This window comes from Pseudoalteromonas prydzensis (assembly GCF_011050055.1).
GTDB lineage: Bacteria > Pseudomonadota > Gammaproteobacteria > Enterobacterales > Alteromonadaceae > Pseudoalteromonas > Pseudoalteromonas prydzensis_A.
The window spans coordinates 1-44,819 of the sequence record NZ_DRGM01000054.1 but is presented as its reverse complement, the minus strand read 5'-3'; the positions used below and the strand labels follow the sequence as shown (position 1 = coordinate 44,819).

Here is a 44,819-nt window from a genome sequence, read left to right as displayed (position 1 = left end):
CTAAAGAGCGTCTACAGGCCTTTGAAGGTGTTGTAATCGCTAAGCGTAATCGTGGTCTTCACTCAGCATTCACGGTTCGTAAAATTTCGAACGGTGAAGGTGTTGAGCGTGTATTCCAAACGCACAGCCCTCTTATCGATAGCGTAGCAGTTAAGCGTCGCGGTGCAGTTCGCCGTGCGAAACTTTACTATCTACGTGAGCGTTCTGGTAAATCTGCACGTATTAGAGAAAAGCTTAACTAATACGCGCTGTTTAGCAACGCAAAAAAACGGGTTGCAGCCTTCGGGTTGCAACCCGTTTTGGTTTTTATGATAAGAGAAGTTAGCGAGGTGAAAGAGTAAAGTTAAAAGATCGAGCTCTAGTGATCACCATAGCTTGATTAGAGCTCAGCGAAGCCCACAAGCAATATTCTAAAAAGTACTACACATATATCGAATTTAACTTCAGTCATCCTTAAAGGATATGGCTTAGCACTTAAAACTCAAACCCTCATTCTTTTACTTATTTAGCCTTTTAACAACCAAGCGATCCTGTTAGTATTTATCGTATTGATTAGTTTACTTTTATGTAAATTTAAATGTACGAAATTGCAGTTTTTAAGGTGGTAGTCGCGTGGCGGATATAAAACAATTAGATAAGTTAAGAGCGGGGATCGATGAATGCGATGCCCAGTTGGTTGCACTGCTGGCTAGACGTAATAGTATTACCGAGCAGATCGGCGCAATCAAACAACAAACGGGGGCGCCACTGCATGCCCCTGATCGTGAAGCTACTTTATTAGCTGCCCGTCGCCAAGAAGCAATCAACCAAGGTGTTAACCCTGAACTAGTGGAAGATATCCTACGGCGAATGATGCGTGAAGCATATCAAAACCAACAGGCTAAACTTGCTTGTAGTGCACCGCAGCTATCACCTATTGTGATTGTGGGTGGCCAAGGTGCAATGGGCCAGCTGTTTGCTCAGCAGTTTATTCGCTCAGGTTATGAGGTCAGAATACTCGATAAAGAGCAGCAAAGTAACGCGCAAGAAATATTAACTGGCGCAAAACTGGTGATGATCAGTGTGCCTATTAATGCTTTAGAAGCCGTGGTAACAGCCTTACCAAAACTTGATGATGATTGTTTATTAGTTGATATTACTTCGGTTAAGCAAGCGCCATTAAAAGTATTAAAAGCCGTGCATAGCGGACCTGTGGTAGGTCTACATCCAATGTTTGGCCCTGATATCTCTCATTGGGTAAAGCAAACAGTGGTGGTGTGCGAAGGCCGTAATCATGAGATTGCCCAAGGTTTATTGTCGCAACTGCAAGTGTGGGGCTGTCAACTCGTTGAACTTGATGCGCAAAAGCACGACGAAGCGATGCAAATCATTCAGGTTATGCGCCATTTAACCACGTTTGTATATGGCCAATTTTTAGCAAAACAAAGCCATACCTTGGAAGAGCTGCGCAGTTGTTCGTCACCGATTTATCAATTAGAGTTGATGATGGTAGGGCGATTATTCGCACAATCACCAGAACTTTATTCTGACATCATGCTCGCACAATTTGACAATGTAGAGCCGTTGCTAGCGCAGTACCAAGATACCTTTGCCAGCACCTTGGCAAAATTAAAAGCAAGTGATAAGGCTGCTCTGATTGATTCGTTTGCTGATGCGAAAGCTTATTTTTCCGATTCTACGGCACACTTTTTAACCCAAAGCCGTAGTTTATTAAACAAAGCCAATGATGCCAAAGTGCTTGATTAAAAAAATTTTAATCAAGGAAGGGCTCAATTTGAGCCCTTTTTATATTTTGTGTAATGCTTAACCTTCTACGCTTACAGCTTGTAGTGATTCACTTTGGTAGCAACCGAGTACACGGACATATTGGGTGTGTTCTTTAAGTTCTTCAAGCGCTTGCTTGACTTGGCTATCAACCAAATTAGCTTCTAAATCCACATAAAACACTTCTTCCCATGGGTTGCCAGGAACAGGGCGTGACTCTAATTTAACTAAATTGATATTATGGTGTTTAAAAATCATCAGTGCATCAGCAAGCGAACCGGCTTGTTGCTTAGTGGCCATAATTAAACTGGTTTTAGTTGGGATTTGTTTTGATACATGTAACGGCTTACGCGCTACCACAATAAAGCGGCTGTGATTTTCACGCTGATTGGCAAGCCCTGATTTAATGACCTCTAGACCCACGTTTTTACCCGCTTGTGCTGAGCCAATTGCGGCACTGTTAGCGGTTTCAAGGGCTGATTGTAATGCGCTTGATGTAGAATCACAGGTTTCGTGTTGAATATCGCCTAAGCCTTGCAAAAAGCGGCTACATTGTGCAAATGGTTGTGGGTGAGCAAAAATTTTACTGATCTGACTAAGCTCAGTATCAGGTGTCGCGAGTAAGCAGTGCTCAACACTGTGAGTTACTTCACCGACAATCGATACTTGCGCGTGTTGTAGTAAATCAAATACTTCATTAATACTACCAGAGCTGGTGTTTTCAATTGGTAATAAGCCAAAGTCAGCTTGGCCACTTTCAACTTTACCGGTGATCTGCTCAAAGCTTGAGCAACCCATTTCAACAAGTTTACCTGGGCGACGACTAAAATATTTATGGCAAGCAAGTTGGCTATAAGAACCTTGACCACCTAAATACGCCACGCGATGCGTTTCACTCATTACATCAGGGTTTAAGTTCTTTTGTAACATGGCTTGTTGATTAAGGACTGAATCTTCTAAGATGGTTTGAAAAACGTTATTCACATAATAGGCGTCTAGGCCGAGTGACTTACCGTAACCGATGAGCTTCTCTAATAAGGCCAGTTCACGGGCTTCGTCTCGTATCGGTTTATTATTAGCGATCTTATATTCTACGACACCGTGGCTAATTCGGCGACGCTTAGCCAGTAAAACCAGTAAGTCAGAATCGATTTCATTAATATCGTGTCTGAGTGAATTTAGTACATCATTTGTCATTTTTGGGTTCCTCATTCCAAAAAATTACCTTTTGGGTAATAAAAACAAAAAAGCCTCCCAGTTGGGAGGCTTTGCTATTCGGTTGATTTAATCTCGCAAACAGTTAAGCCTCTCCTATCTAAAGAAGCTAAAAAACGAAAAATGTAATTGCGAAAATTTTATATTCATAAGCTTAATGTATGGAGAGTAGGCTATAAAGTCAACACTCTAGCGGGTTTTATCTCCATGAAAGGATAGTTTATTTTCGATATTGGTTTTTTTCAGTAATATTAACGAAAAATTTATAAATCTAAATAGGGATCTGGTATATTTATTTAGGTGAATTTAAATAAAAATAATTATTAAAAATAAGGTTGTCCTGTGGTGTATAGACGCCCACCATCACGTTTTGGTGTAAATTCGTTAAGTATGAAACTCTCATTGTTAATTTCAGCGATCTGTTTAATTGCTGGGATTTGCGCTGCGGTGTTAATGCTCAAATCAGAAGAAAAGCAGCTGGTATTTGAAGAGCATGAAATGCTCAAACATTCCAGTGAGCGTTTGATCCGCCAATTTAATAATTTAGTGAAAACAAAAATTAATATTGCTGAGCAGGCCAATAATGTTGTCTCTAGTCAGCTATTTTATAACTCATCGCAATTGATGAGTAATCAGAGTGCGCAGCTGAGTTTTGATCCTGACGGCAGTATTCGCAGTGCCTCTGAAGACGGTTTATCAGCGGCTTTTATGCCACAAGATAAATATTCACCTTTTTATAAAAAACTCATTAATGATTCTGAATCGCTATGGAAAATAGTCGCACCTACTTTGATCCAAGATTTCTTTAACTTTTATTTAATTACCAAAGATAATTTTATTCGCATTGCGCCTCCTAATTGGGCTTTGAATGTTGCGGGTTCCCATCAGTTTTTTGATAACCAAAGTTTTAATTATGCGCAAGAAGCACTCAATCCTTCCCGTTCAGCAGTGTGGTCTAAAGTTTATTACGATAAAATTTGGCATAAATGGTTGGTCAGTGTGCTTGTGCCGATTTATCTTGAAAATGAATTTTTAGGGGTTACAGGTAGTGATTTAGCGCTGGATTCACTGATTTCGCAATTGCCAATAGGCGATAATGAACAGCATTTATTCGTTTTTGATAGCCAAGGGCAATTACTTGCTCATCCAAATTTGAGTAAAAATTTGTACGAAGTATACGGCCAAGCAAATAAACCACTGCGCAGCCATGATTTTATCAATGACGATCTACAACAGCTGATCAATCAAACTATCAAAATGCATTTACCAGAATACGCAGACTCCTTTGTGCAAGATGGTGAAACCCACATTATAAATATTCGCAAAGTTGCACATTTAGATTGGTATATTGGTATTTATAAAAAACGCTCATCGGCACTTTCTGCGCTTGAAGAGCTAAAAGTGAAGTTTTTTGGGCTGTTTATTTTATACGCTATTTTGGTGGCGCTGTTGTTACATCAAGCATTGTACCAACTGGTGCTACGTCGAATTCATTCGCTAGTACATGCCGTAACTAGCTTTGGCAAAGGGCACTTACAAATTGAGTTCCCAAAAGAAAATAAAGACGAAATTGGCACTTTAAATGGCTCTTTTCGCGATATGGCGATTGAAATTCGCAAGCTTATCGATGGTTTAAATCAGCGTATTACTGAAAAAGAAATTGCTGAAAAAGCCGCAAATCGATTATCAAAAGCGGTGGCTTTCTCTGGTACTGGGGTGGTGATAACCGATCAACATTTTGTGATTGAATACGTCAATCCAAAAATGTTAGAAATGACTGGGTTTGATGAAAACCATTTTATGCAGTCGCCATTATTAAGCATTATCGCCATCGAAATGGCGATATTAGTTGATGACATCGATATTGATTTACGTAGCCGAAATTATTGGCGCGGCGATACCTTGATCCAAGGTTTAGATAAAAAACCAATCTGGGTGTCGCTGAGTATCTCGCCAATTCGCGAAGACGGTGGCAGCATTACCAGTTATGTTGCTTCCGCCCAAGATATTTCGTTTGTTAAAGAAAGCCAACGCAAGATGGAGCAATTAGCCTATTTTGATACCTTAACTGGGCTTGCTAATCGTACCTTCTTTAGAATGCAATTACGCAAATCCATGGCGCTTGCGGAGCGTGGTCATTATGCGTTTGCCTTATTTTATTTTGACTTGGACGAGTTTAAACGTATTAACGATACACTCGGTCATGACGCCGGCGATCAGTTATTGGTTGAAGTGGCGAATCGATTGAAAAAACGACTTCGCGCAGAAGATACCATTGCTCGTTTAGGTGGCGATGAATTTGCCGTGTTGCTCAGTGGGATTGAACGCCAAGAGCACGCAATGGATGTGGCGAATACCATTCAACAAACTTTGAATGCGCCAATAATGCTTGGTAATAACGAGGTAATTATCAGTGCCAGTATTGGTATTACGATGGCACCATACGATAGCAAAGAAGAAGATCAGCTGCTAAAACATGCTGATTTAGCAATGTATGAGGCAAAAGCAAAAGGACGTAATACCTATCACTTTTATAGCCAAGAACTCAATGCCGCTGCGAATGAACGGTTGTTTATTGAAAATGAACTACGTGTCGCAATTAAAGCAAAGCAATTTGTTATTTACTATCAACCGCAAGTAGATAGCCGCACTCAGCATGTAGTGGGCTATGAAGCCTTGATCCGCTGGTTTCATCCGAGCGAAGGGATGATCCCCCCTACCAAGTTTATTCCAATAGCTGAAGCGACCGGTTTAATTGTTGAATTAGGTGCTTGGGTATTGCAAGAGGCCTGTGAGTTTGCCGCTCGATTAGCCGTGCAAGGGCGAGAGAATAATATTTCTATTAACCTTTCAGCACGACAGTTTAAAGATGCCAAGTTAGTGCCGTTATTAGCATCGATCATTAAGAAAACCAAGGTGCCAGCCAAGCGCTTGCATCTTGAATTAACCGAAAGCATGCTAATGGGCAATGTAGAAGCGGCTATTTCACAGTTGCATCAGCTCAAAGCACTTGGCGTATCAATCTCTATCGATGATTTTGGTACCGGTTATTCGTCATTGAGTTACTTAAAACGTTTTCCTGTTGATATTTTAAAAGTTGATCGCTCGTTTGTTAAAGACATACCTGATGATCAAAATGACATGGAGATCACTGCTGCAATTATAGCGATGGCACAAAAGCTAAAATTAAATGTGGTAGCGGAAGGCGTTGAGACCATAGAGCAAGTGGAGTTTTTACAAAACAATAACTGCTTTATCGTACAAGGCTATTATTATAGTGCGCCGATCGCAGAGAGCGAATTATCAAACTTGTTTGAAAAGCTCAATGATCGGGCTAAATCCTATTCATAATCTAGCTTTAGTGCGTATCTTGTAGCAATAGCAAAGGCACCCTTAGGTGCCTTTGTTGTGTCACTAACCAATCGCGGGGATCAAACCGGCCATTTGTAGCCCCTGAGCGCCGATAATAAGCACGCCACAAAGTGCGGCAACCGCTAAGCCAATATTGCCTCCGCGCACAGCATAGCCGTTTTTATCACTGCTGCCACGTTGCTTATAAACCATCGCGACGGGTAAAAATACAGCCAGTATCACTAAAGCGATAGCCGCATAACCTAAAGCCATAATAAAGCCTTGTGGGTAAAATAGCGCAAACCCTAATGGTGGAATAAAAGTGATCAGCGCAGTTTTGATCCTATCTTTATTGCCATCGCCTTTTTTAAACGCATCAGCAAAAAAATCAAACAAACCTAAGCTGACACCTAGAAATGATGTCGCTAGCGCTAAATCTGCAAATAGGTTAACCGCCGTGGCGACCGCTGAGTTGTTTGCAATATTGGCAATGCTTGCTACAAAACCTGGTAAGCCGGTACTTGTCAGTAGCTCTGCTTGGCTCATCATACCTTGGCTAATTAATTGCCAAAAAATATAAATCACTAAGGGCAGGGCGGCACCGGTGATCATCACACGGCGTAAGGTTTTAATATCAAGGCCCACATACTTAACGATGGACGGAATTGAGCCATGAAAACCAAACGAGGTAAATACCACTGGAATAGCTGATAAAATAAGCCCTTGTTCAATCGGCATTTCGAGTAAATGTTGGCCGTGAACATACGGGGTTAGCATATAAAATAAACTCGCTAATACCACAATCTTGACGCTAAATAGCACCCGATTTAGCTTATCGACCTTACTGGTGCCTAAAGTAACAACGGTGCCTATTACGATAGCTAAAATGAGCGAACCGACTTGCGGGGCAATAGTGAGGTTAAAACCAGTGTTTATTTTTTCTTGTAGCTGCGCACCACCGCCTGCAATATATGCCGCACAAAGCGCATAGAATAAAAACATCACTGAAAAGTTAGCCAGATATTGGCCACGCTTACCGAGCCATGATTTTGCTAGCGTATTTAGCGTGGCATCGCGATCAGCATGTTGATGTAGTTCAAGCATTAATAACGCGGTATAAGTCATTAACGCCCATGTTGAAATAATTAACGCTAATGCGGTTGTAAAACCCAGCCCAGCAGATGCGATTGGTAGTGCTAGCATCCCTGCGCCGATAGTAGTACCTGCAACAATTAACATGCTGCCGATTGTTTTATTTTTAAGCACTTTTTGCCCCTAAAACTTCGTGAGAGGCAGGCAAGATATAACTAGTTGGCACAAACTTAAATAGTTTTGTTATAAATCAAAGAAAATAAATGTAACTTATGATTTACAAGCTAAGCTAGTGAAGGCTGTTTTTACTATAAAAATCATTCAATGTGTTGACTTATTGTGCAGGTCTGCTATTTCTATAACTTCACTTTATTATTAAAAATTCTATTTATATGCAACACATAAACCGAGCCCTAACAATGCGCCCATGGCTGAATCTATCAGTTGTGCGTCCATTGCTGCGCTGCGGTTAAGTTGTTTTTACTAACCGCGATTTCAAAGCGGTTAGTGTTGTACTCCTTCCTCTTTGTTATCGCCGCCTTGCTAAAGGAATAAGCGTGTGAGCGTTAAAGCATCGTATTTTTTAATGGTTTTAATTTGGTCAACCACCCCATTGGGCATTGTCTGGAGTAGTGAGTCGGTCTCGCCAACGCTCGCAGTGTTATTACGTATGTCGATAGGTTTAGTGCTGGCTGCCTTGGTTGTAGCAATTGCTAATATTCGCGTTCCTTGGCATCGTCGCGCGTGCTTTTTGTATGGCTACTCGAGCATCGGCATTTATGGTGGCATGTTATTGAGTTACATGGCTGCTAAAACGGTCCCTTCAGGGCTTATTTCTTTGATGTTTGGCTTAGCGCCTATTTTATCTGGTCTATTAGCACAGCGACTACTCAACGAGCCAAAATTCAGCGTCGTTAAACTAATTGCGTTAGCGTTTGCATTATTGGGGCTATTCTTGGTAAGTGAAAAACACATGCAAGGCTCATTAATGCAGATACAAGGCTTAGCCTACGTATTTATGGCCGTGTGCTTTTTTAGTTTAAGTGGCGTAATGATCAAGCGAGTAAAAATTGCTATTCATCCAATGGCAACCACATTCGGTGCATTAGTATTTGTGACTCCGTTGTTTTTTATTACTTGGTGGCTGGTTGATGGTGAGCTTAACAGCAGTGCCTGGAGTGCAAAATCGTTATGGTCAATTGGCTATTTAGGGGTATTTGGTTCACTCGTGGGTGCATTGGCTTATTTTCATGTGTTACAAAAATTACCGGCAAGTACGGTCGCTTTGACGACCTTGATCACCCCAAGTTTTGCGCTAGGTTTAGGCGCATGGCTAAATAATGAAGCCGTAGATCAGCAATTGTTTATAGGGGCTGGTATTATCTTACTGAGTTTAGCGGTATTTCAGTTTGGTGATGGTTGGTTAAAGAAAAAGGCTAAGTTTACTAAACTTAACCCTTAATATTGGTAAAATGTAGCTAGCAAGTACTGGCTACATTTTTTCTATCTGGATCACTAAGCGGCGGTTTTTATCGCGGCCTAATATATTGTCGTTAGTTGCTATATGGCGTTTCTCACCAAACCCTTCGGTTTCAACTTTGCTCTCATCAATCCCCAAGCTCACCATATATTCTTTAATTGCTTGCGCACGTTTTTTTGATAACTCTAAGTTATTCCAACGTCCGCCGTAGCTATCTGTATACGAGGCAATTGAAATAGCCGTAATACTGGTATCGTATTTTAAATACTCAGCAATTTTATCTAAGCGTTGCTGCGATGACTTGGTCAGCTTACTGGTGTTTGGTTGGTAATTCATCACAGTGAACGATATATCTTCAAAGCTGTATGGCAATAATGCGTCGCGACATTGTAAAAATGCCCAATAGGCTTGTTTAAAATTAATACTTGATAAGCCCACGGCAATTTTATCGGCACTATTTTGCCAGTCTTGGTAATAAAACGTAGGTTGATAGCCTTTTTCAAGCTCGGTTAACATTTCCCATGCGGTGTTATTGCCGAGTTCACCGTCAAACTTGCGGAGTAACTTCATATTGGCAATATCGCGTGCAGGCAAACCCGCCCGCCAAGGTGGTGGCACGGCTTTTAAGCCTGCAATACTGTAATTGTCAGGGCGTACAACCATATCTAAATTAAACAGCACGTTTTTGTTTTTACTGGCTGTGGCACTAAAAATAGCTTCGCCATAATATGGAACTTCATGATTTAACTGACATTGTAAGCGAGTTGTTGTTACCACTTGCCACTGTGAGGTATCTGCTGTTGCAGTGTATTGGCGCATTGCGGCAGTGGCGCTATAGGGTAATAGACCAATTGCTGTGAGGCTTATAGATAACAATGACAACTTCACCACGGAACTCTCCAACAGGGTTTACTTTAATCAAACTAAGCAGAGCCAATTAATTGGCGAGCTAAGCATTAAAAACGCTCAGTAACTGCAATTGTGACGCTAATTTAGATTAAAGCAATTTATATGCCTACAATTTATAAAATAATTAATCTTGAAAGCCCCTAGCCTAGAGGGCATCAATTTTGTCATAATAACCAGCTGATACTGACAAACCTAGAATACTATGGCAAATACTGAACAAACTCTTTTCGCAAAACGCTTTCGTGGCTTTTTTCCGGTGGTTATTGACGTTGAAACGGCGGGCTTTAATAAAGCAACCGACGCGCTGTTAGAAATTGCGGTGTCAGTATTAAAAATGGATGATGAAGGCCTACTCAGTATTGATCATACTGTGCACTTTCATGTTGAGCCATTTGAGGGCGCAAACATTGAGCAAGCAGCCATTGATTTTAATGGCATAGATCCTTTCTCGCCATTACGTGGTGCGGTGTCTGAAGATGAAGCGATCAAAGAAATTTGCAAAGTAGTGCGTAAGGCGCAAAAAGCGGCGGGTTGTCAGCGTTCAGTGGTTGTTGCTCATAATGCGGCATTCGATCATGGTTTTTTAAATGCCGCCATCGAGCGTAATAATATCAAGCGCACCCCATTTCATCCTTTTGTGAGTTTTGATACCACTTCTTTGGCGGGGTTGGCACTTGGCCAAACCGTGCTGGCGAAAGCATGTCGTGCAGCGGGGATTGAATTTGACAACAAACAAGCGCATTCAGCATTGTATGATACCGAACGCACGGCAGAATTATATTGTTTAATCGTGAATCGTTGGCAGCAACTGGGTGGCTGGCCATTAGCAGAAGAAACACAAACCCCTACAACAGACGAAGAAACAGAGTAATAGTAAGGTTACAAAAAATACGATTGTTTGATAAGTAGCCAGTTAACCGACTATTATAAAATAAAGGGCAGAAGGAGCTTGAGTATCAGCGCTTTACTCAGTTATACTGGCTATACGCTCTGAATGAGTTTACTAATTCAGGGGCTGATTAGGATTCGACGGAATTCAAGAAGCCCAAGGTGCATGTCGAGGTGCGGTTTGCCTCGTTAAAAAGCCGCAACTTAAAGTAATCGCAAACGACGATAACTACTCTCTAGCAGCTTAGGCTAGCTAGCGCTCCTTCCATGTATTCTTGTGGACTGGATTTTGGAGTGTCACCCTAACACCTGATCGCGACGGAAACCCTGGCTGGGGTTGAAGCGCTAAAACCAAGCAGCCTCGCCTTTATCTATCGTGTTCGTCCGAGATTTAAAGGTTAATTAAAAGACGATACTAAACATGTAGTACCGACGGTCGAGGCTTTTCGGACGGGGGTTCAAATCCCCCCAGCTCCACCACTTTAAAGTGATACAAAACAGCCAGTTAGAGAATTATGCTTTAACTGGCTTTTTTATTTCTATTGCACTTGTCCACTTAGTGCCCACATTAGTTTTATAAAGGTTTATCAGGGGCGCTTTGCGCGGTTCTGTGCAAAAATAATTTATGATGCGCTTCGCTTGGTTACGACCTAGTTGACCAGGAGGTAAGTCAGGCATTTTTGTGAGGTCTACATGGCTTCGCCATAGAAATAGTTTAGCCTGGCGTTAGTCATCAACTTGTGGTGAAGAAGGTTTAGTCTTCCAATGATCTTCAAAAGATTGTCTAAGTTTACCATCTTTGTTAATTAAAATATCTTCAAGGTCTTGCATTACTTCTTCTTGTTCTTCAGCAGTTAAATCATCAAACGGCTTATTATTATCAGGTAATGTCATTTTCAATCCTTATCAAACAGCGTATAGATAAAGTAGGAGATATTATTGACCTAGTAAAGATATTAAATTCACTGGGATTTGTCACCGTAAAGATAATAGCCGGCCTAGGATGAAATTAGTCCACTGTGATTTGTCACCATGAGAATAACAGCCGGCTTAGGGTGAGATTAGTTCACTGTGATTTGTCACCGTGAATATAACAGCCGGTATAGGCTGAAACTAGTTCACTGCGATTTGTCACCGTAAAGATAATAGCCGGTGTAGATTGAGATTAGTTAACTGCGATGCGATTTATTAGCTTAATACCATTACATATAATTTAACCGTACCCCAGCAACGCAAGCGCCGCTAGAGTACGGTTAAATTATATGTCTAAGTTATTGGCGGTTAGAAAATGACAGTTTTTAGCATTATAGTTAACTCTCTTTGTACGCTATTCTCGGTATGAGTTTTAAAAAGGTTACCGAGGAAAGGAATGTCTTGAAGTGCAGGAACTCCATTAGTACTTGTTCTATTTTCTTCGCTTATTAATCCACCAAGTACAATAGTTTGACCATTGGTTACTGAAACAGTGGTTTGGATTGAACGTTGGTTAGTAATAATATCAGCAGCAACGGTGGAGTCTGTGACACTGGAAGACTCTTGGTTGATTTTTAGGATAACTTTTCCATCTTCAAGTATGTGTGGTACTACTGAAAGTGAGATGCCGACATTTTTTCGCTCTATCCTTGTTGTTGTCCTACCTCCATCAGTCGTATCTTGAGCAACTAAAAATGGCACGTTTTGCCCAACTGATATTGCTCCTTGCTCTCTGTCCATAACTAGTAATGTTGGTGTGGATAATATCTTAGTGTTCTTCACTTTAGACATAGCGTTAATGACTGCTCGAATATCGCCATTAGAGGAGTGCATTGCGGTTGCGCCAGGTAATGTGGTAACAGAGTTTAGAGCGCCAAGAAGGTTTGAAGTTAATGTAAATCCATTAGTTTTTAATGCTGATGATAAGTCTACGCCAACAGAAGAACCATCACCGGCATCACTTTCCATTATTACAGCTTCAATCAGAACTTGCCTAATACTAGTGTCTAATGCTTTTCTGAGGCTGCTTAGTTGGTTATGGACTTCAGGCGAGGTTATTACTAATAGTGAATTTGAGTTAGGTAAAATTGAAACACTTGGCAGCTGGAACTTTACGTCATTTATTTTTTCCATGAATTTTTTATCAGTATCAGGGGTTTTTATAGACTGAGAAAATAGGGGGGCAACCTTTGTGCTTTGTATGTGAGTAAATGTATAAACAACAGACTCTAGTGCCCCGACTGTAATCATTTGACTTCTATCAGATTCTACTCTTATTAAGTCATTGTTATTTAAAACCACTAAGTTGTTGGATTTTGCGATTTGTTCTAAAAGTATAATGAGATCATCTTTATTGATATTAGGAATGTCGGCCGTAACCTGTGTTGTGCTTGCCTCTTGAGAGACAATGATAGTTTTACCTGTTTCTTTTGAAACAAAGGATGTCAAATCTGTTAAAGGTGAATTTCTTAGCTCGAATGCATCATAGGCATAAGAGTTGAAAGCTAATAGCATTAGGCTAGCAAAAAACAGTTTCATTTTTATCACCTTTTGTAAAAGTAATTTCGCACGAACTATTAATTTTCATTGTGTAACCTTTAGATTTTAAGGCTCTGTGAGTGAGCGTTGCACCGGCGTTGTTTGTAATAGTGAAGCTTTGTGAATTTGGTAAATTTGAGAAAGAACTAATCTTGTATTCACTTAAGATGAGTTTCTCGGTAATAAGTTTTGGTGAAGTTGCTGCATTATTTTCACCTGGCCCAGGTGATGATGCATATATATAAATAGATGGAATTAAAGCCCCCAATAGCAAAAGTTTTACCTTTGAAAATTTCTTTAGATATATTTTGGTTATTCTCATAACGTTCCTAAAAGTTGGAGGGACTTGGTATCTGCCGTGCGTATAATATGTTGGGATTACACTATAAGTACCATGTTCATAATCAGGGCTAAAAATTTGTTTAGTGTCATAGCAGCTATATAGGCTTATACCCACAGTAACCCATTTATCAACAGTGATAGATGTAGGTAGAGTTCCATACTTTACAATCCCAAAGTGAACCTTAGGCAGAGGAAGTTTAGAGCCAGTTAAAAGCTTGAATAAGCCGCCAACAAAAGGGATGTTTAACTTATCAGTTCGCCTACAGTGAACGACTAACTCGCCCAGTGCTTCACGAGCTTGTTTATCAACTAGCGTTATGTTTTGAATAAGAAAATCAATGTCCCATCCTTTTTTTCGTGCATGAAGGAACCAATTAATTATTTCTTGTCTCGATTTATCGTTCCATGTTCGAGAGTTAAACCAAGTGCCGCACTCATCTAAAACAATCAGACCATTTTTTGATTCATCGTATGAGCGGTTGCCAATACCTATAACTTCAAAGTCAAACAGCTCAGGTTTGTCAGGTAGCCTATAAAGTTTCGTATTTTTTTTATCGCGGCCTAACATGCTAGGAAGGTGAATATTTAAGTTAGTTGCAACGGGAAGGCCTTTCTCTAGGCGAGCCTTTATTCTTGCAACTGAGTTTAGTGATTTTCCAGCTCCAAGCTTCCCTGTTATAAAATGAACGGGCATATTATTTCCTTATAATAAAATCAACATTGATAACGCGGACATATTTATTTTTAAAAAGTGATTTTGAGTGAGAAGTTAAAAAAGTAGATTGTTGTATGAGGTAAACATCACATGATTTAGATGACAGATACATCAGTGACTCAATAAATTTAGGGTCTGCATGGTTTTTGTTGTGCATGAATTCATCGAAAATGAGTAGCTCTGGCAATTCGGATTCACCTTTTTCAGTTCTATCGCTAGTCAATTGCGTGAAAAATTGTGCTGGTTGAAAAGCTTGACCTGAGCCAATTAAACTTAGATTTTCATCATATTCGTAAGGCGTTAACGAATCGAAATCTTCTAAATTTATATTTGTAAATACACTTTTATTTAATTCTAAGTACTTAATAATTAAATCTGCTCCATAAGCTGACTTACCAGATGCAGGTTCACCGATGATAAAATTAATAGACATATTATTTTCCTCTTCCAAATGACTCAATAAAGTAAACTTTCCATACCCAGACATACCGGATAACGTTAGCGCTAATAATTGATGATAGGCATAATGCTGCATTGTCAGGTACGACTAAGGATGCAGCTTGAACTAGGTAGTCAGGAGCTATTACTGAAATCCCCAGCATAATTGATCTGATTCCGGTAAAAACAGCTACAGTCAATCCAATTAAGGCAGTCAATATTGTTAGTTGCATTGCTATTTTTGTTGATACCCACTTAGCGAAAAATGCGACTATTTGACCAAATATACCCGCTAGAAAAGCTACCAAGGCGGGTAAACGCATTAGGTTTGCTGCACCGGCGATTATAGGTAGTAAGATTGCTGGCATAATATATCCTCTAAAATAAACTTGACTGGTGTGATGCTGTTCGAGGGACTATTCCTGTCATCAAGATAGAAATAAGTTTTAGAACTGTGTAAAGACCTAAAAGCCATCCGAATAAAGCTTTAAACTTTTCGGAAAATTCACAGGTAATAACGTATTGCTTACCATTGCGCTCATAAAGGACTAGAGGGGCACATACACCAGAAGAAGGTATTAGTTCTGTAAAATAAGACATGAATGCTTCAAGTTGTGACTCTGACATTTCTGGGCCAAGTGGTGAACCATCCTTAAATTCATTCACTTTAGTTTCAAAGCCCGTGGTAATAGTATTTAACTCTTCTGTATAAAATCCATCAATAGAATTTAAGGTGTTTTGAATTTGCTCTGTTGTTAATCCGTGAGGGGACTCACAGTATTTATTTTCTGGTGTTGGAGTGCACTCATTTCCACAATAATTATTCTCAGGAGTAGGTATACATTGACTTGTATTTTCTGCAATTTGGTTAAGTAAACCACTTACATTTTCAAGATGAGTATTTGTATCATCTAATTTTTCACTCATAGCAACAGTTTGCGAATCGGTAGCTGATTTTAATTGACCTAATTGAACTTGGTTACTTGTAGCTAAACTTGAAATTGATTGAGATACCTGGTCTCTTAGCATATTTGAACTAGATTCATTTGAACTTTGAAGTTGTTCAATTGATGACTGCAAAGATGAAGTTTGCGAGTTTATTGAATTTGTAATATCTGAACGTAATGATTCAGATGAGCTTTTAACCTCATTATTTAAGTCATCAATTTTAGATAATAGTTGTGTCGATGAGTCTTTTTCTTGCTCTTTAAACTCTGAGATTTTTTGTATTAAAGGATCTAAATCAGGATTAGGAGTTGGCTCAGGGTCAGGGTTTGGTTCAGGATCTGGTTCTGGGTCAGTAATGCTAGGACAAATTTCCGTCTCTAATAAATATGAGCCATCAGAACATTGCTGCAGATGTGGTCTATCACAATTAGGATAACCGAGTAAATCTGGTGGGAAACCATCATTACAAGTTTCAGGTGGTATTTCACATGAACCAGGTGTGTCAATTTTACATTGGGTTCTTACAATATCGAAGGTGTAACCAGTTGGGCAACTTTTATATCTAGTGAGAGTATATAAACATGCTAAATCTGGGCTTTGGGGTGTACCGCCGGTAGCCCAAGACTCAGTAAATCGGTAATCACCTAATCGACTTGGACAAGTTTCAATAGCAGACTTCCATATACCTTCAACTACTTGGTATCTAGCGTTGTAATCAGAAGAGTGTTTGAATACTTGGGGTTGGTTCTCAGTAAATGCTTGATAGAAGAACTCGACAGTTGGCATTGTTTGTGTTGGATTTTCTTCAGAATCAATGAATTCAGGGCATTGCTCGGTGGCTTGTATTGAAAAAGATAATAAGAGTAAGAGAATTATTTTTTTCATCTGTTTGCCTTAGATAAAAAAGACCAACACTAAGTTGGTCTCATAGTTGATGTAATAATTAGAATTAAGTAGCGCTCTTAGAAAAACGTTTAAATAATTTAATTAAAATGAACGCACCAACAATCACCGGAACTACAGTCCATGCTAATGTTTCAAGCTCAGTGATTTGAGTTAAAAAATTAGTGAATGCAGTGGTGATACCAGCCGGTAAAGCTGATTCAGCAAAAGCTGAACTTGATACCAGTAGTGAACTTACAATCCCCGCTTTGACAAGCTTGTTTTTTAAAATATGTTTTTTCATGATGTAGAAACCTCAATCATCCTTTCAAAGTACTTAGGTAAAGCGCCAAATACCCAACCTAGGGCAAAAGCACCGATAAAATAAGAAGACAAAGTAATCACCTTTGACCCCCTTTAATTGCGCCTAGGCCAAAACAAATAGCCAAGGTTGCGCAAAAGATCGCGTCATAGATAAGACGCATATTCAGCATTAACTCGTTAAATTGCTCAGGGCTCATTTCCATGACAATCAGCCTTTTGGTTGCTCTGTATCAGCAATCGAATTAAGTCGGAAACCCTTCCATTCCATCTGGCGAGCTACGTTAGCGCCTTCGTAGTATTCAAGGTTTAATAAAACAGGCTTTAAGCCCCACCCACTTGGGTCTGATTGCAGCTTTTCTAATTGCTTGTAAACACCACTTTCGACTTGGTCAGGCGTTACTTTTACACTCCAGATGCTTGCAGGGCTTTTTGTATGAAACTTAAATTCACCTGCCACAGGCAAGGGAACACCTTTGTCATCCGTTTTGTTTACGATTTTTAAATCTGTAATTGCACCTTCGATGCTAGCCATAGTTATTGCTCCTTTGAGTAGTCTTCTATCAATTGTTTCTGTGAAGTTATTAAATCTATAATTCGCTGCTGATAATCCATAAATTGCCTCAAGTCGTTACACAAACAGCGTGAACTGTAGGATTTTTGTTTAATTTTTCCAGCTTAACTAAATCTGTTTCTAAACTTTCCTTTTGATAAAATTTTGCACCGGCTAAACACCAAGCTGTCTTTACTCTTGATGATTTACCGAATCCGCAAAAGAAACGGTGTTTAACTTTTATGGTGTATGCTGTATCTGGGGGCGTGAATAAGTTTGTAATGGCGCCTTCAATATTCATAATTTCTCCAGTTGGGTTTAATTTTATTAATAGTTACACTTAATGACACAAGTCCAAGGGCGCGACTTCGTCGCTTAAAACATTAGAAGCCAAAGCTTCGTAGTCCATGAATAAGCACATGTTTTGGTAATCTTCGATTGCACAAGATTCAAGGAACTGCATCTCCTCTTTACTAGGCGCAAATAAGCGACCGTCGTCATGCCAACTTTGTATTTGCTCAGAAACACCAGCCATCATCTTGCGTTGAGCGTTAAGCTCTCTTTCTGTAAGGATTTGAGATGTACCACGGCGAGTAATTACAACTATTGAATCCCATGCAACACCTAGAATTCTGTTTGAAGCACGGTCGCCATATTTACTTTTGATGCGACTAATCTCGCCAGTAATTTCATCAACAATATCAGGAACATGATAGTGTATGCGTATAGGCTGCTTATCTCGCTTAACTTGTACGCCTCCCATAGCTAAACAGAATTCCTTCCAATTACCAGAATCAGCAGCACGTCTTACTTTTTCCAATACATATTCAGATACTTTATCAAGAGTTGTATTCATGGCATTTGCAACCTCACATTTTCCTTTATCACCTTTACCTAGCATTCTAAGCTCTCTCCAGAGAGTGATAGAGGGGCCACCAATTGGTTGAAATCGTCTAATTCGAGAAGCCTTTGACCAAGCTGTAGCTCTTTCGGCTGCGTCAGCAGGAGCAATGTCTATTTGGCCAGCTTTGGAGCAATTTATATTTTCTAAGCAACTCCCTGTTATTGCCTTCATGATGTATTTAACTATGTAGCCAGCGCTCGAACCTTTGCTTTTTCTCATGCGAATAGGCTTGAACCTAATCGTGCTGCGTGATATTTCTTCAGGTGTATCTTCTGTTAGAAGGGTTCGTAAAATTTTTCGAACGGTATGAATATGCTCTTTTTCCATAAATAAAAGCATATGCCAGTGTGGGCAACCATCATGGTGAGGCTCTACAACTCGGTAGCCATAAGGTCGAATCTCTCGTTTGGCAAATCTAGCTCTGGCTTTAACCCATATTTCCCTGAAATATTTATGGCATTCATTAGCTGTAGAGCCATCGTATTTATCGTTTGGGATACCTGTTTTGTTTACTGAATGAAACCGACTTGGTGCCGAGAATGTGTAAAACTCGCCAACATGCCCCATTTCCTCGGCTAACTCCTCAAACCCCCTTATGCAAGTCATTAGCTCAGATACTTGCTGTACTCCTGACGTATGAGAACGTTCAACGACTGATGCTAGAGTTTCGAAATCTTCAAATGGATTTGAGCCTTCTGGAACAACAAATAGGCCTTTCATCATCTCAGCTGTTTGTAGATTTCGGTATCTTCGATTTTTTACGGTAAAGTCAGATGCGTATGGGGTAGCTTTTGCATGTACTAGACGGAAATCTCGATGTATTTGTTCAACTGTTTCTGCTTGTATTTGGCGTAATTTTCTACGCCACCATATTGGATCTGCAAAACGGTTTAGTGAGCCTATAATTGACTCCATGTTAAATTCTAATTCTGGCGGTGATATCTTGAATGAGCTGATAAAAGAACTTAATAGCTGGTATACACGAACCCCATAACCAAATTGTGCTATTTTCAACTGGCAGAATCTCGCCTTATTTTCTGCTGCTTCAATAAGCTCTGAATCAGTGCATGAAAGCTTTATTTCACCGGTTAAATCATCACCAAGCTTGAAGCCTCCAAGAGTTAATGCATTATCTGCCTTACTTAAGACTTCATTTGCTTTATCAAGGTCATAAAACTTTTCAAGTAGGGAAAAGCCAGTGCTAAGTATTTTTGCCAAATTAGGGTGACGCTTAAAAATTTGATTACGCCACGACTTGTGATCAAAAAAAGAATTTAGGGGTTTTTTATTAAACTTCCTTAGACCTTTGCGTTGTTCACTATTTAAGAGGTAGTTAGGTAGCTCTTTAGTTAAGCCATTAACAATATCAGTAGCAGTACCACTAGGACGTATGGATTCAGTAGCTTTGCAAGCTGCATCAACTGGGAATAGATCTGAAAATTCAGCCTCAGACAAGACACTTAAATCATGCACATGGGGATTAAAAGGCTCTGGTGCAGATGTTCTTTGTGGCTTAAAAGTTTGTTGCTCTGCCATCTTCATAATTAATTACCTTGATTGCTAGTTAAGGTCATATCGATATTTGCTGCTTTTGCTGCTTCGGCATAAAGGGCAATCATGTTGATATATTTTTTTACTCGAGCAGGATTTTCACCAGGAGAACACGGTGGGGTGTATACTGGTAACCTACCTGCAAAAACAGCGTTAACGACATCCTTTACGGTAATACCCTGTAAACGTGCGTATTCCTGATAGGTCAGAATTGGGGTTGGAATTGATAAAATTAATTTGTCGTGCATAGTTTACTATCTCAATCCTTTAATATAGTATGTATGTACTATATTATATCATTTTGCTGTAAATGTTATTTATTATATATACTGGTTATTTAAATTTATGTAAAGTTTATTTAAATGGGTAGGTATGAAAATATGAGTGTGTTTCATGAGTAAAAAATTAAAAAGTACCAAAGAAGTAATTGAAACTATTAAAGATATTTATAGTTTTAAAACATTAACTGAAGTATCAATTTATTTTGGAAAACAAAGGAATTGGGCTACACAAATGATTCAAAAAGAGTCCATTCCATACCCTCAATGTGTTCAGGCATGCAATGAAAAAGGTGCTTCTATGGACTTAATTTTGTATGGAATTAACGCTCCTATTTTTGATAAAAAAGTTATGCTTGAACAAATTAAAGAGGGGTTGTTTGAGAGTGTTGACCTTGGAATTTTACCTAATTTAAATAAAGATAAATTAACAAGCACAGCGGTCATTGTGATGAAGGGTATTGAAAAATCATTTTAGTTTTAGGTATGTAATAGTTTAAGCTTGCGTAAAAAATTGCATATTAAACGCATGTTTATACCTGAGAAATTAAATGACAATCAAAAAAGTTGATGGTGGTTACAAAGTTGACATTCGTCCTTGGGGTGCTGATGGCCGAAGGATTAGAAAGGTTTTTCCTACACGTGGCGAGGCGCAACGATTTGTAAATCATACTATTGCTGAGGCGGAAGATAAGCCTTGGAAACAAGAAAAAATTGATAGCCGTCACTTATCTGATTTAGTCCAGCTTTGGTACAAAGTACATGGTCAAACTTATGCTTCACCGCAGCGGGCTTTAGCTAAATTAGAAATGATTTGTGAAGCGCTAAACAATCCAATTGCTATGAATTTACAGGCTAAAGATTTTGTTAAATGGCGTGGTGAACGTATGTCGGGTGAAACGCCAATAAGCCCAAAAACTGCAAACAACGACCTTGTTTTAATTAAGAGTATGTTCAATAAGTTAATTGAAGTAGGGGAGTTAAAATATCCAAATCCTTTAGCTGAAATTAAACCGTTCAAACTACAGCAAACCGAACTTTCATTTTTAATGGAAGACGAAATAATTACTTTGCTAAATGAATTAAAACGCTCTACTAACCCGCATATTTTAATTGTGTCTAAAATCTGTTTAGCTACAGGTTGTAGGATAAGTGAAGCGTGTAATTTGAAAGGTTCTCAGGTTATAAAATCAGGCAATAGCTATCGCATCACCTTTATTAATACCAAGGGTAAAAAGAACCGAACTGTACCAATTAGTGAAAAGCTGTTTAATGAGATCCCCAAAAAATCAGGGCCACTATTTGCAGATTGTCGAAAGGCGTTTGAAAGAGCGGTAAATAAAACGGATATTAATTTGCCAAAGGGACAGTGCAGCCATGTCCTACGGCATACTTTTGCGAGTCATTTTATGATGAACGGAGGTAACATTTTAGTTTTACAGCAAGTACTTGGCCATGCAAAGATTGAGCAAACCATGGTTTACGCGCACTTTGCACCAAGTCATTTAGAGGATGCCATTAGATTAGGTCCTAAGATTCAATTCTAACAAATATTCTTTTTGAATGAATCTTAATTTTATGCGCAGCTTCTTGTGTTCAAAGCAAAGGAGAAATTTTTTGGACGCCTCTTGATACGAGGCAGTCAGTTGGAAGCTTACTCTTTTATATCAAGGCTTAATAGCCAAGGATATTTTTGGCTAGATTTATATAACGCATTCTTTTTTCTATAATATTAAGGTAGTAAAACTGATCAAACTTAACTTCTTTTTTTAAAATTTCTGTTTTTTGTCCACCATATGATTCCGTAATGATGAAGGAAAACTTTTGATATTTTTCGCTGTCTAATTCGTGTATCTCAAAATCTGTAAAGTGAATAGTAAGTCGTACGTACTTTTCAGCGTTTTTCTTTTTACATATAGTGCCGTACTTAGAGACAAAGCACCAAGTTGCATTTTCATTAATAAGTTTTTTTAGCTCCCTTCCTGATGAGTAGTTTATGTCAGTTTTTTCAAAAAGGATATCTTGGCTATCTGCCATATACATAAAAGAATAAGGTAAGTTGGGTTTGCTGACATATCTATATAAATGGCCATCTTCTTCTTTGAAGTTTGTTAGCATTTTTTCAAAAAGTGTTTCACTTGCTAAAATTCCAACATCTCTTCTCATAACCGTATCTATAGCATCAGGAAAGGTTTTTATTAACCAAAGCAATTCATTTGAAACAGTCCCTTTTGGCCTTCTCACCTTACTTTTTGAGGAGCTTGGATTAGCGTATGGGCAACTGTCATAAGCATCTTGGCTATATTTACCTACACCACTTACGTCCGATTTTATGTGTCTAGCGTGCATTGACAAGGTTTTTTCTGCTTCATCAATATATTGATTGTCAACATGGACATTTATCAGTATTACAGGATTCTCACATACAGGGCAATATGCGTAATGACGCTTTTTACCGTTAACAGTTTGGTAGAAAGGTTCCCCGCGTTTAGTTGCTTCAATAACACTTTTTTCAGAGATTTTTATGGCTTGATTGATTCCTTTTTTTACTTTGAATACAAACATGCGACTTCCTATGGATTGGTATTTCCGTCTGCATGGATAATACGAGCAGACGGAAATTCTTATCAATTTTATAACAGCTAACCATGTCTCTTATGTTTGGGTTACTGTGCTGTCAGCAGCTTTGGCAAGTATTCTAAAGCAACAGGATCTCTTGTTTTAAAATATCGTGATGCTTGATTTGGGATCCAATCTGTATCCACAAACTGTATAAAAATTGGTAGCAAATCATTACTGTATTGCCTTGCATCATGTTCACTTCCATCTGGAAAAGCATGACTATACATTTTGAAGTTGTCAGCAACGTCGGGATAATTATTTTTCAGATAAGTAGAAAACAAGCGACCTACGCTAACGTCTGGTCGAATTTCTTTTCCATCTAGTGCTTTATCTGGGATTTTATATCCTTCATGCTCGAAACGGCCGTATAAACGTATAAAAAGTTCACTAATTACGGAGAAGTACCCTTGGTCTACTCTTGACCAGTTAGCATTGAAACGGACCATGAAATTTGGTGCTTGGGCATGACCATATCCGCCAGTCTTTCGTATTGTCGGAATTACTTCCTTGGTAATCCAACGTTGAAATTCTTTAGCGGTTGGTTTTCGGCTCGCAAAAACGAGTGAGTATAGTCCGCTCTCTGAAATGATTATTTCTTGTCCGCCATTAATTGGCATAGGAGAAATAATCTTCTCATCTGGGTCTAATCTGCCTAAAGCACTGTTTATGTCTTTTAGTTCTAAAGCTCGGCAGACCTCTTTTGCCAAGAACCAAATGCCAGTATTGATTTCTACAGTAGTTAAGTTTTCAAGGCCAAATTCGCCTTTTCTTCCTTCAAATATTTGTAATTGCATTTCAAACTCCCTGTTTCATTTTTAGTAATACGAACCATCTAAAAAGAGCGACTCGCGCATATTTATTATGTCCACATAATGCCCAAACTTAAAAGATTACACAAGACTTTAAAAGATACTATGAGTAACTAAGTTTATGATTTACAAGTAAGTACCTGTTTTTACTGGTTACATGTAACAATCGAGGCTTTTCGGACGGGGGTTCAAATCCCCCCAGCTCCACCAATATCGGTTTTTAAATTCGTTGATTTAAAAACCCTAAAAAACCCGCAACTTGAGTAATCAAGTTGCGGGTTTTTTTATGGCTTTCATTTATATAAAACAGCGGATTGGTATTACTGTACAAATAAAGTTTTAAAGTGCTATTTTAATAACCGCAGGTCAATTTAACTACCTAAGTAATGAATATAAATAATGCCTAAATACACACCGCCTTTTACCCTCAGCAACAAAATACTGATCCTAGTTGCGCAAATTAGCGAGCAAATAGGAAGGTTAACCATACAACAAGAGCAAGAGAAACTGCTGCGGTTGCGTAAAGTTAATCGAATGCGCACAGTACAGGGCTCGCTAGCCATTGAAGGTAGCACCCTAACACAACAGCAAATTACCGCGATACTCGATGGCAAACGAGTAATTGCACCACCTAAAGAAGTACAAGAAGCACATAATGCAATCAACACTTACGATACACTTGCTCAATGGCAACCAGCAAATAGTAAACACCTACTAGCAGCGCATAGGCTGATGATGAAAGGTTTAGTTAAAGATGCGCATGTATCGTCAAGAAGGTGTTGGGGTGATGTCTGGTGAGCAGGTTATCCACATGGCACCGCAAGCTGAACGTGTAGCAAAGTTAATGGCAGATTTACTGCAATGGCTAGAACAAAGTGATGTGCACCCACTCATTGCTAGTTGTGTATTTCATTATGAATTTGAGTTTATTCATCCCTTTTCTGATGGTAACGGACGAATGGGGCGTTTATGGCAAACATTGATCTTGTCTAAGTGGCATGCGGTGTTTGTGAATATTCCTGTCGAGAGTATGGTGTACCAACATCAAGATACCTACTATTTAGCGATTCGCCAAAGTACTCACCAAACCGATAGCGCTCCTTTTATAGAGTTTATGCTGCAGATGATTTATGACGCAATCTTAGAAGCGAATAACACGACATCAAATGACGGTTTAAATGACGGTTTAAAACTCACAGCTCTAGACAAGGAAATTATTAAGCTAATAACTAACAATACGCATATTACACATATGCAATTGTCAGATGAGCTTAGTAAATCAGTAAGAACAATTGAAAGGCGCATTAAAATTCTAAAAGAAGCAGGGTTGATAAAACGAATTGGCGCTAAAAAAACGGGGTATTGGCAGGTTAACCGCTAACATCCAGAACAAATAAACTGCTGTAAATAAAACGGATATTAATTTACTAAAAGGGCAGTGTAGCTATGCTTTACGGCATACTTTTGCGAGGAAAGGTTCTCTCTAGCTATCATAATTAAGTCTACAATTATGACCTTATTATTTGTCTTTTTTGTATACTTGTAATGGCGGGTTTTTAAGTTTACAATTATGACACTTTTATGTGTTGATAATGATAACTTGAGGTGTGAATTGAAGAAGTCTGAAGCTATTAAAAAGTTTACTGAATACGATAAGCGAGGTCGTTATATCTTCACTAATTCAGATCTTTCGAAAATTTTCCATCAAGACAATGAGCGAACTCTACGAGCGGGCATCAAACGTTTGTTAGATGATGGTTTGCTTGTACGTATTATTAATGGTGTGTACCTCTATACTCTAGCGCAATCTAAGGGGAGTGATACGTTAGAGCAAATTGCCAAAACGATTAGGCGTGGCGAATATAATTACGTCAGTTTGGAATCGGCACTTTCTGAGTTTGGAGCTATCTCACAAATTCCAGTTGATCGCTTAACGGTAATGACAACAGGGCGCTCGGCAGAGTATAAAACCCCGTTTGGGACCATTGAATTTACCCATACAAAACGTGCTCCTATGGATATTCTGGAAGGTACAAATTTAATTGGTAGGCCGCTTAGATTAGCCACCAAACAAGTCGCTTATAGAGATTTAAAACGTGTTGGCCGCAATACGCATTTGGTCAATATAGATGAATTGGAGGATCGTACTTTATGAAAATTGACCAACAGAACTTCGCAAAGTTAGTAAATCAAGCAATGCAAAGTGACAATGTTTCGCACATGCGCGCAGTTATAGAAAAAGAGCTTCTACATTACGATATTTTATTTGCTTTAGAAAAGGCAGGACTGCTTGATAAGTTAACTTTTCAAGGAGGTACATGTTTACGGTTATGTTATGGCGGCAATCGCTTCAGTGAAGATTTAGATTTTGCTGGTGGCAAAGATTTCAGCTCGGTAATGCTGGCTGATATGAAAGCCTGTATTGAAAAATATATCGGCGGAAGATACGGACTTGAAGTCAGTGTTAAAGAACCTAAAGAGTTAAGAGAAGATCCTAAATATGCCGAACTAAGCATTGATAAATGGCAGATTGCAGTTGTTACTTTTCCCGAGAGAAAGGATTTACCTAAACAAAAAATTAAACTTGAAGTTGCTAATATCCCTGCTTATACAAAGGAGCCATTATCTCTGCAAGCAAATTATGACTTTTTACCGGATGGCTATAGTGACGCACTGATTTTAACCGAGACGTTAGACGAAGTGATGGCGGATAAAATAATTTCGTTACCTGCGACAACAAAATATGTTCGGCATCGAGATATTTGGGACCTCGCCTGGTTGCAGCAGCAAGGCGCTACATTGCAAATGGATTTAGTAAAAAGCAAGATCGCAGATTATAAACTCGAGCAATTTGATGTGTTGCTTGCTAATTTAATTGAACGCCTATCAGCACTTATTAAAAGTGATGCATTTATAGCTGAGATGAAGCGCTTCTTACCCACTGACGTGTTTGATCGCACTCTAGCACTGGATAAATTTCAAGCGTATTTAACTTCAACACTTATTAAATTATTTAAAACAGTACAAGATGAGTTATCAGGTAAGGTAAGTACTGTTGAGTTTAAAATGTAGGAGTTCGCACAGGACTTATATAGCAAAACTAATAACTGTTTGACTTGATTGGCTAAAAAGTTAGAAAGTGAAGACTTAGATGATGGTTTAAAGCTTTCTAACGTTGATAAAGCCATCTTAGGGTTTATTAAAAAAGATCGCTATATGACCAATGCAGAGCTTGTTGAAAAATGTGGTAAGTCTCTAAGCAGCATAGAAAGGGCGAATAAATATTTCTAAAAACAATTAGTTTTATTTTTAGATAGTATTTTGTGTCGTTTAAGTTAATAAATTTCGATAATGAGTGAGACTATAAAAATTTTTTGAAGGGCTATGCTAGGCTATTTACCTCAAGCAATGGCTGACACCACTGCCTAAAATGATGCAGCTGTTGTCAGATCCCGTAAGAAACCAACAATTTCAGCAAGTGATATTCGATATGTTGAGTGGGTTTAAAAAAGCGCAGGCTATAAGGAACTTCAATGGTACAGGATTTAATTAAAGGTTGGTTTAGTGATAATAGAGTGAAGATCACAAGCCCTGTTTTAGGCGCTTTTATGGGGGCGTGGATTTTATTCAATTGGAAGTATTTCCTCTTATTATTTTGGGGGAAAGGGGATCTTGAAGTTAGACTTTTGGCATTCGAAGAAATAATTAGACTTTCAAATTTAAGCATATGGCTGTGGCCTTTGCTAGTGGCGTTGGCATACGCGTTTGGCTTACCGTATTTGAATGTTTTGAGTCATAAATTACTTAAAAGAGCGGAAGAGTGGCGACATAGTGAGGTTGTTGGCATTGATATAATAAAGGCTAAGAAAAAAACGGAATTGAATGAAGTAATATACAAAGGAGATCCTGCTAACCCATACTTAGGAAAAAGGTTAGATGCTGAGTTAAAAGAGTTTGAGGCTAAAGCTGATATAACAAGAATAGAGGCTAACGATAAAAAACTTAAACTTGAAGAGTTAGAAGCTAAGAAAAAGATAACGATAGCCGAGCAAAAAAAATTAGAGTTAGAAGCTGAGCAAGAAGAGTTAAGACTCAATGACTTAAAAAGGCGTGATGAAAGAGAAAAGCTTGCTCAAGAACGAGCAAAAGCCCATCATCACCAAGAGATATTAAACGCAAGGTTTCCGACTGCTTACGTTTTTCTTAAATATTTATCAGAATCTTTTATTGAAGATGAAGTAAATGCGCCGATAGATTTTATGATGGATTGCTTAGTAATTTGCTTCGGCTATAGAAATAGTGACGAGCTATTAATGGATGATGAATTTTCATTATCTCAGTTAGAGGAGCTTTCATGTGTTGCATACAGCAACTTAACAATTCTCAAAGCTCTTTCTGAGTTAATTAAAAATTCAAAAATAAAAGTGACGGCAGAAGAGGTTTTTGATCATTTGGTTCAAATGTTTGAAAACATAGATACAATCAGGTTTATGTCAGATGACTTGTTCAAAGATTTAGCAAATGAGTTTGCAGGCGATTCAGATAATTATGATTCATTATTACATGAGGATTCTGTTACAGGGTCAATGGCAGAAACTAACGCCTATTTTGAGTTTGTTGAAGATGTTCATGTGGTTGGGGTTGAAGAAAGAGAAGGTGAAGAAGTATCTATTAAGATGAGCGCGACCATTTCAGGTACTAATCATGATGATAAGCCATTTTCTGGTGATTCTTTAGATGTTATTTTTAGTTTAGTTTTTTATCCAACTATTGGGAAAAATGGGTATTCTCAGCCAGAGATTGAAAATGTAAGAGCTTCTGTGAGTGATTATTGGAGAGAGTAATATATGAGTATTAATTGTAAATATCCAGAGTGGCTTACTGAGTATACGTTTGATAACTGTAAGCTCAATCGTAAAGAGTATGGTGAGTTTTTAACTAATTATATTAAGGGAGAGCACGACGGCTTTGTGCTTAACTTAAATGGTGCTTGGGGAACTGGTAAAACTGAGTTTTTAAGACGTCTGTACACGCACCTGACGAATGAAGGGCATCCGACTATTTATATTGATGCATGGGAAAGTGATTTTTCAGAGATACCGTTATCAGTGGTTGCTAGCGAGCTAATTAATCAACTTTCAATAATTAACCACAACATTGGGTCTGATTTAGACAAGCTAACAGGCTTTTTAGGAAAAGCGCTAAAAGGTACTGTTATCGCTGGTACAGGGTTGGTTACTAAGTATCTAGTTGATGATTCTGCAACGGGTAGAGAAATTATGAAAACTCTATTTGAAGCATCGGCGAAAGACTTTCTTACGAGTATAAAGAAAGATCATGAAGAGCAAGTTGAAGCTATTAAAAGTATAAGAAAAGAATTAGGGCTTTTAGCTGAAGTGCTTAAGCAAACTCACGGTAAGGAATTGCCTGTGATTGTACTAATTGATGAACTTGATAGATGTAGACCTAATTACGCCATAGAAATGTTAGAAGTTATAAAGCACTTCTTCACAACAAAGAATTTTGTTTTTGTTGTGGCCACAGATACTACGCAGCTGCAAGAGTCGATAAAATCAGTTTACGGTTCTAATTTTGACTCGAATACTTATTTGAAACGCTTTTTTAATAGAGAAGCTAGATTAGCAGAGTCAGATCTCGAGCACTATTTAAAATTACAAGAAATAGATTTAACGCCGTATTCTGATAGGGTAGTCATTTACCCTAAAATTACAAACAATACAAAAGACAATATACACCAATATATAATATGGGTGGCTAAAGCTTACGAGTTGAGTTTAAGGGATGTTGATCAGTTAATTGATAAATTAAAAGCTTGCTTACGAGGAGCGTTATACGCTGAACAAAGCTCTAATAAAGTTCAGGTAGTAAATATATTTTCTTTATTGGTAGGGATAGTAGAATTTGATCTAAAGAGTACAAGTTTTGATGAAAGAAAAAATGGCAAGCCATGCATAGATAATAGGTTATACAAACATAATATTTTGCTAGATAGCCATGATGAAAATGTATTTTCTGAACTATATGAGCTAAATATGTATAATTCAGTACAGCATAATATTGAATATCCAGATACGTGGGGTGATGCCCAAAAACATTTAGTTTATGGCACTCATAGTAAGGCTCATGGTAAAGATTATAGCCACTGCAATGGAATTATAAAAAAGGTAGCTCTTGAAATAGATAGTAATTTTTCCAACTTTAATCACAAAACAGGTAACGTGAAAATTTGGTTATGGCCTGATTACCAAAAAGTGATAAAGTTGGCAGGAAATTTAGATTAATAAAAAATATTAGATTTAATATACCTAGCGTTTTTTAACTATGGTGATAATCTATTTTAGTACCATGGTTAGTATCACAGATAGTACCGTGTCGGGTAGTGGTTAATTGTAAAGTTGTTTTAAAATAGTGATTTAAGGGTTCCCCCAGTTCAATATCGGTTTTTAAATTCGTAGATTTAAAAACCCTAAAAACCCACCAATTTGAGCAATCAAGTTGGTGGGTTTTTTTATGCTTATCGCGAGGTGTTTTATTGTTTGAATAGCTGGTGGCATGTTGCTCTTTGTTGTAATAAGCGTTTCATTTTACTGGTGCTTTAGGTACTCGCATCTTATTTTTACTCATGCTAACGTCATTACTCTGTTTTACTTGCCAAGTGGTCTTAGATGGAATTTTTAGCTGGCGATTTATTAACGTCGTTCAGCGTTATTGGGCTTATTATTTTGTCGGCTGTTACGTCGATGATCTCCGCTGCCTTTGGTGCTGGTGGCGGGTTGATGTTGTTGGTGGTGATGGCGTCGTTATTACCTATGAGTATTGTTATTCCGGTGCATGGGTTAGTGCAGTTGGGTTCAAATGCCAACAGGTTTATGCTGACTTTTAAGCACCTTGATAAAAGTATGTTTGTATACTTTTCACTTGGTGGGATTATTGGTGCGTTTGCTGCGTCGGCTATTGTGACACGTATTCCACTTGAATTGATGAAAATTGTTGTGGCGGGGTTTGTACTTTATTTATTGTGGGGCGTGACGCCAAAGTTGCGTGAAACCTCTGCTTTATGGCGCAGTGCTGCTGGTGCTGTGACAACCTTTTTATCAATGTTTGTGGGAGCGAGTGGCCCGTTAGTGGGCAGTTGTTTGTATGTTAATAATTACGAGAAGTTAAAATATACCGCTACTTTCTCTGCTTGTATGAGTGTGCAACATACCTTTAAAGCTATTTTGTATGGCTTTGTGGGCTTTTCGTTTTGGCAGTGGTTGCCTTTAGTTACGGCAATGATCATCAGTGGTGCGCTTGGCACTTGGCTTGGTTTGCAGTTATTACAGCGTATTTCTACCGATAAGTTTAAACGTATTTTTCGGGCTATTTTAACCTTACTTGCGCTGCAGTTGGCATGGCAGGGCTTGCAAGCGATCTAGCTAATAATTTGTTAAAGCGCTATAAATCCAGGTGTCATAGCGCTTTATAAATTCTAAGGAGTTAGAATTTATACTCTATTTCAATAACACTCATCACGCCATTGACGATGGTTTTCCATTCACCAGTAAACTCTGCACCATATGAAGCGGCGATGGTTTCACCTATTTTTTGAGCTTCGTCATTGCTCCAAAGAGGGCCGGCTAATACAGTAGTTTTGAATGAGTTACTGCCTGAGTTTGTCACTTGAAGTTCTACTTCAACAACACTCATTTGACTTTCTACTACGGTATTCCATTCGCCTGTCCATTTGCCTTGGTGCGCTGCGGCAACGGCTGGTGCTTTTTCTTCAGCATCTTTTTGATCCCAGATAGGACCTGCTGGGATATTCACTTTAAATGTAGCCATAAATTTCTCCTTAAATTGTTTGAATAGGTTGGCGAGCAAAAGCTAATTGCTTTACTCATTAAGGAGTATAGGGACAAGGGCAGGCTTTTCTATTACACGTCATTACAATGAGTGTTGCACTGATACTATAATTACACTGACTTTGGTAACGATGAATAGGCAATCACAGCGGCATCCCTGTGTGCTAGATCGGGGTGTTGTAACTTTTTACTGTATTCATCACAAAAGGTGATTGCATCTCCTTTTGTTGTTAATAAGGGGTCGTGAGTGAAGTTTAATAACAGTGATTGCCAGCGTTGTATTATCTCTACTGGTGGGCTTGGCAGATCTTTTAATATTGTTTTTGATTGGGTAAATTGGCTGTGTATTGCGATGTTTAGCATGTCGTCGTTTGCGGCTCCGAGCCAGCTAGTACCGTTATCGCCCACACATAAAAGTGGCATATAAGGCGCAAGTGCTGGGCATACATCATTTCTATACACTGCAACTTTCCAATAGCTACGGGCTATTGTGACAAACTGAGTAAAATCTTTAATTGGGGTAAAGTTTGATGTCGCTAAAGGCAAAATCTCTACTCTGGGTTTATTGGCATTTACGGTGTCGTTAGCAACATCAATATACCAAGTACCGATAATAAATGCGTTTTGAAAATACTCATCCCGCAGTGAGCCCCATGCTTTTTGTAAAGGATTGCCTTGGGCAATGAGATCTTTTAATAAGCTGAGCCCTGGTTTTTGTGTGTGCGGCAGTTGTGCTTGTAATAATGTAAATACCTCGTCTCTTATTTCTCTACAGCGGCCAATAGGATAAGGTTTTTCAGCAAAGTAAGGCATAGTAGGCGCAAGTGTTAAATCGGCTATTAATCTTAATTGCGCTAAGTCGATACTAATAAGTGTTAATTGCTGCTGTGTTAAATCATTAATACGCAAAGAAAACCTCCAAAGTGGATGTGCTTTAATTGGTAAGCTTAATGCACAAATGGGCTATTTACTATACACAAAAAGTCACCGTGTAATGCGCTGTAATGTTTTATTTATAGGTTATTGGTCTATGCTGTATCAGTATTGGCTGCTTACCTAAAACAGGGAGTGTAAAAATGATAACCCAGTCTGTTGCATATGCTCAATTATCAATTCCGTTTGGGGAGTTTAAACTCGCTGAGGATTTGTTAGTTGCTGAGCAATGTTGTTGGGTCGATCATGTCAACGAAAATGACTATCAAGGGAAATGGGATGTATTGCCGCTGAATGTACCTAAAGAGTATGTTGATGGGCACCCTATACTCCAATCCTTTATGTTAGAGCCTGAATGTGCTTGGGTTAATGGTCCAAACTTAACTTATCTCCCTGCTTTCAAAAGCCTGCTTGGCAGTTTGAAATGTGACATTTTATCTGCACGTTTGATGCGTTTGCATCCACATTCATCTATTAAACCACATCGTGACATCGGTTTGAGTATTGAAAAATCGGCTCAGATACGAATTCACTTTTGCTTAGCGTGCTCTGCCGATGTTGAGTTTTGTGTTGATGGTCAACAAGTGCCAATGGTGGCGAATACGTGTTGGTATATTAATGCTGATGCGGTTCATAGCGTTAAAAACAAAGGTCAATTGCCAAGAATAAACTTGGTTGTTGATTGTGTTGCTAATCAGTGGATTTATAACTTGCTCGGTGCATCAGTCAATGCAGCTGAAGTCAGTTAGTAAAGGAGCGTTTTGTGTTAAATAATCAATATCAACAAGCATCCACAACGTATATGACTGAGCAGCCAGTAGTTACAGGATTGCTTAATCAAGCACTGCGAAATCAAATTAGCGCGCTCAATCAACCTACGGTGACGGGGCAAACATTACAGCAATCATTTTTAGCGATTGCAAAGCAGGCTGTTACCACGAGTAGTTGTAGCTCCGTTAGGGAGAAATTGTTTGTTGATGCTTATAACCAAGCTATAAAAACTCTCGCTAAAGCGCAATTAACTGAAGCTCAAATGACAGATCAATTTATTAATGAGCATGGTTTAGTGATGTCGGTTTTAAACTGCACAACAACGATAAAAGATGTACATAGAAATAGTATTTTTTATAAAGCAGTGTTTGAACTAATCGGGGATTTATTACAACGCAGTCCGCAAATAAATATAGCCTATCCAGCGTGTGGTCCTTTTGCGCCACTGTTGCTACCAATTTTACTCTATATGGATCAGCAACACATTATCTCACCTAAAACAGTGCGAGTTTCTTTAATTGATATTCAACCTGGGGCTATTCAATCACTTAAAGTGTTAATTAATGAGCTACAACTGAGTGCATATTTTGAAGGTGTATATCACGCCGACGCGGTGTTGTTTAAAGGGAGTCAGCCATTTGATATTTTTCTTGCCGAAGCATTCCAACATGGTTTCTCAAAAGAAGCACATTTGAATATTTGTAAAAACTTTGCTAGGCAGTTAAGTAACCATGGTGTAATGTTGCCGTGTAAAACCAAGGTTAACGCGGCGTTAGTAAAGTGTCAGCGAGAGTTTGTTGAGCAGTGGCAGCAGCAGCCACATAATGAAAAAATAAAGAGTGCACCTAACAGCGACATCCTAAGCGAAAGAATTGAGCTTGGTAATGTGTTAACACTTGACCGACATACCTTACTGACGCTTGATATTATTAAGCTTGGTGAGCAACAGGTCGCACGTTGTAATACCTTGGCTATCCCTGCAAGCACAGAAGATGCAAGTAAGCGAGTCCTTGTGCTCTACGCTGAGGTGATGACTTATAACGAACATTGGTTAACTCAGTACCAATCAGGTATTACTCATCCATTGCCCTTTCTTAATGTATGTATTGATTTTGAACCGCAAAGCGCCACAGCTGATGATTTATTACTTAGTTCAACAGACAAGATTACTTTTTATTACAAACTTACTGGTTTGACAGGGTTTTTACCAACAAAAGCCGAGCAGCAGGTGAGTTATGGAGCAAACTAACAAGGTAGTGCTATTTACTTCTAGTTGCTTATCTATGCCCACAGTAGATTTTTTATTGCAAAGTAAGTTGTTGGTAGCCGTGGTTTTTGTGGCACATGAAAATGCCCAAGTACAAAGTGAATCGGAACAATTACGGGTGCAGTGTGAAGCGTTCAACATAGCATTTGTTGCTTGGAACAGTGATGTTCAGTTGCTTGCTCAACTTGATCAATGGCAAGCAACGATGGCAATAAGCTGTGTTACAGCAGCGCCATTGAGCGACACTATAATTAACTTTTTTCATGGTCATGCATACGGTGTTTTTTTGCAAACAGATGCAAATTACCAATGGGTAGAAACGTTATATTGGCAAGTTAGAACACAGCAAGACGATTTATCTATCACAGTGCAGAGGCTTACTGGCAATGGCGAAAACCAAGCACAAACGCTACAACAAAGTATTGCGATTCATCCATTTGATACTTACCAAAGTCTTGCGATGCGGGTTGCATCTACGTTGGCGCAAACACTAGCACTGTTCTTTGCAGAATTTAAGCAATTAAATTGGCAGCCACATAGCGCTAAAGAGTGTGTCCTGCCCGCACTGACCTATAACGATTTAACATTATCTTGTGTGGCGCATAGCGCCAGCGATTTTGTGGCTGCTGCTAGGGCTGGTAATCCGCTGTATGGTGGCTTTATTCTCACAACTAAGTTGGGAGAAATTAATGTGTTGCAAGCGTCATTTGTTGAAGAAAAACTATTTTTTGAGCCCGCTGGTACGATTTTAACTATTAGCAAATCTGCAGGCTTGGTTGTACAAACAAAACAAGGTGCTGTGGCATTGGATATTGTTTCTTGTCAGTTTGGTTGTGTGACGGGTTATCGGTTTGCATCTTTAGCGAATATTTCGGCTGGAATGCAATTGTAATTATATAAATTTTGAGAGGAAATAAATTATGAGTGCGGAACCGTTTATTGGCGATGTTGAGATATTTGCAGGGAATTTTGCCCCTAGAAACTGGGCTATGTGTGAAGGGCAGTTATTGGCTATTAGCTCTAACACGGCACTTTTTTCCATTATTGGCACAATCTATGGTGGTGATGGTCGTACCACGATGGCGTTACCTGATATTAGAGGGCGAGCACCGATTGGTTTTGGCCGAGGACCTGGTTTGAGTGAGTATAGGCTTGGTCAAAAAGGCGGCAGTGAATCAGTACATATTTTGCCGACTAATTTGCCAGCTATGCAAGGTATGGTGTCATTGCCAAGTTCAGCACAGTCAGTCTCTGTCAGTATTCCAGGACAAACCATAACTGGTGTGACAGGTGCTGCAAACATTGCGACAGCGCAAAATGCAGATACGGGTGAGCCTACAGCTGGAGCCGCGTTGGCAACGGTTGTCGCTGGTGGTGGCCCTGATAAGCAAGAGCTAATATACCAAACAGCGCCATCGTCCTTACTGAGTCTGGGCAATGTTACGGTCAATTCATTTGATATCCCAGCACAAGCAAATGTTGCGTTAACCCTGCCAGCTAATAGCTTGCAAGGCACAACATCTTTACCTGGTGGCAATCAATCAATGGATATTCGTACGCCATATATCGCAATGAATTATGTGATTGCCTTGTTTGGGATATTCCCGAGTCGGAATTAATTATTTATGCAGCATCACTATCATTTTATCGCGGGTTTACCAAGATCTGGCTCAACATTACTGGCTAGTATATTACGGCAAAACCCCGATTTTCACGCTGATATGTCAACGCCAGTGGCAGGCTTTATTACTAACCTGCTGGAGCAAATGGGCTCTGGGAGTGAATTTGCCACGAGTATTAATGCAGTACAGCGGCTGAATATATGCCGTGCTATTTGCTCTGGCTATTATCAGGATGTTGAAAAGCAAATTGTTTTTGATACTAACAGGCAATGGACCGCAAAGCTTAATTTATTAAACACTTTATTTGGCAATGACTTTAAGGTGATTTGCTTGGTGAGAAACCCTGCGTGGGTAATGGACAGTTTTGAGCGCATCTACAGAAAAAACAGTCTTGAATTTAGCCGTATATATTCCCCAGCATCGCGGCAAAACGTGTATACCCGCTGTGAGCATATTGCTTCTAATCTTGGTCCATTTGGCAGTGCATGGGCTGCGTTAAAAGAAGGTTTTTATGGTGAGTTTTCAAAGCAATTGTTGTTGCTCGATTATGACTTGCTGGTGAGTAAACCAGAAAATAGCTTGGCGCTGATCTATCAGTTTTTAGGTTTGCCTAGTTATCAACATGATTTTGAAAATGTCACCTATAACGCCAGTGAGTTCGATAAACATTTGGGGGCAGAAGGCCTGCATGCAGTGAAGCAAAAAGTGGAATTCACTGGCCGAAAAACGGTGCTGCCCCCTGAGTTATTTAAAAAATACAGTGATATGGCTTTTTGGTTAGATCCTCAAGGCAGTAGCGCAAGCTTGATCACTCAAAAAGCACCGTAACGTTTTAAACAACAAGTAGTACTAAAACGTCGCTTTATACAATATGGTTAGAGGACTAAACCAATGCTGCACTTCTCTTTGTCACCAATTTCTATCTTTGTAGGTTCTGCCTTAGGGCTTATTCAACCGGCTAATGTTGCTGCAAGTGAATATGTGCAATTACCAGCGCAACCTCAACACAGCGTAAGCATGCCCAAGCCTAGCCAGATCACAACTGCTAAGGTGATAAGTGAGCAATCGCAAGCGTCAGCTGAAAATGACTTGGTAATCGAAAGTGCCAATGCAATTAAGCATTTGATCATTATTGATGCTGCAGTTCCTGATAAAAACTTACTTTATAAACAACGGTATAGTTCCACTGAGATTGTAGAGCTACGGGCAGATGAGTCGGGTATTAAGCAACTAGAAGAGTTACTTGGGGGTTATCGCGATTTACAAAGTGTGAGTATCTTCTCACATGGTCGCAGTGGTGAGGTGCAACTAGGTAACAGTACAATCAATACCGCGGTGGTTGAAACAAATGCACAATTTATGCGTGTATTTAAAGGTGCTATAAGATCCGGTGGTGATGTATTTTTTTACGGCTGTGATGTTGGCAAAGATACGCAGGGTGAGCAGTTTTTAACGCTATTTAATCAAGCAACGGATTTAGATGTTGCCGCTTCTAATGATTTAACCGGTAATAGTAGTAAAGGTGGTGATTGGGACTTAGAAGTCGTCAAAGGAGATATCGATTTTGCTAACCGGCCATTTTCAGAACTCGCTCTGATTGATTTTTCAGATGTATTGGCTGTTGATGCTACGTTGAGATTTGGTGGTTTACCTACTGGGTACGCGAATAGTAAGAGTTACCAAATACCGGACACCAGTTACAGCATAAAAATTAAGTCTGGAGCTAGTGGGGGGCAAGATTTATATAGTTTTTCAGCGGGCTATGTTTACGTCGGTACAAGTTCGTCATCGTCAGATCAGACATATAGCAAAATATATTTCACAAATAACGAAACGTTTAATTTATCTAGTTTAGATGTTTATAACTCAAGTGGCGTTAATAAAGTCATACGGCTAACAACGGATAAAGGAGGTGAAGCAAACACTGGGAATTTACCGAACCGTAGTGGCGAGACAGTAAATGCTTCTGGTGCGTTGTTTACGGGAATAAAGTGGATAAAAGTTTCTTATAATGATAATTCAACTCTTGACTGGCTGAAAATTGACAATCTTGCCATAAACAACCTATCTGCAGTTCCGGCAAATTCAGCCCCTGAAGTTGATTTAAATGGTGTGCTGGCAGGTACAGATAGTTCAGTTTCGTTTTCTGAAGGCAGCGGTGCTGTGAATATCGCGCCCAGCGCTAGTGCAACTGATAGTGATGCGGATACAATAACAACAATCACGGTTACATTAACCAACGATCAAGATGGCGCGTCAGAAGGGCTTAGTGTATCGGCTGCTGCGCAAAATGCACTTGGCGGTATATCAGGTGCTTCAGACATTACTCTGCAAGATACAATTTCGATAACGGCGGCTTCGGCAACCGTTGCACAAGTGACGACCTTTTTACAAGCAATAACGTATAACAATACCAGTGCAACACCTAATACCACAGCGCGTACAGTGTCAGTTGTTATTAATGATGGCACTGTAAATAGTGCCAGTCGTACAGCGACCATTTCGGTTGCAAATATTACTTCAGCGAGTTCTGTCGCTGCTGGATTTAGCACCTTAAACGGCATAAATTTAAGCCCTGCTATTACGTTTAGTGACGATAATGAAACATTAAATATTAGCAATGCAGCGCATATTGCAGGGTCAACGGCTGATGGCGGCAGCGGCACGGATGAGCTTGTTGTTGTTAATGACGCCGACTTAACTGGCTTTGCCAGTTTGAGCGCTTTTGAAACCTTAACGCCATATAACAATGGCTCATTGACATTAAGTGAAACGCAGCATGACAGTTTCACGACCATAAATGGTGTTGGTACAAATCAGTTTACTATTGCTAGTGCTGATGGCGATCAAGCGCTCACTGGTGATGCTGATATTGAAAGCTATGTGCTTGGCGCAGCGATGACCTTTACGCTTGGCAGTGCAGCGCAAAATGTAACTGGCAGCAGCGCAGATGATACCGTTAATATTAATGCCTTCACGGTAACCGGTACATTGAATGGCGCTGCGGGTACCGATATATTACAGGCCGACTCTGGTGCTGATCTCAGCGGTGCAACAATTTCTGCCTTTGAATCGTTAACGCTTGCCAGTGGTGCGAGTGTATTGATGACCGAGGCGCAGCACGATAGTTTTACAACGTTTACAGCACCAGGCACAGAAACGATAACCATCAGCTCAGCAACGGATGGACTAACAGGCAACAGTGCGATTGAAACGTATGTTTTATCTGTGGCAAATACATTCACCCTTGGTGCTGCGGGGCAAAATCTTACTGGTAGCAGCGGGGACGATACCCTCAATGTTGGCTCACTTACCGCAACCGGTATTTTAGCAGGCAACACCGGCACTGATACGTTATCTATTGGTAGTGGTGGCAATATTTCTGGCGCCACAATTAGCGGCTTTGAAAACTTTACTGTAGCAAGTGGCGGTTCAGCAAGTATTGCTGCATCTCAGCTCGCATTGTTCTCAGGCACTGTATCAGGCAGTGGTAATGAGACGCTCGCTATTTTGGGTGACGGTGATTTCGCTACTGTATCAGCAATTGAAAACTACACATTAAATGACGATAGTACTAACGCGCGTACTGTCTCTATTAGCGCAGCGGGGCACTCAGTAACCGCTAGCTCTGTAACTGATGCCATCACTTTTGATATTGGCACACTAGCTTATACGGGAACAATTACCGGCGAAAATAGTGTTGCTGATACATTGTCTATGAGTAGCGGCGCAAACATTAGTAATGCCACGATTAGTAATGTGACTAACTTAACACTCGCTTCGGGCGCGTCAGTGTCGATGACGGCCAGCCAGCATGGCAGCTTTACGGGCACCATAACAGCGCCAGGTTCAGAAACTATTACTATCACCGGTGATGGTGATTTTACAACGTTAACTGGCATTGAAAGCTACGCTGTAGCTGATGACAGCACAAATACCAGAACGATCACCGTATCAACAGGTACCACTAATGTAACCGCTGGTTCGTCAACCGACGCGATTACTTTTGCAATTGGCAGCAGTGCATATACGGGTATGTTAATTGGCGAAAATAGTGTTGCCGACCAAGTACAAGTAACTGATGGTGCAGACATTAGTGGCGGTGGATTTTTAAATATAGGCACTCTTTCGTTAGCTAGTGGTGCAACAGTGGCTATTGATGCGGATAATATTGGTAACTTTAGCACTGCTATAACGGGTAGTGCGGGGACTGAAGCACTGAAACTTATGGATGGTGGGTCGTTTGATTTTACCAATACCTCAGTGTCTGCTGTGGAAGGCGTGGCAATAGGAACTAACAATAATGCCACGATAACCTTGACTGACAACTTTAATGCCAATGGTCAAGCAGTATCAGTGTCAAATGCGAGTGGCGGTGAAATTACTGCGGCCCTATCAATAAATGCTTCAGCCTTTGCCAGTGACATATTGACGATTACGGCCAGCGATTTTAATGGTGATGATACTTTCGTTGGCGGTAGCGGCGCAGATACCATCCGCCCTGGCGGTGGTACTGATTCGATGACGGGCAATGCAGGTAACGATAATTTTGTTGGCAGTGCAGCACAATTATCAGGGGATACCATCACCGATCTAGCCGTAGGCGATACCTTAACGATTACTGGTGTAACAGGGCTTTCAAGTGCAAATGTGCGATTTAATGGCGCTAGCACATTAGAAGTTGATACAGATGCCACCGATTTTAATATTTCTGAACTTACACTCTCGTTAACTAATTCACCAGGCTCAAGTTTGGCTTTTAGCGTTGCTGACAGTGGTAGTGATACCATAATCACTTTTGTTGAGCCAAATAGTGCTCCCGTATTTAGTAGTTTGAATGGCGGTGCGACCTTTACTGAAAATGGCTCTGCGATTGTTATCGACTCAGATGTAACTATTGCTGATACTGAGCTCGATGCCCTTAATGGCGCAATTGGTAATTATAATAATGCTAGTTTAACCATTACTCGAAACGGTGGGGCGAGTACTGAAGATGTTTTTGCGAACAATAACTTATTGGGCGCGCTAATTGAGGGCAATACGTTTACTTATAATTCGACCACAGTCGGAGCGGTAACCAGTAATTCCTCTGGTACCTTGGTACTGACCTTTAATGCTAATGCTACATCTGCCATTGTTGACTCAGTTTTGCAAAGTATTACCTATCAAAATAGTTCAGAATCACCACCATCATCCGTGACTTTGGATTATGTATTTAATGATGGAATAGCAAACAGCGCGGGTACAAATCAAGCGATAGTGAGTATTACTGGGCAAAATGATGCCCCAACGGATATTTCACTCTCATCGGCAAGTATAAATCAATCATCAACTGGGCCTGGTGCTAATATAGGGGCACTTACTACCTCAGATGTAGATACTAGCGACAGCCATAGTTATACGTTTGTAAGCTCTGGCGCAAGTGTAAGTGGTACATGTAGTGCTGACACAAACAATAGTAGTTTTCAGATCAGTGGCACCTTAGTGCAAACACAAGCTGCACTTAGTGCAGGAAATTATATTGTGTGCGTACAAAGTAACGATGCAACAACAACTTTCCAAAAAGCGTTTACTATAACGGTAAATGATAATGTTGCGCCAAGTGCACCATCGACCCCTGATTTAAATGCGCTTTCTGATACAGGACCATCTGATACGGATAATATTACCAACGATACCACGCCAACATTTAGTGGCACTGCCGAGAGTGGCTCAACGGTTACACTCTACAGCGATCAAGTTGGTGCAGGAGCAACTGTAATAGGGTCAGGCGTAGCGACTGATGGTAATTGGCAAATTACCACTAGCACGTTAACTGCCGGTTTAGACCATGCTATTTCAGCAAAAGCAACAGACTCGGCAAGTAATGTAAGTAGTAGCTCAAGCGCACTTACCGTGACAATAGACACCACCGCGCCGAGCGCGCCTAGCGCAGCCGATCTATCAGCAGCAAGTGATAGCGGCTCCTCGAATACAGATAATATAACCAATAATACTACACCTACCTTTACAGGCACAGGCACTACCGGCGACACCATTACCCTAATTTCAAGTGTTGATGGCTCAATAGGCAGTGCTGTTGTTATTGGTGGGGTGTGGAGTATCACAGTAAGCCCAGCAATGACGAGTGGCTCGCATACCATTGTGGCACGCGCGACGGACTCTGCCGGTAATACTACCAATGGCACCAGTACTACAATAACCATTGACACTAACGTGAGTGCACCGAGCATTACCACCCCGATTGAAGTAGATGGTCGGATCAATGCTGTAGAAGATGCGCATGTGCTTATACAAGGTAGCGGCGCTGACTCTGGCGCTACGGTTAATGTGACCATCAGCGATGGCGCGAATAACTTATCACGTACTGTGACGGCTGATGGCGCTGGGGCATGGACTATCAGTGGTAGCGAGTTTGATGTCAGCAGCTTTAATAACGGCACGCTCACCGTCAGCGCCACACAAAGTGATACGGCGGGTAATACTTCCAGTGCTGCCAGCACCGCAGTGATTTTAGATAACGCCGCACCGAGTGCCTTGACGATCGCCACCCCGATTGAAGTTGATGGCCTAATCAATGCCGTAGAAGATGACAGTGTATTGATCACCGGCTCCGGTGCGGAAGCCAATGCCAGCGTTAGTGTGATCATCAGCGATGGCGCGAATAACTTATCACGTACTGTGACGGCCGATGGCGCTGGGGCATGGACTATCAGTGGCAGCGAATTTGATGTTAGCAGCTTTAATAACGGCACGCTCACCGTCAGCGCTACACAAACTGACACGGCGGGTAACACTTCCAGTGCTGCCAGCACCGCAGTGATTTTAGATAACGCCGCACCGAGTGCTTTGGCGATCGCCACTCCGATTGAGGTTGATGGCCTAATCAATGCGCTCGAAGATGACAGTGTATTGATCACCGGCTCCGATGCAGAAGCCAATGCCAGTGTTAGTGTGACTATCAGCGATGGCGCGAATAACCAATCGCGCACCGTGACGGCCGATGGCGCAGGTACATGGACTATCAGTGGTAGTGAGTTTGATGTCAGCAGCTTTAATAACGGCACACTCACCGTCAGCGCCACACAAAGTGATGCGGCGGGTAACACCTCCAGTGCAGCCAGCACCTCAGTGATGTTAGATAACGCAGCACCGAATGCCTTGACGATTGCCACCCCGATTGAGGTTGATGGCCTAATCAATGCGCTCGAAGATGACAGTGTATTGCTCACCGGCTCCGGTGCAGAAGCCAATGCCAGCGTTAATGTGACCATTAGCGATGGCGCGAATAACCAATCGCGCAGTGTGACGGCAGATGGCTCTGGGGCATGGACTATCAGTGGTAGTGAGTTTGATGTCAGCAGCTTTAATAATGGCACGCTTAGCGTCAGCGCCACACAAAGTGATACGGCAGGTAACATCTCAACTGCGGCGACCACAACAATTACGTTGGATAATCAAGCGCCAAATGCATTGACTATCACAACGCCGATTGCCGTTGATGGCATTGTCAATGCTGCTGAAGATAATGCGGTATTAATTGTAGGCTCAGGAGCAGAATCAGGCGCCGCAGTTAAGGTTGATATTGGTGGTGTAAATGTCACCGTGACAGCTGATAGCAGCGGTAATTGGAGTCTCAGTGGCAATGAGTTGGATATCAGTGCATTAAATAATGGCACGTTAACGGTATCAGCAACGCAAACTGACAGCGCGGGTAATATTTCTGCTGCGGCAACGACTACCATAACCTTGGATAACACGGCACCGTCAGTTGTTACTATTAATACCCCAATCGAAGCCGATGGCATAGTTAACGCTAGTGAAGATGATAGTGTATTGATCACCGGCTCCGGTGCAGAAGTGAACGCAACAGTTAATGTTGATATTGGTGGTGTAAATGCCACGGTTACAGCTGGTAGTGGTGGTAATTGGACGCTTAACGGCAATGAATTAGATATAAGTGCACTTAATAATGGCACCTTAACTGTATCGGTAACGCAAACTGACAGCGCAGGGAATACATCGCCAGCGGCGACCAGCTCAATTACTTTAGATAATACCACCCCAACCGGGCATGCAGTTAGCGTTGATCAAAGCTTAATTAACGCAGATAACGAATCTACAATGAGTGTTAGTTTTACTGGGCTTGAAGGAAGTGGCTCGCTTAGTTACCAGGTAAGTGATGGCAGTAATGCTGTTACTGGTAACGCAACGATCAGTGCTGTGACGCAGCAAATTACTAGTATCGATGTTACAACATTGGCTGAGGGAGTGTTAACGTTCTCAGCAATAGTGACAGACACCGCAGGTAATGCCAGTGCAGCAGTAACTGCCACAGTAACTAAAAAATACAATGTCGCACCGGTATTAAGTGGCTCACCAAGTACAACAACAGCTGAAGATGCAGCGTATAGTTTTATACCCACACTAACAGACAGCGATACAGGTGATACCCATACCTTCAGCATCATTAACAAACCAAGCTGGGCGAGCTTTGACACCAGCACGGGTGAATTGTCGGGCACGCCAGAAAACGAGGATGTAGGCAGTTACGCGACTATTACTATCAGTGTTAACGATGGTACGGATAGCGCCAGTTTAACGCCGTTTACATTAGAAGTAACCAACACCAACGATGCGCCGGTAGGGCAAGATTTCAGCTTTAATCTTGATGAAGCGGCTAATTTAGTTGTCACCGCGGGTGATGGCTTGCTCAGTACGGCCAGTGATGAGGATGCGGATGATACATTGACGGCCGTCGCGGTAAGCCAGCCCCAATTTGGTAGTG

The 44,819-nt window shown here is 40.2% G+C and carries 40 protein-coding genes and 1 other RNA gene; 22 read left to right on the top strand and 19 right to left on the bottom strand.

The features are described from left to right. Positions 1 to 242, top strand: a 242-nt coding sequence (gene rplS / locus ENH88_RS05150; RefSeq protein WP_304180386.1) for a 50S ribosomal protein L19, incomplete at its 5' end; no start/stop codon positions are given. 370 nt (positions 243 to 612) lie between these two features. After that, on the top strand, positions 613 to 1,746 hold the full coding sequence (tyrA, locus tag ENH88_RS05145) for a bifunctional chorismate mutase/prephenate dehydrogenase (protein ID WP_304180385.1): 1,134 nt from the start codon (positions 613 to 615) through the stop codon (positions 1,744 to 1,746). A gap of 57 nt (positions 1,747 to 1,803) precedes the next feature. Here tyrA and ENH88_RS05140 read toward each other — a convergent pair whose 3' ends face one another. Then, positions 1,804 to 2,961: a chorismate mutase gene (locus ENH88_RS05140; RefSeq protein WP_304180383.1), complete on the bottom strand. Its 1,158-nt coding sequence runs from the start codon at positions 2,959 to 2,961 to the stop codon at positions 1,804 to 1,806. A 360-nt stretch (positions 2,962 to 3,321) separates the two neighbouring features. Between ENH88_RS05140 and ENH88_RS05135 the strand changes: the two genes are divergently transcribed. Next, on the top strand, positions 3,322 to 6,330 hold the full coding sequence (locus tag ENH88_RS05135) for a bifunctional diguanylate cyclase/phosphodiesterase (protein WP_304180381.1): 3,009 nt from the start codon (positions 3,322 to 3,324) through the stop codon (positions 6,328 to 6,330). Between the two features lie 63 nt (positions 6,331 to 6,393). Here ENH88_RS05135 and tyrP read toward each other — a convergent pair whose 3' ends face one another. Next, entirely contained in the window at positions 6,394 to 7,596 is a 1,203-nt protein-coding gene (tyrP, locus tag ENH88_RS05130; protein ID WP_304180379.1) for a tyrosine transporter TyrP, read from the bottom strand. Positions 7,597 to 7,981: 385 nt separating this feature from the next. Between tyrP and ENH88_RS05125 the strand changes: the two genes are divergently transcribed. Then, positions 7,982 to 8,884: a DMT family transporter gene (locus ENH88_RS05125; RefSeq protein ID WP_064665865.1), complete on the top strand. Its 903-nt coding sequence runs from the start codon at positions 7,982 to 7,984 to the stop codon at positions 8,882 to 8,884. A 30-nt stretch (positions 8,885 to 8,914) separates the two neighbouring features. Here ENH88_RS05125 and ENH88_RS05120 read toward each other — a convergent pair whose 3' ends face one another. Beyond that, entirely contained in the window at positions 8,915 to 9,790 is an 876-nt protein-coding gene (locus ENH88_RS05120) for a flagellar protein MotY (RefSeq protein WP_283711220.1), read from the bottom strand. Between the two features lie 223 nt (positions 9,791 to 10,013). Here ENH88_RS05120 and rnt point away from each other — a divergent pair, with 223 nt between their 5' ends. Together rnt and ssrA are read left to right on the top strand one after the other, a co-directional pair. Continuing rightward, positions 10,014 to 10,682 (top strand): ribonuclease T, encoded by a 669-nt coding sequence (gene rnt / locus ENH88_RS05115; RefSeq protein WP_304180378.1) that lies wholly within the window; start codon positions 10,014 to 10,016, stop codon positions 10,680 to 10,682. A gap of 140 nt (positions 10,683 to 10,822) precedes the next feature. Beyond that, positions 10,823 to 11,179: a transfer-messenger RNA gene (ssrA, locus tag ENH88_RS05110) on the top strand. Positions 11,180 to 11,425: 246 nt separating this feature from the next. Here ssrA and ENH88_RS05105 read toward each other — a convergent pair. The 12 genes from ENH88_RS05105 to ENH88_RS05055 all read right to left on the bottom strand — a co-directional run bounded on the left by ENH88_RS05105 (position 11,426) and on the right by ENH88_RS05055 (position 20,112). Continuing rightward, on the bottom strand, positions 11,426 to 11,593 hold the full coding sequence (locus ENH88_RS05105; protein ID WP_304180376.1) for a hypothetical protein: 168 nt from the start codon (positions 11,591 to 11,593) through the stop codon (positions 11,426 to 11,428). 387 nt (positions 11,594 to 11,980) lie between these two features. Continuing rightward, the gene (locus tag ENH88_RS05100) at positions 11,981 to 13,210 is read right to left on the bottom strand and encodes a hypothetical protein (protein ID WP_304180375.1); all 1,230 of its coding nucleotides are present in this window, start codon (positions 13,208 to 13,210) and stop codon (positions 11,981 to 11,983) included. Next, the gene (locus tag ENH88_RS05095; RefSeq protein ID WP_304180374.1) at positions 13,191 to 14,246 is read right to left on the bottom strand and encodes a zonular occludens toxin domain-containing protein; all 1,056 of its coding nucleotides are present in this window, start codon (positions 14,244 to 14,246) and stop codon (positions 13,191 to 13,193) included. Before ENH88_RS05095 ends, ENH88_RS05100 begins: the two co-directional genes overlap by 20 nt. A gap of 1 nt (position 14,247) precedes the next feature. After that, the gene (locus ENH88_RS05090; protein ID WP_304180372.1) at positions 14,248 to 14,700 is read right to left on the bottom strand and encodes a hypothetical protein; all 453 of its coding nucleotides are present in this window, start codon (positions 14,698 to 14,700) and stop codon (positions 14,248 to 14,250) included. 1 nt (position 14,701) lies between these two features. Next, a complete protein-coding gene (locus ENH88_RS05085) occupies positions 14,702 to 15,073 on the bottom strand; it encodes a DUF5455 family protein (protein ID WP_304180370.1) in 372 nt (123 codons plus the stop codon). 10 nt (positions 15,074 to 15,083) lie between these two features. Further along, on the bottom strand, positions 15,084 to 16,538 hold the full coding sequence (locus tag ENH88_RS05080) for a hypothetical protein (protein ID WP_304180368.1): 1,455 nt from the start codon (positions 16,536 to 16,538) through the stop codon (positions 15,084 to 15,086). 64 nt (positions 16,539 to 16,602) lie between these two features. Then, entirely contained in the window at positions 16,603 to 16,839 is a 237-nt protein-coding gene (locus ENH88_RS05075) for a major coat protein (protein ID WP_257325503.1), read from the bottom strand. A 97-nt stretch (positions 16,840 to 16,936) separates the two neighbouring features. After that, complete coding sequence (locus ENH88_RS23185; RefSeq protein WP_414704805.1) at positions 16,937 to 17,020, bottom strand: tail virion protein G7P-2; 84 nt, start codon at positions 17,018 to 17,020, stop codon at positions 16,937 to 16,939. Between the two features lie 47 nt (positions 17,021 to 17,067). Continuing rightward, positions 17,068 to 17,391: a hypothetical protein gene (locus ENH88_RS05070; RefSeq protein WP_138608243.1), complete on the bottom strand. Its 324-nt coding sequence runs from the start codon at positions 17,389 to 17,391 to the stop codon at positions 17,068 to 17,070. 88 nt (positions 17,392 to 17,479) lie between these two features. Next, positions 17,480 to 17,710 carry a hypothetical protein gene (locus ENH88_RS05065; RefSeq protein WP_304180364.1) on the bottom strand — a complete coding sequence of 77 codons (231 nt, stop codon included), beginning with the start codon at positions 17,708 to 17,710 and terminating at the stop codon, positions 17,480 to 17,482. Between the two features lie 39 nt (positions 17,711 to 17,749). Further along, positions 17,750 to 19,855: a replication endonuclease gene (locus ENH88_RS05060; RefSeq protein WP_304180363.1), complete on the bottom strand. Its 2,106-nt coding sequence runs from the start codon at positions 19,853 to 19,855 to the stop codon at positions 17,750 to 17,752. Between the two features lie 2 nt (positions 19,856 to 19,857). Next, the gene (locus ENH88_RS05055; RefSeq protein ID WP_304180361.1) at positions 19,858 to 20,112 is read right to left on the bottom strand and encodes a DNA-binding protein; all 255 of its coding nucleotides are present in this window, start codon (positions 20,110 to 20,112) and stop codon (positions 19,858 to 19,860) included. Between the two features lie 145 nt (positions 20,113 to 20,257). On the opposite strand from ENH88_RS05055, the gene ENH88_RS05050 reads away from it, so the two are divergent. After that, a complete protein-coding gene (locus tag ENH88_RS05050) occupies positions 20,258 to 20,620 on the top strand; it encodes a hypothetical protein (protein WP_304180359.1) in 363 nt (120 codons plus the stop codon). Between the two features lie 73 nt (positions 20,621 to 20,693). Continuing rightward, the gene (locus tag ENH88_RS05045) at positions 20,694 to 21,689 is read left to right on the top strand and encodes a phage integrase (protein ID WP_304180357.1); all 996 of its coding nucleotides are present in this window, start codon (positions 20,694 to 20,696) and stop codon (positions 21,687 to 21,689) included. Positions 21,690 to 21,816: 127 nt separating this feature from the next. Here ENH88_RS05045 and ENH88_RS05040 read toward each other — a convergent pair whose 3' ends face one another. Continuing rightward, a complete protein-coding gene (locus ENH88_RS05040; protein WP_304180356.1) occupies positions 21,817 to 22,707 on the bottom strand; it encodes a hypothetical protein in 891 nt (296 codons plus the stop codon). A 101-nt stretch (positions 22,708 to 22,808) separates the two neighbouring features. Further along, positions 22,809 to 23,558 (bottom strand): BRO-N domain-containing protein, encoded by a 750-nt coding sequence (locus ENH88_RS05035; protein WP_244390366.1) that lies wholly within the window; start codon positions 23,556 to 23,558, stop codon positions 22,809 to 22,811. 414 nt (positions 23,559 to 23,972) lie between these two features. Between ENH88_RS05035 and ENH88_RS05030 the strand changes: the two genes are divergently transcribed. The 8 genes from ENH88_RS05030 (at position 23,973) to ENH88_RS04995 (ending at position 31,012) form a co-directional block, all read left to right on the top strand. Next, positions 23,973 to 24,371: a hypothetical protein gene (locus ENH88_RS05030; RefSeq protein WP_304180353.1), complete on the top strand. Its 399-nt coding sequence runs from the start codon at positions 23,973 to 23,975 to the stop codon at positions 24,369 to 24,371. Then, positions 24,334 to 24,954, top strand: coding sequence for a Fic family protein (locus tag ENH88_RS05025; protein ID WP_304180352.1), 621 nt, complete (start codon positions 24,334 to 24,336; stop codon positions 24,952 to 24,954). Before ENH88_RS05030 ends, ENH88_RS05025 begins: the two co-directional genes overlap by 38 nt. 231 nt (positions 24,955 to 25,185) lie before the next feature. Then, the gene (gene abiEi, locus ENH88_RS05020; protein WP_192540381.1) at positions 25,186 to 25,728 is read left to right on the top strand and encodes a type IV toxin-antitoxin system AbiEi family antitoxin; all 543 of its coding nucleotides are present in this window, start codon (positions 25,186 to 25,188) and stop codon (positions 25,726 to 25,728) included. Beyond that, positions 25,725 to 26,645, top strand: a complete 921-nt coding sequence (locus ENH88_RS05015) for a nucleotidyl transferase AbiEii/AbiGii toxin family protein (protein ID WP_304180348.1) — start codon at positions 25,725 to 25,727, stop codon at positions 26,643 to 26,645. Before abiEi ends, ENH88_RS05015 begins: the two co-directional genes overlap by 4 nt. Before the next feature lie 48 nt (positions 26,646 to 26,693). After that, a complete protein-coding gene (locus tag ENH88_RS05010) occupies positions 26,694 to 26,864 on the top strand; it encodes a winged helix-turn-helix domain-containing protein (RefSeq protein ID WP_304180346.1) in 171 nt (56 codons plus the stop codon). A 242-nt stretch (positions 26,865 to 27,106) separates the two neighbouring features. Next, entirely contained in the window at positions 27,107 to 28,417 is a 1,311-nt protein-coding gene (locus tag ENH88_RS05005) for a hypothetical protein (protein ID WP_304180345.1), read from the top strand. 3 nt (positions 28,418 to 28,420) lie between these two features. After that, a complete protein-coding gene (locus ENH88_RS05000) occupies positions 28,421 to 29,875 on the top strand; it encodes a KAP family P-loop NTPase fold protein (RefSeq protein ID WP_304180343.1) in 1,455 nt (484 codons plus the stop codon). A 384-nt stretch (positions 29,876 to 30,259) separates the two neighbouring features. Further along, positions 30,260 to 31,012: a sulfite exporter TauE/SafE family protein gene (locus ENH88_RS04995; protein WP_304180342.1), complete on the top strand. Its 753-nt coding sequence runs from the start codon at positions 30,260 to 30,262 to the stop codon at positions 31,010 to 31,012. 61 nt (positions 31,013 to 31,073) lie between these two features. On the opposite strand, the gene ENH88_RS04990 is transcribed toward ENH88_RS04995, so the two are convergent. Together ENH88_RS04990 and ENH88_RS04985 are read right to left on the bottom strand one after the other, a co-directional pair. Next, positions 31,074 to 31,418, bottom strand: a complete 345-nt coding sequence (locus tag ENH88_RS04990) for a mannan-binding lectin (protein WP_304180341.1) — start codon at positions 31,416 to 31,418, stop codon at positions 31,074 to 31,076. Between the two features lie 131 nt (positions 31,419 to 31,549). Then, positions 31,550 to 32,347, bottom strand: a complete 798-nt coding sequence (locus tag ENH88_RS04985) for a hypothetical protein (protein ID WP_304180339.1) — start codon at positions 32,345 to 32,347, stop codon at positions 31,550 to 31,552. 167 nt (positions 32,348 to 32,514) lie between these two features. Here ENH88_RS04985 and ENH88_RS04980 point away from each other — a divergent pair, with 167 nt between their 5' ends. The 6 genes from ENH88_RS04980 to ENH88_RS04955 all read left to right on the top strand — a co-directional run. Continuing rightward, positions 32,515 to 33,120, top strand: a complete 606-nt coding sequence (locus ENH88_RS04980; protein WP_304180337.1) for an aspartyl/asparaginyl beta-hydroxylase domain-containing protein — start codon at positions 32,515 to 32,517, stop codon at positions 33,118 to 33,120. A gap of 14 nt (positions 33,121 to 33,134) precedes the next feature. After that, positions 33,135 to 34,391, top strand: coding sequence for a hypothetical protein (locus ENH88_RS04975; RefSeq protein WP_304180335.1), 1,257 nt, complete (start codon positions 33,135 to 33,137; stop codon positions 34,389 to 34,391). Continuing rightward, entirely contained in the window at positions 34,378 to 35,301 is a 924-nt protein-coding gene (locus ENH88_RS04970) for a hypothetical protein (protein WP_304180333.1), read from the top strand. The genes ENH88_RS04975 and ENH88_RS04970 overlap by 14 nt, the downstream gene beginning before the upstream one ends. 28 nt (positions 35,302 to 35,329) lie before the next feature. Next, positions 35,330 to 36,028, top strand: coding sequence for a phage tail protein (locus ENH88_RS04965; protein ID WP_304180331.1), 699 nt, complete (start codon positions 35,330 to 35,332; stop codon positions 36,026 to 36,028). A gap of 6 nt (positions 36,029 to 36,034) precedes the next feature. Further along, positions 36,035 to 36,859, top strand: coding sequence for a sulfotransferase (locus ENH88_RS04960; RefSeq protein ID WP_304180330.1), 825 nt, complete (start codon positions 36,035 to 36,037; stop codon positions 36,857 to 36,859). A 63-nt stretch (positions 36,860 to 36,922) separates the two neighbouring features. Continuing rightward, positions 36,923 to 44,819 (top strand): Ig-like domain-containing protein (locus ENH88_RS04955; protein ID WP_304180328.1); only part of this gene is annotated, 7,897 nt, incomplete at its 3' end.

Bases quoted from the DNA above. Each gene is read 5' to 3' on its own strand.
- ENH88_RS05085 (WP_304180370.1), bottom strand. From the start codon at position 15,073: ATGCCAGCAATCTTACTACCTATAATCGCCGGTGCAGCAAACCTAATG.
- ENH88_RS05095 (WP_304180374.1), bottom strand. From the start codon at position 14,246: ATGCCCGTTCATTTTATAACAGGGAAGCTTGGAGCTGGAAAATCACTA.
- ENH88_RS05050 (WP_304180359.1), top strand. From the start codon at position 20,258: ATGAGTAAAAAATTAAAAAGTACCAAAGAAGTAATTGAAACTATTAAA.
- ENH88_RS04980 (WP_304180337.1), top strand. From the start codon at position 32,515: ATGATAACCCAGTCTGTTGCATATGCTCAATTATCAATTCCGTTTGGG.
- ENH88_RS05055 (WP_304180361.1), bottom strand. From the start codon at position 20,112: ATGCACGACAAATTAATTTTATCAATTCCAACCCCAATTCTGACCTAT.
- ENH88_RS04965 (WP_304180331.1), top strand. From the start codon at position 35,330: ATGAGTGCGGAACCGTTTATTGGCGATGTTGAGATATTTGCAGGGAAT.
- ENH88_RS05105 (WP_304180376.1), bottom strand. From the start codon at position 11,593: ATGACATTACCTGATAATAATAAGCCGTTTGATGATTTAACTGCTGAA.
- ENH88_RS05005 (WP_304180345.1), top strand. From the start codon at position 27,107: ATGGTACAGGATTTAATTAAAGGTTGGTTTAGTGATAATAGAGTGAAG.
- ENH88_RS05015 (WP_304180348.1), top strand. From the start codon at position 25,725: ATGAAAATTGACCAACAGAACTTCGCAAAGTTAGTAAATCAAGCAATG.
- ENH88_RS04960 (WP_304180330.1), top strand. From the start codon at position 36,035: ATGCAGCATCACTATCATTTTATCGCGGGTTTACCAAGATCTGGCTCA.
- ENH88_RS05040 (WP_304180356.1), bottom strand. From the start codon at position 22,707: ATGTTTGTATTCAAAGTAAAAAAAGGAATCAATCAAGCCATAAAAATC.
- ENH88_RS05045 (WP_304180357.1), top strand. From the start codon at position 20,694: ATGACAATCAAAAAAGTTGATGGTGGTTACAAAGTTGACATTCGTCCT.
- ENH88_RS05030 (WP_304180353.1), top strand. From the start codon at position 23,973: ATGCCTAAATACACACCGCCTTTTACCCTCAGCAACAAAATACTGATC.
- ENH88_RS04970 (WP_304180333.1), top strand. From the start codon at position 34,378: ATGGAGCAAACTAACAAGGTAGTGCTATTTACTTCTAGTTGCTTATCT.
- ENH88_RS05090 (WP_304180372.1), bottom strand. From the start codon at position 14,700: ATGTCTATTAATTTTATCATCGGTGAACCTGCATCTGGTAAGTCAGCT.
- ENH88_RS05000 (WP_304180343.1), top strand. From the start codon at position 28,421: ATGAGTATTAATTGTAAATATCCAGAGTGGCTTACTGAGTATACGTTT.
- ENH88_RS23185 (WP_414704805.1), bottom strand. From the start codon at position 17,020: ATGCGTCTTATCTATGACGCGATCTTTTGCGCAACCTTGGCTATTTGT.
- ENH88_RS04995 (WP_304180342.1), top strand. From the start codon at position 30,260: ATGGAATTTTTAGCTGGCGATTTATTAACGTCGTTCAGCGTTATTGGG.
- ENH88_RS05065 (WP_304180364.1), bottom strand. From the start codon at position 17,710: ATGAATATTGAAGGCGCCATTACAAACTTATTCACGCCCCCAGATACA.
- rnt (WP_304180378.1), top strand. From the start codon at position 10,014: ATGGCAAATACTGAACAAACTCTTTTCGCAAAACGCTTTCGTGGCTTT.
- ENH88_RS05080 (WP_304180368.1), bottom strand. From the start codon at position 16,538: ATGAAAAAAATAATTCTCTTACTCTTATTATCTTTTTCAATACAAGCC.
- ENH88_RS05025 (WP_304180352.1), top strand. From the start codon at position 24,334: ATGTATCGTCAAGAAGGTGTTGGGGTGATGTCTGGTGAGCAGGTTATC.
- ENH88_RS05060 (WP_304180363.1), bottom strand. From the start codon at position 19,855: ATGAAGATGGCAGAGCAACAAACTTTTAAGCCACAAAGAACATCTGCA.
- ENH88_RS04990 (WP_304180341.1), bottom strand. From the start codon at position 31,418: ATGGCTACATTTAAAGTGAATATCCCAGCAGGTCCTATCTGGGATCAA.
- ENH88_RS05070 (WP_138608243.1), bottom strand. From the start codon at position 17,391: ATGGCTAGCATCGAAGGTGCAATTACAGATTTAAAAATCGTAAACAAA.
- ENH88_RS05075 (WP_257325503.1), bottom strand. From the start codon at position 16,839: ATGAAAAAACATATTTTAAAAAACAAGCTTGTCAAAGCGGGGATTGTA.
- ENH88_RS05140 (WP_304180383.1), bottom strand. From the start codon at position 2,961: ATGACAAATGATGTACTAAATTCACTCAGACACGATATTAATGAAATC.
- ENH88_RS05035 (WP_244390366.1), bottom strand. From the start codon at position 23,558: ATGCAATTACAAATATTTGAAGGAAGAAAAGGCGAATTTGGCCTTGAA.
- ENH88_RS05100 (WP_304180375.1), bottom strand. From the start codon at position 13,210: ATGAAACTGTTTTTTGCTAGCCTAATGCTATTAGCTTTCAACTCTTAT.